This window comes from Bacillus sp. FSL R5-0416 (genome assembly GCF_037975425.1).
Classification (GTDB): domain Bacteria; phylum Bacillota; class Bacilli; order Bacillales; family Bacillaceae; genus Bacillus; species Bacillus subtilis.
The window spans coordinates 2,362,322-2,419,841 of sequence record NZ_CP150252.1; the positions used below are offsets into that span (position 1 = coordinate 2,362,322).

The following is a 57,520-nucleotide window of genomic DNA, read 5'->3' on the forward strand; positions in this document are numbered from 1 at the left end:
CCAGACTGCAGCAATTGCAAGATGCCAAAATGAAAAACGAAAATACGGACTGTATAATACGCCTTGAACAGCCATTGCAAAATGCGAAGCAATTAGCATGTAGCCCTCCCACGGCAAGTCACCAGTTACTGCAAGCACAAGAAAATTCATAGCCACCGCCCATAGGCCATACTTTACGAGGGTAACTAGCGCAAGCGCCTCTAAAAGCGGAGCATTCCGTTTCATGAGAAAGGCAAGCAGCACAAACAGAAAGAAAAACGTTGCTGTCGGACTGTCCGGAACAAAAATCAGGAAACGGGCCGGTGTCTCCAAAAGCTGCGGCAAGTACCAATAGTAGCCGTAAACCGTTCCCAGAAAATTAATGGCTAAGACAAGAATAAGCATCGGCCGCTGCCCTAATACATATTGAAACCATTTCACATCGAATCAACTCTCAGTCTGTAAAAATAATATGTCCATATAAAAAAGCTGACGCCGGGTCAGCTTTTGATAATAAAAGTATATCCTTCCATTTGACAATTCACAATACGTTATTTTGCGGTTGTTTCAGAAATAAATTTTGCAAGTTCTTCGAGCTGCTTATCATTTCCTTTGAACACACCCGCCGGCATTTTGCCTTTCCCTTCTACAGCTATTTTTTTGATTTCATCCGGTTTCAGCCCGCTGTCAACCAATGAAGGCCCGGCCGCTCCTCCCTGAAGGTTATCCCCATGGCAAGAAATACAGCCCTGTTCCTTAAAAACCTTATATCCTTCTGCATTGGTGTCAATGTCGGCTTCTTTTGTGATTTTCCCCTGTTCTTCTGCCTTGGCCCAGTCATGAGTAGCAACTGACTGCCACGTCAAAAATACAGCAGCGGAAATGGCCAGAAGCATCATACCGACAGCGACCGGACGCTTCCACGGCCTTCTTTCTGTCCCTCTGTCTAGGAATGGAGCCAAAAGCAGGGCCCCAAAAGCGAGACCTGGCATAATCATGGCGCCGACCACTGTAAAGCTTCCGGCGGCGTATTCATACTTCAACAGCTGGTATAAGAAAAGAAAATACCAATCCGGCAGCGGAATATAACCAGTATCAGTCGGGTCCGCCATCCGCTCTAAAGGCGGCTGATGCACAATTGTCAAAACGAGAAAACCGATGAGAAAGACAGCTCCAACCATCCATTCCTTTAACAAGAAATTTGGCCAGAAAGCCTCTGTTTTACCGGGATACTCCGAATAATCCTTCGGTATATTCGGCTTTTTTTCAGCCGGTATCCTTGAGTCGCCTACAAATTTCATCCCTTTGCCCCGGTGCATGTCATCCCCTCCCTTTTATTCGCAGATCAAGAGTTTAAAGCGGTCCTGAAATGCCCTGCTTCCGGATCATAATAAAATGTGCAGCCATCAGCCCGAACAATGCGGCAGGAAGAAAAAATACATGGATCGCAAAAAACCTAGTCAGCGTTTGGGCGCCTACAATATCCGGATGCCCTGCAAGGAGCGTTTTAACTTGCGTTCCGATCAAAGGCGTGGCTTCGGCGATCTGCAGCCCGACTTTTGTTGCAAACAGAGCCTTCATATCCCAAGGAAGCAAGTAGCCTGTAAAGCCAAGACCGAGCATAACAAAAAAGATCAGCACACCGACAATCCAGTTCAGCTCGCGCGGTTTTTTATACGCGCCTTGGAAAAAGACCCTCAGCGTATGTAAAAACATCATCACAATGACCAGGCTCGCACCCCAGTGGTGCATCCCCCTGACAATCTGGCCGAATGCCACTTCATTTTGCAAATAATATACCGATTCCCAGGCATTTTTGATATCAGGCACATAATACATCGTTAAAAACATTCCAGATAATACTTGGATAACGGTTACAAAAAACGTCAGTCCCCCAAAGCAATACACAAACGCAGAGAAATGATGGGCGGGATTCACATGTTCCGGTACTTCGTGATCGGCAATATCCCTCCACATCGGTGTAATATCAAGCCGCTCGTCTACCCAGTCATAAATTTTGTTCAGCATGTCACCCTTCCCCCTTAGGCTTTGCTTTTCCAAGATACAGGAAGCCGTCTTTTACTTCTTGCTCATAATGATCAAGAGGCGCAAGCGGCGGCGTGCCAGGGACATTGGTGCCGTCCTTTTCATAGAGTCCGTAATGGCATGGACAAAAGAATTTATTCGGGTTTTTAGGATCACTATTCCAGTTCACCGTACACCCTAAATGTTTACAAATTGGCGAAAGTGCTACAATTTCATCCCCGTTTTTGAAGACCCAGGCTGATCTTGACTCTTCTGACTCATACCAGGCATCGACTTGATTAATTTTAAAATCAAAGCGCTGCGGCTCTTTTGTCAACTCATCAACGCTGACAACCTGAACCATATCCTGCTTCCCTGTCGATTTTAATACCGGGTCGAGTGCGAAGCGAACCATAGGCATGAGCATACTAGCCGCCATAAAACCTCCTACGCCTGTGAGCGTGTAATTCAAAAATTGACGTCTGGATATATCATGTTTTCCGCCCATCTCTTCTCCCCCCTCTAGGTCACCCCTGCAAACTGACTAAAATAGAAAATATTGCAATAACTCTAGACACCCTCATAATATATGAATCTCTCAGCAAGGTCAATATAGCCAAAATATTGTTCATAAGGAAATGTAAGTGTTTTTATGAAGTGCTCCATAACTGTAACAAAACGTTCAAAATTTCAGCAGTGCGTTCATCCAATATTTTTCTTTTTAAAGAGTCATTTAAATGCTCTAATGGAACAGACGGTGTAACAATCATTTTGCCTAACGCATCCTCAGCTCTCCAACTTTCGTCAGATGTGAGCAGGACAACATGCGGAAATTCCGTTATCAGCTCTTCCCGCAAATCCTTAAGCCCTTGAACGGTTATTTCATTTCTATCAACATATGTATAAGGCGGAAGTAAATATACCCGTCCCTTTAACTGCCTTTCAAGTTCTTCTGAGAGAAGCTGCGTAAACTCGCCTTTCTCCGCCGCCATTTTAAAATGGTTATTAACCCTTATGTTAATTAATGGTATGACAGCGGTATCAATGTAATCCTTAGCTTGTAAATAGTCCTTGGCATCAGTGATTCTCCACCTCATCGTTCTCCCCCTTTACGGCAACAAGCCTTGCAATTCACTGCAAGGCTGGTCATATTATGTGAGCTGATTTAATTGGCGCGATAATTGTTCAAATGCCTCTTTATCATGACGATCTAACGCGTCGTCAATGTCTTTTAATAATTTTTCTCTTTGGAATGTGGAAATAGCGTGCTCTAAAATCTGTTCCGCCAATCCCTGATCTTTTTTATTCTCAAAAAGGTTTTTCGGAATATGCGGGTTGGACTCCAGCACCGCCGCATATTCAGGTGAGCTGTAAGCCGAACGGAAATTAAGCTGGATAAACAAATCCTGCTGTTTATTTAATCTAATATCATGAAAAGATTTTTCCGCGTCGGTAGTCATGACATTCTCTTTATAGAACCGGAACGGAACTTCTTCAACACAATGTGTTGACATTATAATGCCTCTCGGGCAAAATTCAGCCTGCTCCACAAAATGAACCTTCTCCATGAGAGAATCATGGCTCATTAAGTAGTTCAAGATCCAAACGCACTCTCGGCGCTTTAACTGATAATGGTTTAAAAACCAACGGATAAAATCTTTTTTCTCATTGACAGAAACAGGGGTCTGCATGTAATTCCCTCCTCTATCGTTCGTATAATCTATATACTTATATGTTCCACATGAATGGTTAATATTCCTGCTTATCTAGAAAATTCATCCTCGATTCGCAAAATCGTTTCTTCCAGCTCTTCATTGGCTCCGTCCATTTCAAGAACCTTTTTCAAAAGCGGCAACGCTTCTTTTTGAAGGCCTTCTTCTAATAGGAAGCTTGCGTATTCATATAAGAAATCTCTATCCTCCCGGTAATGAAGATAGGCAGCCTCAAAGGATTGTTTTGCTTCCTCGTATTGCTCTAATTCAGTATATGCGCTTGCAAGATACCAATTGTATTTCGGATCTTCTTCACCGTAGCTTCGAACCTCTTGAATAAGATCAATGATCTGATCATAATCCTCTTCTTTGTGATACACGGCAAGAAGTGTATGAAGCGCCTCGACAAAGCCCGGATCAAGCGCAAGCGCCTCCTGAAGCAGCTTTTTCCCCTCTTCTGACTTCCCGATTTTTAAGGCCATTTTGGCGGCATAAAGGAAAAGTTCTTTGTTATATTCATCATATCTGATACCCTCTTTTGCCGTTTTTAATGCCTCTTCATACATTCCTTCAGCTTCATAGCTTTTCGAGAGCGGCATATAAAGTGAAGTATAAGATGGATCAAGCTCCTTTAAATCAGACAGCTGCTTAATAGCTGTTTTCACAAGCCCCGCCTGTAAGGCTGTAAAACCATAGCCGAAAATCGTATTAGGATCAGGATTCTCATCGACAGCTTTCTCGTACCATGGAATGGCATCCTCAAATTCACCTGAGGCACTTAACGATTCTGCCAGTCTTTGATGGACATTAACGCCTCCGATCTCCCCCTGCTCCTCAGCCGTTGTTTTAAAATATTGAACCGCTTTTGCATAGGCTCCCTGAGCAAAGTAAAGTTCTCCCAGTGCAAAATCAATAACAGGTTCATTGTCCAGAATGGACTTTGCTTGTAAAAGCTTTTGTTCACTGACTTCGAATAACCCCTGCATCTGATAAAGATCCGCCATAAGCAGCAAACTTTCTGGATATGATGGATCTGTTTCCGGAATAGTCTCCAGCACAGCGAGGGCTTTTTCTTCTTCGTCAATATCTATTAAAAGTTCAGCGTAGAAATTCGTCAGTTCTGTTTCATTTGGATATAAATCATGCAGATCACTAATCAGTGAAATTGCTTTTTCTACATCGCCCCACTCGTAATAAAGCTGGGCTGCAATGGCTTTATCTTCATCATGCAGCTGTTTTTCAGCCTTCGAGAGCGTGTTGAGGCCTTTTTCTGTTTCACCTGCTTCAACTAATTTTATGGCTTCTTGAATCAATGTATTCAAATCGGACCGGTCCTTTCTTTTCCTATACAACATCAACCATACAAAAAAGCTTTATTTGTTCGGGTTAATCTTATCATAATTCAGACGAATGCCCCCGGCAAATAAGATGCTTCTGTACGGAAGGGAATTATTGAGTCTTATTAGTTTACCAAAAGATCTTGAGATAGAAAATGAAAAAAGGAAGATCGCCCTCTGTACAGTAAAGCAGCTCTTTGACCTGCCGGCTTGTAAGTAAAGCACATCCCCCCTTTTTGTTTTTCTATCCCCTCTATAAGACAAGCTATGTTTTTTCGCCTCGAATTATGATCTGCATAAAAAATCCTGAAGTAAAACTTCAGGATTTTTTCGAAAGCTTATTTAAATGCTCGAAGAAGGTTGGATAAGAAACGTGAATGGCATCCGTGTGCTCGATTTCAATCGGCTCCTCCGTTATACAGGAAGCAATACCAAGCATCATTCCGATTCGATGATCTCCGTGGCTGGACACTGCCGCGCCGCCTTTCAACGTTTGTTTACCATAAACCTTCATTCCATCTGCTGTCGGTTCAATTTCAGCACCCAGCTTGCGAAGCTCAGAAACAACAGTATCAATACGGTTTGTTTCTTTCACTTTTAGCTCTGCCGCGTCCTTAATAACGGTAGTTCCTTCCGCCTGAGTCGCAAGAAGCGCGATGATAGGGATCTCATCAATTAAACGCGGAATGATATCTCCTCCGATTTCAACTGCTTTTAGAGATGACGTTTCTATAATCAAATCTCCATAAGGCTCTGCACCGCTATCAGCAGATGGTTTGATTTCAAGTTTTGCCCCCATGTTTTGAAGGACGTCAATAATACCTGTCCGAGTCGGATTTAAACCTACGTTTTTCAATACAATTCTGCTGTTTGGAACCATCGCGCCAGCAGCAAGGAAAAACGCGGCTGAAGAAATGTCTCCAGGAACAAAAATATCAGCAGCTGTCAGTTTCTGGCCACCAGCAATGGAAACACTCGTTTGATCTTCAGAAAGCTTAACGCCAAAAGCAGAAAGCATCCGCTCAGTGTGGTCCCGAGATTTATGGGGCTCTGTGACAGTTGTTGTGCCCTCAGCCTGTAATCCGGCCAGCAAAACAGCAGATTTAATTTGCGCGCTTGCAACAGGTGATACATAATCAATTCCTTTTAATGAAGCGCCGCTCACTGACAGCGGTGTAAACTCTCCTCCGGCTCTGCCGTCGATTTTAGCCCCCATTTTTTTCAAAGGCTCAGTCACACGCTTCATTGGGCGCTTCGCAATGCTCTCATCTCCGGCTACCGCGCTGTAAAAAGGACGGCCCGCCAATATTCCGAGCATCAGGCGAATGGTTGTACCTGAATTTCCGACATCTAAAAGGCTTTCTGGCTCTTTCAGGGCATCGATTCCTTTTCCGTGAATCACGACATCGCTGCTGCTTTGCTCAATGTGAACACCCATTTTTCTAAAGCAATCGATCGTGCTCAGACAATCTGCTCCCGGCAGAAAGTTTTTAACTGTTGTTGTGCCTGCCGCTAGCGCGCCAAACATAACAGAGCGGTGAGAAATGGATTTATCACCGGGAATATGTATTTCTCCATGTAAGGTCTGCACTTTTTCTCGTTTCATTTTTTCCACCTCAATCAGCATAAAAAGTTTCATATTCCGCCCGGGCTTCAATGCATTGTTCTGCCCTTTTGCGGTCGTCATCAGACTGAAAACTGATCCTTAAAATCCCGTTAATATCCTCTCGTGTTTCGATAATGCGGATATTCGTGATACTGATGCGCTCCGCAGCTAAGATAGCTGTTATCTCGGATATTACACCCGGATGATCGGGTACATCCACATATAAATCATAAAATGCAGGTATCGCTCCCTTCTGCCGAAGCGGCAGCCCGTCGCGATAATCCTTGGCTGTTTTAAAATAACGAAATAGATTTTCCGCATCTTCTTGTTCTACATATGTACGGATCTTGTCAATTTCACGAATCCACTCATCAAAACGGTCTAAGATTTTATCTTTATTATGTAATAAAATATCCCGCCACATTGCAGGGCTGCTTGATGCAATCCTTGTAATATCTCTGAACCCGCCGGCAGCAAAACGCTTAACAAGCGGATACAGGTTTTCCGAATGATGGGTTTGGTGAACAAGACTGGCTGCTACAATATGCGGAAAATGACTGATTACACTTGTAACGCCATCATGCTCCTCCGGCGACATTTCCACAAAATGGGCATTCGTTCCCTTCAGCAGGTTTTTTAACTGTTCCACAGCTTGTTTGTCCGTTTTCTGGCCTGGCGTTAAAATATAAAATGCATTTTCAAACAGGAACTCCTTCGCAGCGGCCACTCCTGATTTATGTGAACCCGCCATCGGATGTCCTCCGACAAATTGATAGCGGCTAGGCAGCACTTGATCAGCGTAATCAACCACTTTTTGCTTTGTGCTTCCTACATCCGTAATCAAAAGCTCATGTTCAATTCCTGAATGAGCCAGCTCTTCAAGCATAACCAGTGTTTGTTCAACAGGTGTCGCAATGATTACTGTAGCTGCCTCTTTCGCACCGCTAATAAACGAATCAGCACGATCGTCTATCACGCCTAATTTTAATGCCGCTACCGCCTGTTCATCAGAGATGTCGATTCCGATAATCCGTTTGCCGGGATGATTTTTTTTGATGGCTAGGGCAATCGAACCGCCTATCAATCCGAGACCGGCGAGCAATATTGTATCTTTCATTTGATTCATACGTCATCACCTGGTTTATAGACTAAAGAGGTGATATTTGATCACCTCTTATAAAATTTCAGCTAAAATGGCAAGTATTTCTTCATTTTGCTCTTTTGTTCCGATCGTAATCCGGAGTGATGTCGGGAAACCTAATGCATTTCCTGACCGGACGATATAGCCTTTTTCCAGCAGAGCCTGAAACAGTTCATCAGCAGGACGTTTAAAGTCAATTAACACAAAATTTGTCTGTGAAGGGTAGCACTTTAAACCATGAGTTTTCGCAAAATCATAATACTGCTGAAGGCCTGCATTATTTTGCTCGACACAGGAAGCAATAAACGCTTGATCATCAAGTGCGGCAATCGCCGCAGCCTGGCCCAGACGGCTCGTATTAAACGGCTCTCTCGCCGGCTCTATCTGGCGAATCAGGTTCTCGTCAGCAATTCCGTATCCGACTCTGAGCGCTGCCAGACCGTATGCCTTTGAAAATGTGCGCAAAATCATCAAATTGGAATACTTGCTTAAGAGCGGCACGGTTTCCGGGTAATCCTCTGCTGTTACATATTCATAATATGCTTCGTCAAGAACGACAAGGACACGAGAAGGAACGTGCTCCAGAAATGTGAGTAATTCTCCTTCAGATGTATAAGTGCCAGTCGGATTATTCGGGCTGCATATCCAAACGACTTGTGTCTGTTCGTCGATGGCTTCTAACATGGCGTCTAAATCATGTGAGCCGTCGGGACGAAGTGCAATTTCACGTACTTCAGCACCTTCAATAACCGCATTATGTTTATATTGCGGAAAAGTCGGGGCAGCAGTGATCGTATTGGTTTTATTGTTTAGAAATGCCCGGCAGATGATCTGAATGATTTCATCGGAACCGTTGCCGAAAATAAGTGATGTTTCGCTGACATCGAGGTGCTTACTGAGCCTTGTCCGCAAAGCGGCGCTATACCCGTCCGGGTAAAGGGCTAGCTGTTGAATCTCATGATGAAGCGCCTCTTTTGCAGCCTCTGAACAGCCGTAAGGATTCTCGTTTGAAGCAAGCTTCACAACTTTATCCAAGCCATATTCTGATTTCACTGCTTCAATCGGCTTTCCAGGCTGATAAGGCTTCAGCTGTTTTAAATGTTCTTTGATACGCAAATCAGTCACCTCATTTTAAACTGTACAAGCCGCCAAACGCCATTGCATAATCCTCAAACTCCTGCAGCGCCTGATTTCTCGTTTCAGCGCTGATGAGCCGGTCCTTTAATTCTTCTATTTTTCTGACGAGCGCGCTTCCCACTACGACACCGTCACTAATTTCATTCATCTTTATGACCTGTTCACGGTTTGATATACCGAACCCTACAGCGACCGGAACAGTGCTGAGATTCTTCACTGTCCGAATGAACGGGTACACGGATGAATTGAACTCATTGCGGACACCGGTCACACCCAGAGAAGACACACAGTAGACGAAGCCCTCGGCTTGTTCAATAATGGTTTTCAAACGGCTTTCGCTTGTCGGCGCAACCAAAGAAATATACGTCACCTCATGGCTTTTACATTCCTCTTGAAGGCTGGCGCTTTCTTCTAGTGGCAGATCCGGAACAAGCAGACCGTCAATATGATTTTCCCGCAGTAAAGCGAAAAAGTATTCTTTGTTCAATTGTAACACAGGATTATAATACGTAAAGAGGATAATCGGAATATTCACTCCGTTTTTTTTCATTTCTCCGCCTAATTCGATTGCCTTTACGATATTCATTCCTTGATCAAGTGCCCGCTTTGAAGCCCGCTGGATCACCGGACCGTCTGCAAGCGGGTCAGAGTATGCAACACCAAGCTCCAATGCAGTGGCGCCTGCTTTTTGAAGCGACTTCGCCAGTTCAATCGAAACCTCAGGAACTGGATCGCCCGCCGTAATAAACGGGATAAACAATTTTTCTGATGGTTGAAGATCCAATTTAAACATGGGCTTTCACCTCTTCTTCCAATACCATCATTAATGTGTTGACATCCTTGTCTCCCCGTCCTGATAAACAGACGAGAATGAGTTGACCGCGATCCATTCCTTTGGCGAGTTTGAATGCTTTCGCTAACGCATGGGCAGATTCGATTGCCGGCAAAATCCCCTCTTTTTCTGACAAAAGCTTTAATGCATCCACCGCTTCTTCATCAGTGATACTGTCATAAGTGACACGGCCGCTCTTATGCAAGTGTGCGTGCTCCGGACCGATTCCAGGATAGTCGAGACCGGCTGAAATAGAGTAGGGCTCAATAATTTGCCCGAATTCATCCTGAATGAGATAAGTCAATGAACCGTGAATAACCCCTACGGTTCCTTTCGAAATAGTGGCGGCATGAAGAGGCGTATCAATTCCTTTTCCTGCTGCTTCAGCGCCGATCAGTTCAACATCTTCATTTAAAAATGCCTGAAACATACCTATCGCATTGCTTCCTCCGCCTACACATGCCACTACTTTATCAGGCAGAGTGCCTTCAATACGTTTCAACTGGTCCTTCGCTTCCTCTCCGATCATTTTTTGAAATTCACGGACCACTTGCGGATAAGGATGCGGGCCGACAACTGATCCAATCATATAAAAGTGATCCTCACAATGCTGAACCCAGTACCGGATCGCCTCATTTGTGGCATCCTTCAATGTTCCGTTTCCGCTTGTTACAGGCACTACCTCCGCTCCAAGAAGCTTCATGCGGAAAACGTTCAGAGACTGGCGGGCAACATCCTCTTCACCCATAAACACAGTACAGGAAAAGCCGAATTTGGCTGCAACTGTTGCAGCGGCAACGCCATGCTGGCCAGCACCGGTTTCAGCAATGATTTTCGTTTTGCCCATTTTTTTAGCAAGCAGCGCTTGACCTAGCGCATTATTGATTTTATGAGAACCTGTATGGTTTAAATCTTCTCGTTTCAAATAGATTTTCGCGCCGCCTAAGTATTCAGTGACTCGATCAGCGTATGTTAATGCAGTCGGCCGTCCGGAATAGTCCTTTAACAGCTTATAATATTCTTCACGAAAAACAGGATCATCCTTGATTTGCTTAAATGCTGTTTCTATTTCATCTAACGGCTGCATGAGTGTTTCCGGAACAAACTTTCCGCCAAAATCACCGTATCTGCCTATTTCATTCGGATATGGATACATATCGGTTCATCCTTTCTTCTAAAAGCCTCATCAGATTCTGATCTTTTTGTCCGTTTTTTTCAATTCCGCTGGCAAGGTCAATTCCTTCTGGCTGCCATTTCAATAGGCCTGTGATGCTATCCGGATTCACGCCGCCAGCGATAAAGCAGCGTTTACCAATAGCCGCATGCTGATATTCCGGCACACATTCCCAAGAAAATGCAACACCAGTTCCGCCTCTAGACCCTTTTACAGATGAATCAATCACAAAGCCGTCAACATTATCTTTAAAGCGGGCTATTTCTTGAGTTGTGTTATCTTGATGGTGAAGCGCCTTCCATATTTCACAGCCTGTCAGCTTGCGAAGAGCATCAGCATCCGCCGGTTTTTCATCACCGTGAAGCTGAATGACGTCGAGCTTCAAGCTCTTGGCAATACGTGACATCGTCTCTATTGATTCATTAACAAAAACACCTGCAACCTGTTTTTCGACACGAACTTGGTTCAGCCATTTTTTTACATCTTGCGGAGATACTTTTCGTTTGCTTTCAGCAAAAATAAATCCTAGGTAATCAGCCTGTGATTCCGCCGCAAGCTGCAAATCCTTTAGTGACCGAATACCGCAATATTTTAATGCCGGTTTCTTCAAAACCTCACTCCCTAAACAAAGCATGGATTGCTTTACGCTGAGAAGTTTGTCTCATCAATGATTCACCGATAAGTACAGCTCGCGCCCCATGTTCATTGACAAATGTTAAATGTTCTAAAGAACCGATTCCGCTTTCGCTGACAAGCAAGGATTCTTTCGGAACGAGAGATGCGATTTGTTCTGTCTGCTTTACAGATGTTTCAAACGTTTTTAGGTTTCGATTATTTACGCCGAGAATGTCGGGTGTGAACACTTTCAATATTTGTTCTAGCGTTGATGCATCATGAACCTCCACTAACACGTCCATCCCCTTTTCACCTGCTTCAAGATATAATTCATGAAGGTGTAAGGGATCAAGCACCTCGCCGATTAACAATATGGCATCCGCTCCGATTCTTCTTGATTCCTCTACTTGAAGAGAATCAATAATAAAATCTTTTCTAAGTACAGGAATCGAAACAGCACGCTTTACGTCTGATAAATAGCTGTTTTCCCCTTGAAAAAACAGGGTGTCTGTTAAAACGGAAATCGCATCTGCCTTCGCAGCCTCATAGTCTTTTGCAATCTGCACAGGTACAAAATCCTCTTTAATAAGCCCTTTTGACGGCGATGCTTTCTTCACTTCGGCAATCAACCCGATAAACCGATTCGGGCTTGCCAGCGCCTCCTTAAATGAACGTTTCTCGAAAGGCTGCTCTACCGGCAGAACCAGTGTTTTCACTTCTTCTTTCTTTTGTTTGATGATTTTTTCAAGCATAGATCTCTTCCTCTTTCTGCTTTAGTCGTTCAAGCTGCGCGGCAGCGCCTCCGCTTGTAATCGTCTCTAACGCCAGCTCCGTTCCTTCCTTCAGTGAGGCGGTAATTCCCGCCGTGTAAATCGCAGCACCCGCATTAAAAGCCGTAATAGATAAAGCGGAACTGCTGCTTTTATTTTCAAAAATATTCTGAATGAGATAAGCGCTCTCTTTCGGAGACTGCACCTGTAAATCTTCAAGTCTGCCATTTGTGAAACCGAAATCTTCGGGTGAAACGGTATACTCCCGGCGCTCTCCGTCCTTTAATTCAATCACGTCGGTCGGTGCTGTAATTGAAAGCTCATCTAAACCGTCACGGCTTGATACAAACATAACGTGCTTCGGCTGAAACGTCTCCAGTGCGCTTGCCATCAGTCCAGCTTTTTCAACAGAATAGACCCCAATCACCTGACGCTTCGCCTGTAAAGGATTGCTGAGCGGTCCAAGCAGATTAAATACCGTTCTGAAACCTAGCTCTTTTCTAGTACCTGCTACATGTTTCATAGACGAATAGTAAAGCGGCGCAAAAAGAAATCCCATGTTGTTTGTTTCAATGCTGCTTTTGACCTTTTCGGGAGTGGTTTGAATAGAAACCTCTAGCTCCTCTAAAACATCAGCGCTTCCGCTTTTAGAAGAGACAGAGCGATTGCCATGCTTAGCGATTTTCGCGCCAGCTGCCGAGGCAACAATTGCCGAGGCCGTTGAGATATTAAAAGTGGAAATACCGTCTCCCCCTGTTCCGCATGTATCAACAATATCAGGAAGTCCATCGACTGTAAGAGCGTGTGCCCGCATTGCCTTCACAAAACCCGCAAGCTCTTCTGGCGTCTCCCTCCGATGAGCAAGAATAGACAATATACCACCCATTTCAGAAGGAGTCATTTCCCCTGCCATCATCATATTCATCAGCGTTTCAGCCTCACCGGCAGTAAGGGTTTTTCCGTCAACGCACAATTGTAGAAATCTGTTCATCAGCTTTATCCTCCTTGCTATGAAACATGTCTTCTGCAATATGAATCGTTTTCAGCAGCGCACCGGCTTTATTACAGCTTTCTTCGTATTCGGCTTCCGGAACAGAATCAGCAACAATGCCAGCACCTGCCTGTATCGATGCAACGCCGTTCTTTACACTCATCGTGCGAATCGTAATACAAGAGTCGATATTCCCGTCAAACCCAATGTAGGCAATACATCCTCCGTATGTCTCTCTCGGTGTTGGCTCGAGCTCTTGCAAAAGCTGCATGGCACGGATTTTGGGTGCGCCTGTTAAAGTCCCCGCCGGGAAAGCAGACATCAGTGCATCGACAGGATGAACCCCTTTTTTCAATCGGCCTGTAACCACCGAGATAATGTGCATGACATGTGAAAAGGAAACAATTTTTGTGAACTCCGGCACAGAAACAGAACCATACTCTGCTACTCTGCCGATATCGTTTCGGGCAAGATCAACGAGCATGTAATGCTCCGCTTTTTCTTTTTCATCCTTCATGAGCTCAACCTTCAGTCTCTCATCTTCAGCTTTGTCTGCACCGCGTTTTCTCGTACCGGCAATCGGATGGATTTCCAAGTGCCCGTCTTGAACGTGGATTAACCGTTCCGGAGAGCTGCCGACTATTTCTCTGTCTAGCAGTTTCATATAATACATATACGGCGAAGGATTGACGATCCTAAGCACTCGGTATAACTCAAAAGCATCTGCTTTTATCGGCACCTCAAATTTTTGTGATAAAACACCCTGGAAGATATCTCCTGCTTTTATATAGCCCTTGATTTTTTCTACATCAGCCATAAAAGCCGATTTTTCATAATTAGAAGATACCGTCTCAAAGCTGGGTGTCTTGTATGAATCAGCAGAGAGAAACAGCTCTTTTATGTTTTTTTGGTCCATCATTTTTTCGATGAGATTTTGGAGCTCCAAATGATTTTGATGGAATACATCCATTTTTTCGTTTTCTGTTTCCTCTCCAGTAAGCCTTGCATATTGGATAAAGTGGACGTTTTTGGTTTCATGATCATACGCAATTAATGTCCGGCAAACAAACAGCATACACTTTTCCATGTCTGTTTCTTTTGTATGCGAAGGAACAGAAGGTTCAATCAGCGGGATCATATCATAGCTTAAGTACCCGACAGCTCCGCCGACAAAAGGAATGCCAAGCTGAGGTGTTTTGATTTTGTATGTGGTATTCATCCAGTTCAGCACTTCTTTTAGTTCATTTCCTGTGTAAAGAGATTTGCTGTCCTGATCAGCGGCCGAAAAACAGCCCTGCTCTTCTTTAATTGTGAGAAATGGATTCAGGCCGATAAACGAATATCTGGACCAAGTGGATGTATCGTCCTTGCTTTCAAGAAGATACGTAATCTCCCTGTCAAGCTTCTCTATCATTTGAATGGGTGTCAGTGTATCGACTGTGAAGGTCTCCACAATCGGTATCGTGTGGTGGGACAAGCTGTCCTCTAAAAATGCGGAAATGTTTGATTGGAAATTCATTGCTCTCACTCCTTATGGCAAGGAGAATGAGAAGATGGCATGAGAGGATAAAATACTATATAACAAATAAACCCAAAAGAAAGACTTCTTTTGGGTAGAATAAACATACATGTCTCAGCTCAACTAAACTCATTCTCTGCTACCCTATTCTCTAACTCAACTCATTCTAATCGCTTTATACACACTCTTGTGTATTTCTAAGCTATTCTTATCGTATTACAATTCAGTATTTTTTGTCAATGATAAATCGGGCCTCAATACGACGGCTTTTTCTAAATATACATGTCTGATCTGATCCTGAGGGACATCTGTCTGGACGGTCATCATGACTCTTATGCACTTTTTCAGACCGCCTGTTACGTCCATTTCCTGCATACATGTTACCGGTACATACTGCCATCCTGAAAGCTCACGAACAGCTTTTGCCGGGAAAACAGCGTGCAAATCAGGTGTAGCCGAAAGAAGCATTTGAACAACATCTTCCGGTTTTGTATGATTTTCTTCTATGATTTTCTCTAACAGCTGTTTTGTTTTTTGTAAAATTTCTTCTTCAGTATCCCGTTCAACTGTAGTTGCTCCGCGAATTCCGCGAATCATCATGATGTCTCCTCCAATCGCCATTTGTTCAGCCAGCTCTCAAGTTCATTTCTGGAAAATGTATGATCAGCAACTTTCCCTAATTCGTTGAGCACAATAAACTGAATCTTCCCGCCGCGGGTTTTCTTATCATTCATCATACGGTCCAAGAGAACCGAAGTTTCCGTCTCTTTTCTGATTTGACTTGGATAACCCAGGCTTTTTAGCCAGCTGACCAAACGTTTTCTGTCCATTTCACAGCCTACAGTCTTTTCGCTTATATATAAAGCAAACTGCATTCCGAGGGCTACGGCATCACCGTGAGTGATCTGCCCGTATCCATATTCCGCCTCAACGGCATGACCGAGCGTATGCCCAAAGTTTAAGTAAGCTCTTATCCCCTCTTCTTTTTCATCCTGCTGAACGACAGACGCTTTAATTGAAATGCCTTTAAAAATCATGTCATTCAGCTGATCATTGGTGATATCACGCAGTGAGTGGATATTCAGCAGCTCCTCCAGAAACGCTCTGTCATAGATAAACGCGTGTTTAATCACTTCTGCCATTCCGGACCTAAGCTCTTTTTCAGGCAGAGAACGCAGGAAATCTGTATCATAGAGCACGGCTTTCGGCTGATAAAACGCACCGATTAGATTTTTTCCAAGCGGATGGTTCACGGCTACTTTTCCTCCGACTGCGCTGTCATGCGCCAAGAGCGTCGTAGGCATTTGAATGAAATCAATGCCGCGCATAAAAGTGGCTGCCACAAACCCAGCAAGATCTCCTACAACACCGCCTCCAAAAGCAATGATGCATGAGGAGCGATCCATATGAAATCGAATCGCTTCACTCTGCAGCTTTGTGTACATGTCCATGGATTTTGCCTGCTCTCCACTCGGTACCGTCACTTTTTTCACAGGCCATTTTTCTTGCAGCAAATGGAGCATTTCATCACCATACAGGCGGTCCACTTCTTCATCCGTGACAAGCATAATCCTTGTTAAAGGCCTGTTTAAAGAGGTTAATAGTTCGCAAGCCTTTTTTCTGATACCTTGTCCGATAAAAACAGGATATGACGAGGAAGCAGTTTGAACATGCAGTGTCTTCATTAAAATTCCCTCGACAGTTTTCTCATATTCTCCACATTTTCTCTAATGCGGTCAATTTGATCTAATCCGAATTGTTCAACGACTGCGTTCGCAATTTCCCAAGCGACAGCCGCTTCAGCGACTACACTTGCCGCAGGAACAGCACAGCTGTCTGAACGTTCAATGCTGGCAGAAAACGGTTCTTTCGTTTCAATATCGACACTTTTCAGCGGTTTATACAAAGTCGGAATCGGCTTCATGACTCCGCGGACAACAATCGGCATCCCTGTCGTCATGCCGCCTTCCAGTCCTCCAAGTCTGTTAGTAGCACGGGTGTATCCTTTTTCCTCGTCCCAAATGATCTCATCATGGACTTCGCTTCCATTTCGCCCTGCTGCCTCAAATCCGATGCCGAATTCCACACCTTTAAATGCGTTAATTGACAGAACAGCGGCAGCAAGCTTGCTATCCAGCTTGCGGTCATAATGGACATAGCTGCCCACGCCTACGGGCATTCCCTCGACAATGACTTCTACTATTCCGCCGATGGAATCTCCGTTTGCCTTTGCTTCATCAATGGCAGCCATCATTTTTTTGCCTGCCTCTTCATCGTAGCATCTGACAGGAGACTCTTCCGTTACGCGCTGCAGGTCTTCAATTGACGTATATTCTGTTTTTTCAGCTTTAACAGCGCCAATTTGCAACACGTGGCCCGCCACCTTAATGCCAAGCTCAGAAAGAATCTTTTTAGCTACAGCCCCTGCCGCCACTCTGACAGTTGTTTCCCTTGCTGAAGAACGCTCAAGCACATTTCTCATATCACGATGATTATATTTAATTGCACCGTTTAAGTCAGCGTGCCCAGGTCTCGGTCTGGAAATCTGGCGCTTCATTTCCTTTTCTTCATCTTCTGTAATTGGAGCGGCGCCCATGATTTTTGTCCAATGCTTCCAATCGTTATTTTCAACTACGAGAGCAATTGGTGAACCGAGTGTACGTGCATGGCGCACCCCGCTCATAATTTTGGCCTGGTCTTTTTCGATCTGCATGCGGCGGCCGCGGCCGTGTCCTTTTTGGCGTCTGGCAAGCTCAAAATTGATATCTTCCTCCGTTATGTAAAGCCCGGCAGGTACACCCTCAATAATGGTTGTCAGTTGGGGGCCGTGTGATTCTCCGGCTGTTAAATATCTCATGACTTCTTCTCCCTTCATCGCATTAACGCTTTTAAGTAAGACTACTATAACATATTTTTCAGCAAAAAGTCAGTCTATCTTTTTTGATAAAAGAATGTATCGGCTGGTACTAGGCCAAATTTCTCGGGGTTGAAGATTTGCTCGGTGCTGCCGACAAAAAGAACTCCATTCTTCTTCAAGCTATGTGCCATTTTTAAATACAGCTCTTCCTTCGCGCTTTCTGTAAAATAAATAAATACATTGCGGCACACGATTAAGTCAAAGTCTTGTTCATAACGATCCGCCAGCAAATTGTGCTTTTTGAATGTAATATTCTTTTTGATTTCCGGTTTCACTTCATAACTTCTATTTGCGTTTTGCGTAAAATAACGATCTTTCACAGATAGCGGCACTTCCTGTAAAGACCGCTCCTGATAAACGCCTTTTTTGGCTTTTTCCAAAGCTTTTTCATCAATATCCGTCGCCAAAATCTGATAACCCGGAAGACCTTTTTGCTGGTCCAAAAGCATGGCAAGCGTGTATGGCTCCTCCCCCGTTGAGCAGGCGGCACTCCAAATCTTTAAAGGCCTAGAGGTCTTGATTAACGGCAGAATTGCAGTCTCAAGAACTTCCCATCTTTTATAATTACGATAAAATTCTGAAACATTGATCGTCATTCTGTCCAATGTTTCATTTAAGAGAGCTTGATCCTTTTCCAATGCCGCAGCAAAGTCCTTAAAGCTTTGGAACCCCTTTTTCTCATAAAGTGACGTTAGCCTTCTCTTCATTTGTGCTTCTTTATATAGTGTTAAATCGACTCCGGTTAATTGTTTCCATTTCGTTGTAAATACGCTGTATGTATCCATCTCTACTCTCCCAGTCTCGCTGTCTTTTTGTCCTAGTATAGCTTGTTTTATCAGGAAATTGTATTGTTTCAATAAAAAAATCAGCTTTTCAGCTGATTTTAGATCGTTGGGAAAGGCAGAGGTCTGATGCACACTGCCATTCAACCCTTTATTCACTTTAATGTAAACCTTTACAAAACAGATCAAAAACCGGCGGCGTTATATGATGCCGGCTCTGTTACTTATTTTCACAATGATTAATAGATCCAGCCTGCCATAAGCTGCTGATATGATACTAATTCTTCATTCTTAAAGAAAATGTTAATCTCGCGTTCTGCACTTTCGAGAGAATCAGAGCCGTGGATGATGTTTTTTCCGACAAACATGCCATAATCCCCACGAATCGTACCAGGTAAAGCTTCTTTAGGGTTTGTCTTCCCGATCAGCTGTCTCGTTACTTCAATGACATTTTCGCCTTCCCACACCATTGCGAATACAGGTCCTGAAGTAATAAACTCAACGAGCTCTCCGAAGAAAGGCTTTCCTTGATGTTCGGCGTAGTGTTTCTCAGCCATCTGTTCAGTCACTCTCATTAACTTGGCACCAGCTAATTGTAAGCCCTTACGTTCGAATCTAGATAAAATGTCCCCAATGAGCTGACGTTGGACACCGTCTGGTTTCACCATGATAAAAGTCTTTTCCATCATATTCTCCACCCCATCATTATGTATGTATAGGCTTTCACACTGCACACCGAAATCGTAACATCTTTCTGATAATTAATCAATCCGGGGCGGAGAAATTTCTTAATATCTACAAAAATTAAAATTTTCTTTTACCGATATATTTTGCGATGGCTGCAAGAGACGAGCGTGCGCGCCCTCGAGGAAGCGTGTTTAATTTCTGAAAAGCTTTCTGCAGATACATTTCGCTTACTGCCATAGATGCTTCAATTGCATCTGTTTTTTTGATTTCTTCAATGATTGGTTCAAGTTGTTCCTGCGTTGTCTCACTGTTAATCAATTTAAGCTGGTTTTTTAATGCAGGATTTTTCAGGGCATACAGCACTGGCAATGTGACGTTTCCTTGAAGCAAATCTCCTCCAACGGGTTTACCCAGTTCTTCTTCAGTTGAAGTAAAATCAAGAATATCATCAATAATCTGATAAGACATGCCGACGTAATACCCAAACCAGTACAATGCCTTATGAATCTTCTCATCAGCTCCAGACGCAATGGCACCAAGCTGGCAGCTGACCGCGATCAAGAGAGCCGTTTTTCTTTTGATACGGCGGAGATACGTTCTGAGATTTTGTTCCATGTTGTATTTGTCTTTGATCTGCTCAATTTCCCCTAGACAAACTTCAACGATCGTCTGTGACAAAATCCTATGGGCTTTCGGTTCGTTAATTCTCGTCATCATTTCAAGAGATCCCGCAAGCATATAATCGCCTGTGTACATCGCAATACGATTGTCCCACTTTGCTTTGATTGTCGGTTTTCCTCGGCGAAGCTCCGCATCATCAATGACATCATCATGGACCAAAGATGCCATGTGAATCATTTCCAGAGTGACGGCGACATATTTAATCTTATTAATATCGTAATCGCCAAACATGCCGGAAAGCAGCACGAAAACAGGCCGAATACGTTTCCCTCCGGCCTGCAGCAGGTGAAGACCTGCCTCGCTTAAAAGCGGGTAATCGGAACGTACGGTTTGTTCCAGTTCTCTTTCGATTACATCAATATCGTCATTTAAAAAAGAGTAGGCCATTTTAAATTTCATATCATTCACCCAAACATCTGTGTTTTCATTTCCATCCGATATGCGTGGCAGCGACTCCGCCAGTAAACGAATGATATTTAACATTTTTCAGGCCCGCCTCTTCAAACAGGCCTGCCAGTTCCTTCATTCCAGGGAAATCTCTGGCTGATTCTTGAAGCCAAGAATATTCTTTATAGCTCTTCGCAAACAGTTTCCCGAAAAACGGCATAATATACTTAAAGTACATAAAGTAAGCCTGTCTGAATCCGAACATTTCCGGCTGGGACGTTTCCAGACATACCACCTGCCCACCCGGCTTCACTACACGTCTCATCTCTTTCAGTACAGTCAAGTAATCAGGGACATTGCGGAGTCCGAAGCCAATGGTGACATAATCAAATGTATCATCATCAAAAGGAAGCTCCATCGCATTTCCGTGCAGCAGTTCAATTTGGCTGAATCCGCCGTCTTTTACTTTCTGCTCGCCGACACTCAGCATATTTTCACTGAAATCCAAGCCCTTGATCTCGCCGCTTTTGCCGGCCGCTTTTGCAAGAGCGATCGTCCAGTCAGCCGTTCCGCAGCAGACATCAAGTGCTTTTGCGCCTTCTTTTACATTCATGATGCGCATCGTTTTATCGCGCCATTTTTTATGCTGCTGAAAACTGATGACAGAGTTCATTTGGTCATAGTTTTTATATATTTTTTCAAATACTCCGTGTACGCGCTGTTCTTTTGAGTCCTGCATAATGGTTTACCCTTCTTCCACTTTCTGATGATAGGTTTGATCTTGGCTGATTGTCTTCAGACGGTTTATTAAAATGTTCTGAATAGGTGAATTTAGAGGCAGAAGTGACTCAATGCTGTTTTTCGCTTTTTTAAAACAATCTTCTAATATCTCTTCTTTTGTTTTTCCCAGCTGTATAAAACTGCCGATCACATCCAGAAATGCATCATTTCCGTTCATAAGCCGCTTAAATACAAAAAAATCACTCGACAGCTTTTTCCAGCGCGGGAGGCTGAAGTGTTCCGCCACACGATGGAATAAAGCTGATTCAACGATGCCGACACTTTCGAAAAAATCGTTTTCGTCCTTGAAAGAACGGTCATACAGACGAATTTTATGTTCGTTGATTTCTTTAATGGCTGTAGCAAGCGTCCGAATCATGTAGATATCCTTCATTTCAGATAGTAAAGAGTAGTACAGCCCGCTGAAATAATCGCCCGCGAGAACAGTCAATTGGCGGTTTTTGTTTTCGTCTCGTTTTATGACTCTAGCTGTCGTCACTTCATCATGGGTATCAAGGGCGCTTTGTACAAGCATCGCTGTTACAATATAATTTTCTCTGTCGTTGTTTTTTATGTCAGCTTCTTCAAATAAAGCATGAAAAAGAAGAAGCTTATCCTCATCAATTTTCGGCGCAGAAATATGCTTCGCTAAATAAGGATGAGACAGCTTTTGTTTTAATTTCGTGTTCAGATTGGCTAAAGTTCCGTAGATGTCTTGCAAAAATATCACCCTTGTCCCCAAATTCACATTTATTTCTTAATCTATGTATGAGTTTTATCTTTTCATTCGCTTACGCAGGTATCATTATAGCATAAAAAAAAGAAATTGGCTGTATCCTCCCGCTGTTTGCGAGCATTTGCTTTTAACAGCGGGGACAGCCAGCTTATTTTTTTTCGCTTTTCATTTCTCCGTACGCGGTTTGAATCAGTGCCTCTCCTCTGACTTTAATGGCAGAAGTATGCTCTGTAAACTGAGCGATGATCACTTCTCCCTTGTCGAGTTTTTCGGAATGGTGAAACTTTGTGTCTGTTCCCCTTGTCAGGCCGATCACATTCACTCCGTCCTCAACGGCTTTAATGACGACAAAATCACTTGAATGCTTTTGGTTCATTTATAGCACCTTCTATCTTTATTAGTCCTGGCGTTTAATATGTTCCAATACTTCTGCACGGGCAGCGGCATCATCTTTAAAAACGCCTCTGACTGCTGAAGTCACAGTTTTCGCACCCGGTTTTCTTACACCGCGCATCGTCATGCACATGTGTTCCGCTTCAACCACTACCATTACGCCATGCGGATCAAGCGTTTCTACGATGCTTTCTGCAATTGTAGAAGTGATGCGTTCCTGAAGCTGCGGGCGCTTTGCAACGGCTTCAACGGCACGTGCCAGTTTGCTGAGTCCTGTGACCTTTCCGCCTCGCGGGATATATGCAACATGTGCTTTTCCATAAAAGGGAACAAGGTGATGCTCACACATAGAATGAAACGCGATATCTTTTACAAGAACAAGCTCCTCATGGTTTTCACCGAAGATAGTCTGGAAATGTTCTTTTGGATCTTCATTCAAGCCGGAGAATACTTCGGCATACATCTTTGCGACTCTTTTCGGAGTATCAAGAAGCCCTTCTCTATTCGGGTCTTCTCCGATCGCTTCTAAAATTTGACGAACAGCTTGTTCGATTTGCTCTTTATTAACTTCTTTCATGTTCTATGTCCTCCACCAATGAATACATTTAATTTCGATTCTAGCACATATGCCCCGCTAAAAGCAAAGTGAATGCCCTGTCAGGAAGCCCATGCTCTTGAAATATGAAAAGCCCCTTAGAAAGGGGCTTTTCTGTGAAGAAATAAAGTGTATGTAAGCTAGATGCATACACGATCTATATTCACAATTATTTTCCGGCAACTGCGTCTTTAAGCGCTTTACCTGGTTTGAAAGCAGGTACTTTGCTTGCTGGAATTTCGATTTCTTCACCTGTTTGAGGGTTGCGTCCTTTACGTGCAGAACGTTCACGCACCTCGAAGTTACCAAAACCGATCAGTTGGATTTTATCACCGTTTTTAAGTGCATCTAAGATCGTATCAAAAACAGAGTCAACTGCTTTTGTAGCGTCTTTTTTAGACAATTCGCTTGCTTCAGCAACCGCATTGATAAGTTCTGTTTTGTTCATGCCTTTCACCTCCTCCCAAAAGGATACATTCAGTTCGTTTATTATCATTTCTTCACAGTTCAGTCTGATTCTAAACCTGTCTCACAAAAAAATGAGAGCAGGCAAGAGAAAGACAATTAAACGGCTTTTTAAGAAAAACTGCACTCTGAGGAATGTTTGTCCAACAAAGTGAAGAATTTCTGTATGTAGAGTAACACATATAAAAAGCCATATCAAGCATTTTAAAGCGTCAATCCCTTGCTCGTCAAGGATTTAAGGTGATTTACCGAACAAATATTCCTTTTTTTCCTTTTTTCATCCTATTCCTTGATCCTTTTCCATTATTAAGAGCAAAGAAAAAAGACCTCCCATTCTATAAAGAGGTCTACCGGTATTACAGGATGATGGCGATTAAGCCGCCAGAGCCTTCGTTTATGATTCTTTCTAATGTTTCTTTTAATTTATACCGTGCGTTTTCAGGCATTAATGACAGCTTTGCCTGAATCCCTTCTCTCACAATTGAGCTCAGCGACCTTCCGAAGATATCGGAATTCCAGATGGAGAGCGGATCATCCTCAAAGTCCTGCATTAAATAGCGTACAAGCTCTTCACTTTGTTTTTCCGTTCCGATAATCGGGGCGAATTCGCTTTCGACATCGACTTTGATCATATGGATCGACGGAGCGACAGCTTTCAGCCTCACACCGAATCGCGAGCCCTGCCTTATAATTTCCGGCTCATCGAGACTCATATCAGCTAAAGCAGGCGCTGCAATACCGTATCCCGTCTGTTTGACCATTTTTAAGGCATCAGACACTTGATCATATTCTGTTTTCGCATGGGCGAAGTCTTGCATGAGCTCAAGCAGATGGTCTCTTCCTCTGATTTCGACGCCCACAACTTCTTTTAAGATTTGATCATATAGATGATCCGGCGCGTACAAATCAATTTCTGCCACCCCTTGGCCCAGCTCAATTCCGGCTAATCCGGCACTTTCAATGAATTCAAACTCGCTGAATTGGCCGACAACCCTGTCTACGTCCCGGAGCCGTTTAATATCCTTAACCGTTTCCTTCACGGACTCCTGATAGCTTTCACGCAGCCAATGGTTTTCTTTCAGCACCATTACCCAGCTTGGGAGATTGACATTCACTTCTAGCACCGGAAACTCGTAGAGGGCCTCTCTGAGCACATTCAGCACATCTGATTCCCGCATGCTCTCCACACTCATTGCCAATACCGGGATATCATATTTTTCGCTTAAATCCTGGCGCATGGCTTCCGTTTCCGGGTGATACGGCCTGACTGAGTTGATGACCATAATAAAAGGTTTGCCAACCTCTTTCAGCTCTTCAATGACTCTTTCTTCAGCCTCTATATAGTCACTTCTGGCGATATCTCCAATGGTGCCGTCTGTCGTAATGACAACTCCGATGGTCGAGTGTTCTTGAATGACTTTTCGTGTGCCGATTTCAGCAGCCTCATGAAATGGGATCGGTTCTTCGTACCAAGGCGTATTGATCATCCGCGGCCCGTTTTCATCTTCATATCCTTTAGCGCCGGGCACTGTGTAACCTACACAATCTACTAATCTTATATTCACATCGAGTCCGTCTGACACATGAACAGACATCGCCTGATTCGGAACAAATTTAGGCTCTGTAGTCATAATGGTTTTGCCGGCTGCGCTTTGCGGCAGTTCATCCTGCGCTCGGGCCCGGTCTGCTTCGTTACTGATATTCGGGAGCACCACAAGCTCCATAAATTTTTTAATGAACGTGGATTTTCCTGTACGGACAGCACCTACGACTCCTAAGTATATATCGCCTCCTGTTCGTTCAGCGATATCCTTGAAAATATCGACCTTTTCCAAGTGATCCCCTCCCGGACTTCCTATCCTTTTCAATTTTATTAAGCTCTTTCAATCAAACACAGGACACTATATGTGTATGACGTTGTCCTATTTGAATATGACATCTTTAGAAAATTTCTCATCCTCAATCTATTAATATAAAAAAACCTTTCTCCCTATTTGTATGCAAGGGAGAAAGGTTCATTCCTTTTTCAAATCATTTTCTAAAAAAACAGGTTCCTGTTTGTCATTTACCGTATATTTTACAGAAAACGCGGGGACAAAGGGGGTTTCCTGCCAAATCATATCCTGGATTTCAGTCCCGGGTTTAAACGTTTTCTTGCTTTTTTTGAGGCAAGAAGCCAGCTCAGTCCGGTAATCGGCATATATTTCTCCGGCTCCGTCAATCATAAGCGGCAACGAATTCCCTGAGATTGGGCTTGTCACTGTAAGAGAGCTGCCATCCCCAAGCTTCTTCTCATCGAGTGTAAATAAATCACGAGATAGCACATCCTTGTAAGGCGGATATTGATGCTCCTGACGATACATTTGGATGCGCAATTTCACATCGCGAATTTTTTCTGCCATCTTTAGATCAATTAATTTAACAGTCGGATCGTTCTCTACGTCAACAAGCACGTATTGATAGTCTCCCCCGCTTTCAAATGCCGTACTTGGAGGTTCAGCTATGTATCTTGGCGCTAACCGGTTAAAGTCTATCGGATATTTTTGATATAGCGGTGTCGACATATCTTTTGTTTGAATGGGAAGCAGCCCTCCATTTGCCTTTTGAAATTCATCAACAGCAGATTGAACCTGCTTTAGCTGGTCTTGATAAGGAATGGCATGCACACTGCTTTTCCGTTCATTTGGATATAAACATCCGGATAAAAACACGACTGCCGCAAAAATAATTGCGCACTTCAGTTTACCCATACAGCACTTCCTTTTACAGCTTTATTCATTGACAGGGCCGCTAAAAACCACGACAAACACAATAATTCCAGATATGAGCATACACATGTATGCGAATGATGAAATCGCAATCTTCAAAAAACGGTTTTGGCACTTAAAGCGGCTTAAATAGATGGAAGCTACAGCCAGAAACATCAGACCCATGGACCCTAGAGCAAACCACATTTTCATCAATGCCAGATTCAATGACGTGCGCCTCCCCGATATGTATGATGTAAGCGTTATATTATATTTTAATATACAGCGCCGGAAAAGATCAACCAGATTTTCCATCCTTTGATAGAACAAAAAAACTGAAGCAAAGAGGGGGACCTTCGCTTCAGTCAACTTGACTATATTCACCTGCACGTTTAAGAAACACTCTCTTGGACTTCGATGCTATAGTATGCGACTTGGCATACAGATGCATCCTCTATTGCCTAAATCGGCAAAATGTTTCAGGAGATCCCAAGACTTGGGTGTTCTTCTGTTTTTCGGGCTTTCGTTCAATTAAGATATGCGTTTCATCATACGATTGACACTTTTACTTCACTTGATTTTCAAACGTATTTACCAAATCCTCCATCTCGTGGGTTTTCCCTCTCGCCATTAAAGATTCAACAGCGGTTTCCACTTTTTGTCCGTTGAATAGGACCTGATGGAGAGCTTCTGTAATCGGCATTTTAACATCATATTTCTTCGAAAGCTGGTAAGCCGCTTTCGTCGTGCGGACGCCTTCGACTACCATTCCCATCTCTTCAAGAACATCTTCAAGCTTGTACCCTTTTCCGAGCAAATTGCCCGCACGCCAGTTTCTGGAATGAACACTTGTGCACGTCACAATCAGATCGCCTACTCCTGTCAATCCAGAGAACGTCAAGGGATTTCCGCCCATTTTCGTTCCGAGTCTCGCGATTTCGGCAAGTCCGCGTGTAATCAAAGCAGCTTTGGCATTGTCGCCGTACCCTAAACCATCTGTAATTCCTGCAGCAAGGGCAATAATATTTTTTAAAGCCCCTCCGATTTCAACTCCGATAATGTCAGGATTTGTGTATACCCGAAAATTGTGATTAATAAATAGATCCTGCACCTCTTCTGCTGCCCTCATGCTCTTTGAAGATGCAGTAACAGTTGTGGGGTGCCGCAGCCCTACTTCTTCCGCATGACTCGGGCCGGAAAGGACAACAATATCTTTTCTGACATCACTCGGGAGCTCAATTTCCATAATTTCAGAAATGCGCAGAAGTGAATCCGGCTCAATACCTTTGCTGACATGAACAAAGACCGCCTTTTTCGTTATAAAAGGGACAGCCTGTCTCAGCACTTCCCGAATTGCTTTTGTTGGAACAGCAACGATAATGAAATCCGCGTCTGAAACAGCTGTCTTCATATCCGTTGTTGCCTCTATTGATTCTGGAAGCTTGACGTTCGGCAAATAATCTTTATTTTCATGCTGATCATTGATTTGATGGATCAGATCTGCACGGTGCCCCCACATGGTTACATCGTGATGATTATCAGCTAACACTAAAGCCAGTGCTGTTCCCCAGCTCCCCGCTCCGAGCATTGTGACTTTTTTCATATTTGCTTCACACCTTTTTATTTTCTAGCTCTTGCAAATATTTTGATTGGTGTCCCCTCAAAACCGAACGCGTCTCTGATTCGGTTTTCTAAAAACCGTTCGTATGAAAAATGCATCAATTCCGGATCGTTTACAAACACAACGAAGCTTGGCGGCTTTACCGACACTTGAGTCGCATAGTAAATCTTCAAACGAGAACCGTTATGAGTCGGTGTCGGATTCATTGCCACAGCGTCCATGATGACATCATTTAAGACGTTTGTTTGAACTCGAAGTGAATGATTTTCACTTGCTTTAATAATCGCAGGCATCAGCGTATGGATCCGTTTTTTCGTTAAGGCAGACATAAATAGGATTGGCGCATAATCCAGAAATTGAAAATGATCGCGAATATTTTCTTCAAATTCTTTCATTGTGCTCTCATCTTTGTCAACAGCATCCCATTTGTTTACGACGATTACGACGGCCTTGCCCGCTTCGTGTGCATAACCGGCGATACGCTTGTCCTGTTCAATAATGCCTTCTTCGCCATCCAGCACAACTGCCACGACTTCTGAGCGGTCAATCGCTTTCAGCGCCCGCAGTACACTATACTTCTCAGTCGTTTCATAGACTTTCCCTTTTTTTCGCATACCGGCAGTATCGACAATGACAAACTCCTGCTGGTTGTAAGTAAATGACGTATCAACAGCATCTCTTGTCGTTCCAGCCACGTTGCTGACAATAACGCGTTCTTCGCCGAGCATTGCGTTCACAAGTGAAGACTTTCCGACATTCGGACGTCCGATCAGACAGAATTGAACAACTTCCTCATTGTATTTCGTTTCTGGAATGTTTTTAAAATGCTCTGCAACGGCATCCAGTAAATCACCCAGTCCGAGTCCGTGTGTTCCCGAAATTGGATATGGCTCGCCAAAGCCTAGCGAATAAAAATCATACATATTCGCTCTCATTTCTGTGTTATCCAGTTTATTAACCGCTAAAACAACAGGCTTTTTTGTGCGGTACAAAATTTTCGCCACTTCTTCATCAGCAGCTGTCACGCCTTCACGGCCGTTCACCATAAAAATAATCACGTCCGCTTCATCCATGGCGATTTCAGCCTGCTGGCGAATCTGCGCTAAGAACGGCTCATCACCGATATCAATACCGCCCGTATCAATCAAATTAAAATCATAATTCAGCCATTCAGCCGAGCTGTATATCCGATCCCTTGTCACGCCAGGGGTATCTTCTACTATTGAAATTCTTTCTCCCGCAATCCGGTTAAAGATTGTGGATTTTCCTACATTTGGTCTCCCGACAATGGCTACGACAGGTTTACCCATAGTACCCTTCCTTTCAATCCAGCCGCTTTCATTTTTACATAAATTTTCAACCGGTTATTAAAATCATTTCATTCACTTTTATGAAAAGAAACCCTTCAGAGGAAGGGCTTAACTCATTTATTATATCAGTTTTTACTGGGATCACAACTATTCTTAAAAATGTTTCACGATCAAATACACGTCATCTCCGATTCTGTGAGCTATTCCATCAAGGATCGCCTCAAGATTTTTAGCGAAAAGCTCCATCTCCTTTTGGTCATTGCAAAAAAAGACAGGTGCTCCCCCTGCAGCCCGGTTTGGATTTGTCGTGATTACAGACAAAATCACTTTCGTAAGAGATTCACTCATCCTATCACCTTATCCTGATTCTTGATAAATTCAGTCGGCATTCTAATCGCATTTTCCAGGGTTGGAACATTGCTAATAATTTGAACAGCCGTTTCGGGATGGTGAATTTGCGGGAGAACAAATACTGCCACTCTCCCATCATTTAAATCCCGTTTTGCAATTGGTGTCAAAGATGGCTCTCCTGAATCCCGATAAACCCCGAGCACATTGGAAACATCAAATAAAATGGCCTGACGCTGCCCTAAATTTGCTATCGTTGCTGCTGAATTAAAGTTTTTTGGCGTTAAAATAAAGCCCATGCCATGCTTTAAAATCAGTTCCTGTTTCTCTGGAAGCCCGATATTCATCATATAAATATTATCAACAAACAGTCCCGGACCGTCAAAGCACGGCTTTATGTACTCGATGTCTACAATATCCTTCAACACACTGCCCGACATAAATTTCATGGCCAGTAAAAAACAAACGACAGCCGCTATGACAGCAGCCCAGATGGATAAAAACACATACGCAGAGGTTGTCAAAAGCGCTGTAAAGATCACAATATAATTTCTGCTTTCAAACGCAATGGCAATCCCCTCAATATATGTGCTTCCCCTTGAGACAAGTTCATACGAATCCATTTGCGTCAATGTGTTCCGCTCCATGTTTCGGACATCTCTAAATTGCGTCGCTGCCAATGTTAAAAATGTGATGGCCGTAAATTCCTCCTGCAAAAGCGCCGGCATAATAATTGCACCTAAACCAGCCGCTATCAACCCCAGCGCGATGTGAATCACTTTCCCATGAACATAGGTCGGATACTGGCGGTAATCCGTTTTCAGCATATAAAGCCTTGTCGCAATTCCGGCAATGACCCCAGCAATAATCGGATAGATGTAATCACTCATGACATTTTGGTAGCTCCTTTGTTTGATCTTTTGCTTTTCTGACCAATCTGGCTTGCGAGGTGTTCGTATTTAGATATGCCAAACAGCAATATCATCCCCGCAGAACACGCATTCAGCCATTGAAAGCCGCCGACAGCCATAGCCCCGGCCAACTTCTGGATCACAAATGAATACACCAGTTCGCCTTGGCACATCCCTAGGACAAATAAGACAAGCTGCTTCTCAAAATTCCTTTCAACAGAAGCTGTTAAAAGCACTATGAATATAACAGCAGCCCACTCAGGTTTTATGATGAACCAAACCGGGTCATATAATGCAAAAAGATAAACAAACGCATACGCGGCAACAAGCGTCAGATAGACCATGATATAACGAAAACGATACATTCCCAAATACCCGGCATAGACACATCCGCAAACGAAAAACATCAAATATGCAGCATTCAGGGAAAAATATAAAGCGATGTCATGTATGCTTAGAATAATATTAGTTAAAATAAAGACAGAGACGGCAATTCGTCTTTTCGTCTTTTCAAAAATAAATGTTGTCAGAACCCACAGAAACCACATTGACCAATAGTAATAAAATTGTTCCATTTTACTTCCTCCATATTCCCAGTATGGAGTTCAAGCACATTTTTTAAACAATCGATCTCACATTAAGGAGTATGATCATGGGAAAAGACAGACAAGAGAAAAAACTCAAAGCTTCAGGCAGAGTCGAATCAGACCGCGACCAGTCCATTCACTATGACGGAGCGACAAGCCTTGAACAAAACGGAAGATTCAAAAAGCGAAAATCATAATACAAAAAGCCCAAACCACATACGGTTTTGGGCTTTCATCATTTATCGCACACTATAGCTTGATGTATTGACCCCTCTCTCTGTGAGCCAATGATAGGTTTCACCTTTGATCACAAGGGGCGCCTTTTGTAAATCGGCAATCGTTCTGGCACCCAGCACGGTCATAATCATCTTTAATTCCTCAAGGATCAGCTGAATCTCCTCAAGCAGTCCTTCCTCACCGCTGTCAGTCAGCGCTTTTAAAAAATGCCCTGCCATTCCGGTGCAAGAGGCCCCAAGTGCAATTGCCTTTGCCACGTCAAGTGCATCTTGCAGACCGCCAGAGGCGATCATGGTGCTTGCAGGAAACTCAGAGCGGATTTCCGCCAAACTTGCAGCTGTCGAAATGCCCCACGAGTTAAAAAAGGAGATTTGCCGCTGTCTTCGGAGATTTTCGATTTTCGAGAAATTTGTTCCCCCGTAACCGCCAATGTCAACAGCTGCAGCACCAGCTTCATACAGCTTTCCTGCTGATTCTTTGCTCATACCGAATCCGACTTCTTTCACAATGACTGGTACACTGACATGACTGCAAATTTGTTCAATACGTTCCAGTGCGCCGCCAAAGCTTCTGTCTCCTTCAGGCATCACAATTTCCTGAATCACATTGAGGTGGATCTGCAGCGCATTTGCTCCAATCATCTCAACGGCTTCCTTTGCCTGAGCAGCCGTTGCCTCGCTTCCCAGGTTGGCAAAAATCAGCCCGTTTGGGTTTTCCTTTCGAACAATTTCATAGGAAAGACGCTCTGATGGCTCTTTTAATGCTGACATTTGCGATCCCACAGCAAGGGGAATTCCAGCCTGAGAAGCCGCTCGCGCAAGCGATTTATTAATCTCATATGTAAGTTTTCCGCCGCCGCCAGTCATTGCATTGATAAAAATCGGCGAACTGCTTGAAAGTTCGCCGATTTTTGTGGAAATATCTACTTGTTCTAATGCAAGATCGGGCAGACTGACGTGAACAAACGTAATATCATCAAGACCTGTTTCCCGCTTTTGGCCGGTGGACAAGGCATGATTGATGTGTTGTCTTTTTCGTTCTGCTCGAGTCACGTTTATCACCAATTATTTTAGTTTATTCAGCTTATCTCCGATCAGATCTCCAAGCTGGAAGCCAGTGCTTGTTTCTTCCTTCGCTTGATATTGACGGTAATCTTCCTGGTCAGCTTTAGGCGTTTCTTCAAGTTCACGCATGCTTAATGAAATGCGCTCCTCATTTTCATTCACATCAAGAACCTTCACTTTTACAGTCTGTCCTTCTTCAAGGACTTCATGCGGCGTGCCGATGTGTTTATTGGAAATTTGAGAAATATGAACGAGACCTTCAACACCTGGAAGGATTTCAACAAAGGCACCGAAGCTTACAAGACGCTGTACAGTTCCTTCAAGCACATCTCCAGGCTTCACTTTTTCGCCGATTTGGCTCCAAGGTCCAGGCAGTGTATCTTTGATCGATAAAGAAATACGTTCATTATCACGGTCAACCGATAACACTTTCACTTTTACTTCTTGTCCCTCTTCAACAACGTCAGACGGCTTCTCTACATGAGAGTGGGAAAGCTGTGAAATGTGTACAAGTCCATCGATGCCGCCGATATCAACAAACGCGCCAAAATCAGTCAGGCGCTGTACTTTGCCATCAAGTACACTTCCAACTTCAAGAGACTGAAGAAGTTCTTGTTTTTTATTCGCTTGTTCACTTTCAACAACAGCACGGTGTGAAAGGATCACGCGGTTTTTATCACGGTCAAGCTCTACAACGAGCAGTGACAGTGTTTTTCCTTTATAGTCAGTGAAGTCTTCAACGAAATGTGCTTCAACCAGTGATGCCGGAATAAAACCGCGAACGCCGATATCAACGACAAGGCCGCCTTTCACGACATCTTTCACTTCAGCTTCAAACACTTCTTTTGTTTCAAATTTTTTCTCAAGGTCTTCCCAAGCGCGGTCTGCATCAACAGCACGTTTAGATAAAATCAAAGCATCGTCTTCCACTTTTGTTACTTTCAGGTCAAGCTCGTCGTCTACTTTAACAACATCCGATGCTTTCTCTACATGAAGACTTGATAATTCACTGATTGGAATAATACCGGATTGTTTGACATTGATAATTTCTACATCTACATGTTTGTCTTCTACCTTTGTCACAATCCCTTTAACTACATCTCCAACCTCTGGCACTTGAACATCAATTTGATTCATTTCCTCTGTCATTTGAATAACCTCCTTGGTCCAAACCTACACAGCTTAATTAAAACGGTTTGAAAGCTGAACATATAACATGCCCGCTTTTAGCCGAATATGTATTAAAGAATCATCCAAAAAAGTTTTTTGAATGATCAATAAAAAGTTTTATTAGTATTAACTTCTAATAAAAGGACAGGTTTGTCAAGCAATAACATTCTATCTTCGTTGAAAAATTCAAAAAAAGTGGCATTTGCCATCCTCAGCGGGACTTTTGCTCCACAGCCTCGAGGATTTTATCAGCTACCTCTTGAATGGAAAGCGATGTCGTGTCGATTTCAAGAGCGTCTTCTGCTTTACGCAGCGGAGATACTTCGCGCTCTGAATCAAGCTTGTCTCTTCTTGCAATTTCCTCAATTAATGTTTCGTAGTTTACATCAAAGCCTTTTTTCACATTTTCTTCATAACGGCGTTTCGCTCTCTCTTCAACAGATGCCAAAAGAAAGATTTTTACTTCTGCATTTGGCAGCACATGCGTCCCGATGTCACGACCATCCATCACGACGCCGCCTTTTTCCCCAAGCTGCTGCTGGCGTTTCACCATTTCTTCTCTGACACTTTTGTGCTTGGCCGCAATTGAAACTTGGTTGCTGACTTCATCTGTTCTGATCGCCTCAGTTACATCGGTGCCGTTTACAAGCACTTTTTGTCCATCTTTTGTTGTAATCAGCTCAATGTCTGTCCGCTTTAGCAGCTCAGCCAGTTTTTCTTCATTTGTCAGCTCAACGTTTTCTTGTAAAGCCGCGTACGTAATCGCTCGATACATTGCTCCTGTATCAATATATATGTACGATTTTTTCTCAGCCACAATTTTGGCAACGGTGCTTTTCCCTGCAGCTGCCGGGCCGTCAATTGCAATCGATAATTTCTTTTCCATAATTCCTCTCCTTGCTCTTTTCTCCTCTATGGATTGTATCACGAACTTTATGAAAAAGGGTGAAAAATTGATGAATAATTAATGTTTGAAGGTTTCAATCTTATTGTCCCCCTCCATGTTATCCACCCCTTCATATTGAATCACTTTTGATACGTATGGTTCAATATGCTGGTAGTAAAAAAGAAATTGGACACCAAATAAAATGATGGCCTGAATGAACAATAATTTGATCAGCAGCCGTTCAAATGTTTTCATTGGAGCACCTCCATTACAAATAGTATGGAAGTGTTTGCCGATGTTTATTCCATTCGGGCCTTTCTTCTCTTATTTAACTGGCGCCTGATGCAGTATTGAAGCAAAGCCTGCTGGTCACCTGCTGCAATTTCTGAATACTCTAAAGTCATTTTGCGTTTTCCTGACTTGGGGTCATTAAAGATTCGTCTGACAACTGCTTCTGTTTCTATTTGACGTGTGTGCTCCTCTTCAGGAAGACGAATGATCAGACGCAATGATTCCCCCGATTGAAAAGAAAGGCCATCAGCTAAAACCACGGCGATGCCGCCTGCACTGATGTTATAGGATAGTGTGCGGAACTCTTCTTCATTTCCCGGCTGAATTTGCACATCTAATACCGCATCAGTTCTTACATATTGGCGGCGCTGGATTCTTTTCATTTTTTCACGGGGAGGCATTTCAAGACAGATCATTTGAAGTTTGTCCTTCACTTTACCTTTTATACGGCTTATAAAGCGATAAGGAACTTCGTCTTTTCCCACAAACTCTACCGTTACTTCCATATCGTTATGTAAAATCACAGTTCGCCCTGTAACTACATCAACAGGATACGCGATCAAAAGTTCATTGTTTTCGATGCTGACCGCCTTGCTTTTTGCCTTTTTCAATTCATTTTCTTCTATATATTCTAAAAGTACATTTTCTCCAATCTCTATCATTGACTTCACTCTTTCGCATTCAATATACTCACGTTTTTATTAAAGCACGTAATGAAAAAAAGGAAAAGACATTTAGTCCTTTCCTCCTGTTTTTTATAGGTCTTTATATATAGGTTCTGCATTTTTTAGTTTTTCAACCTTTTCTTCCGATCCGTCTTTGGCATTGATATACATTCTGAATGTGTCATTTTCAATTGTCCCAAGCATTTCGTAGCATAACACTTCTTGACCTAGTTCATTTGTAATCAAAGCGAGCCTTGTTTCTCTCACTTGTACATTTTTATTTAATTTAGACTTTGCCTCTGCTTCAGTAATTGCAGGCTTAGGTATGGTTCTTTTTCTGTGAGATGTGAGGAAGTCTCTTGCTGAAAAGCCGACAACCTCACCGTCATCCAAGGCCACTTTCATACGAATTGCCTCGGGGTACATCCGGACTTTATTTTCAACAGGAACATATGAAAATACACCGATTTTATCATATTGCGCACTTTCATCAATTTCCAAATCATCTGTTTCAAATCCGTTTTTCTTTAAAAATGCAAGCGCTCGGTTCGATCCGTCATTTAAACTGATTTTCTGATCTTTCACTTCTCTGTTTTGGATCAAGTATACCGGATGCCCGCCCTTCTTCGTAATATCCATATAAATCACTGCTTTATGGTCTGGATCTTTCATGCTGATGCTATATACATCGCGATTTGTTTTTTTTCCGCTCTTTACCACTTTAATTGAATAATTGTCATCTGGGGCAAAGCGCTCAGCAATTTGTTTTGCTTCCTGTTCGGAAATTTGTTTTCCCTTCAGATGGCTGAAGCCTTTCTCTTCTTTTTTCGTGCTGGTGAAACTCGGACCAAGATCAGTGCCAGTGGAGAATGCACCAACATTTTTTTCGACTGTTTTAAAGCTGTTGATAATCGTATTATCACTTTGTTTTTCGTCAGAAGCCAGGGCCATTTCTACGTCCATCCAGCGAAGGTTTTTGCTCATGACAAGGTGCTGAACATGACGCAATTCATTTTGTATATCTTCGGACTGCTGATATAGCTTATTTAGTGATGTATACTCGTTTTTATCAAGCGGCTTTTGGTCCAAATCTCTGACTGACGTTTTATAGCTGAAATCGCCGATCTTTGATAATAGCTCTTCAGTTTTATTAAACGGCATTAATGTAAGCGGCAGCTGACTGACACTGTTATGAGCTTCTGATGTAATCCTCCACACATCGATCAATGCAGGCGACAGTGATTTTTGGCTGTTCATGGCAAGTGTTGTTCCGATTTTATCATGAAGCTGATCCATCTGATAGGTAAGCTCATGAAACGCCCGCTGATAGTTATTTTCAGCATGAAGAAGAACTGCGTCTTTTTCCTGGTGTTCTTTGTATCCCCAGTAGCCTGTACCGACTATTGCAATACCAAGCACGGCGATTAAAATTCCTCTGATCATTTATCACACCTCTTTTTATGCTTTCTCATATCTGCTACTCACAGAAAATGTGTTTACCGATTCTTTTAATCTGTGGACGCCCCCAAATCCACGGACTTGTAGCCGTATCCGGATTAAAGTAGTAAAGTGCTTCCTCTGATGGGTCCCAGCCATTGATGGCATCCAGCACTGCTTCTCGGGCCGTTTCATTCGGCTGCATGTAAATTTGTCCGTCGGCTACTGCTGTGAAGGCAAGCGGCTCAAAAATAACCCCCGCTACTGAATTTGGAAATAACGGGCTGTTCAAACGGTTTAAAATGACTGCTGCAATAGCAACCTGTCCCTCGTACGGCTCGCCCCGGGCTTCGCCATAAACCGCTTGAGCAAGCAGCCTGATATCGTTGTTGGAAAATCCACCAGGCATGTTCGCTGCTACCGCATCCTGTTTTCTTGCTTTTGCTGGTGTATTGTTTTGCTGTTTATTCGCATTCGCTTTAGGCTGCTGCGTTGTTTTTTCCGCAGGCTGTTTCTGCCGTGCTTCTGCTTGTTGTCTTGCCTTTTGTGTTGCTGCTTTTGACGGTTTCGTCTGATACTTTAGCGGAATTTTTCCGTAATGCGTGAATGTATTCCCTTTATTGAGCTGTTCCATGACATATTCACGATAGTATTTTGATTTACATATTAAGGTTTGCTTTGTTTTAGCTCCTACAAGGCCGTCAACCTCTTTTAACCCGAATTGATCCTGAAAATTTCGAACTGCCCAGTACGTCCCCCATCCATAAACCCCGTCAATTTTTCCGTTATAATATCCGTTGTATTGAAGACGCGCCTGAAGCTCGACCACATCATCCCCTGTTGCCCCTCTTTGAATGACCTGATTCGAAAAGGCAGAGATGGTTTCAGTATTGAAAAACGTCGTTATTGTAAAGGAAAAAAGGATGAGACATGCCATAATCGATCCTTTGGACTTCATCTTTTCAAGCCTCCTACTGCAAATTTTTAAGTGTAATCGTATTTTCTGTAACGAGGTTATTTTTATACACTCTTTCCTTGTTATCCCTCAGAACATAAAAACTCTTTTGTAAAAACTGCACACAAAAAAGCCGCACGGTTGCTGTGCGGCTTCTATACTTGCATCATATTAACGGAACGGGCTTTTTTCGCTTTACGCAAACCAAACCACCATAAAAACACCATAAATGGAAGCATATAATAAATCCAATTGCTAAGCGCTGTTAGGATAAAATCATATGATCCATGCAAAAGGGATGGGACAACTAAAGAAAGAGTAAGCCACTTTACACGCGCCTTATCAGCGGAAAAACGAGCTTTTCCAAGGTAAAATCCCATTATAACGCCAATCAAGGCATGGCATGAAACAGGCAGCAGCGCCCTGACAAACGCATGCTCCACGCCGTGGCCAATTAAATAAAGAATATTTTCGAGGGTTGCAAAACCGAGTGATACACTTGCACCGTACACAATCCCGTCATAATGCTCATCAAAGTGGGCGTGCGGGTAAACACTGATCATCAGTATAAACCATTTTAATGATTCCTCCAAAAACCCCGAAGATAAAAAAGAAACGAAAAAGCTTCCGCCTCCTACATTCTCTTTTTCAAGTACATACTGGATAAACATGATGGGAAATACAAGAACAACCCCGAGAAAAAACGACCGTAGCACCATATGTACAGGTTCATTATCATACTGATCTTTTAAATAAAAATAACTTAATAACGCGATGCCGGGGGCAATTCCTGCAGAGATGATTGCAAACATCAGGCAACCTCTTTCCTTTATATTCCTACGTCTATCCTACCATGTTGTTTAAAATTTTACATCTGTCTGCACTTAAAAAAACAAAAAGAGCATACGAATGCATCATATGCTCCTCATCTTTAATGGTTTTCTCTTTTGGCGATTTCCGCTGCGATATGCCCCCCGTGAAACCTGCCGTTTTCAATAAATATTTCATTTGCATTATTTCCCGCAGCAATAACCCCGGCAATAAAGACACCTTCAACGTTCGTTTCCATCGTTTCTTCGTTGAAAAATGGACGCCCTGTTTCTTTATCAATTTCAACACCAATTTTTTCAAGAAATTGATGATCGGGATGATAGCCTGTCATGGCAAATACAAAATCATTTTTAATGGTAATGAGTTCTTTCTCTCCGGAGCGAAACACAACTTCATCCTCGGTGATTTTTTCGACACAAGCGCCAAATTCCATACGGATTGTACCGTTTCTGACGAGGGCTTCAAATTCCGGCAGAATCCACGGCTTAATGCTTGGAGAATACTCATTGCCCCTATATAAAACTGTGACACGCGCTCCAGATTTCACGAGTTCAAGGGCAGCGTCCACGCTTGAATTTTTCCCGCCGATAACAACAACATCTTTATCAAAATACGGGTGGCCTTCTTTAAAATAATGAAATACTTTCGGCAAATCCTCACCGGGTACATTCATATAGTTTGGATGATCATAATAGCCTGTGGCGATGATACAATATGGCGTCGTGTAGGTCTCTTTTGACGTCTCAATAACGAATGTGTTTTTTTGCGTTTTCGTCACTTTATGCACCATTTCAAACGCATTAACACGGATGTTTTTCCGTTTAACAACTTCACGGTAATACGATAAAGCCTGAATTCTGACAGGCTTCCTGTTTTCCGTAATAAATGCCACATCTCCGATTTCGAGCTTTTCACTTGAGCTGAAAAAGGTTTGATGCGTCGGATAATTGTAAATACTGTTAACGACATTGCCTTTTTCGATGACGAGGGCATCAATGCCAATTTGTTTTAGGTGAATGGCAGCAGATAGTCCGCAAGGCCCTCCGCCTATAATAATTGCTTTTTCTTGAATCATTTCTGTCAACTCCTGCGATTGGCATTTCACTTCATATTTTCTATTTCCGAATAAAAAAATCTCCTATTTTATCATAGGAGATTTTTTATTTTTATGCAAATCATCAACTTATATCCAGCCTCTAAAACGCGAAGCTTCAGCCATTTTGCGAACGCCGACCATATATGCAGCGAGCCTCATGTCAATTCTTCGGTTGTTAGCCATTTCATAAATATTGTTAAATGATTTGACCATCATTTTTTCTAATTTTTCTTCTACCTCTTCTTCACTCCAGTAGAAGCCTTGGTTATTCTGAACCCATTCAAAATAAGAAACTGTTACGCCACCGGCACTTGCCAGCACGTCTGGTACAAGCAGAATGTCCCGGTCTGAAAGAATTTTTGTTCCTTCAAGCGTTGTTGGTCCGTTCGCTGCTTCAACGACAATTTTAGCCCGGATATTATGGGCATTTTCTTCTGTAATTTGATTTTCAATCGCAGCAGGAACGAGAATATCACAATCCAGCTCCAGCAGCTCTTGGTTGGTAATGGTATCGTTGAAAAGCTTTGTTACGGTACCGAAGCTGTCGCGTCGGTCGAGTAAATAATCGATATCAAGGCCTTCCGGATCATAAAGTCCGCCATACGCATCTGAGATGCCGACAACTTTTGCCCCCGCATCATGCATAAATTTTGCCAAATAGCTTCCCGCGTTTCCGAAGCCTTGGACAACGACACGCGCACCTTTAATATCGATGCCTCTCTTCTTAGCCGCTTCTTTAATACAGATGGTAACACCTTTTGCTGTCGCAGATTCTCTCCCGTGAGATCCGCCAAGCACAAGCGGTTTGCCTGTAATAAATCCAGGCGAATTAAATTCATCAATTCTTGAATACTCATCCATCATCCAAGCCATGATTTGTGAGTTTGTAAATACATCCGGTGCCGGCACGTCTTTTGTCGGGCCGACAATTTGGCTGATCGCTCTGACATACCCTCTGCTCAGACGCTCCAGCTCTCTAAACGACATATCCCTTGGATCACAAACAATTCCGCCTTTACCACCGCCATATGGAAGATCAATTATGCCGCATTTTAAACTCATCCAAATTGAAAGCGCCTTCACCTCTTTTTCTGTTACGTTCGGGTGAAAACGTATCCCGCCTTTCGTTGGACCGACAGAGTCATTGTGCTGCGCACGATATCCTGTGAAAATCTTTACTGAACCGTCGTCCATACGAACAGGTATTTTTACCGTTAATAATCTCATCGGCTCTTTTAACAATTCGTATACCTCTTCGGGATATCCCAATTTTTCCAGAGCCTTATGTATTACGGTTTGGGTTGATTTTAATACATCAAGTTTGTCCTCTTCTGTATGACCGGTGTTTCGATCGGCTGCCATTTGAGTTAACCTCCTAGAATCTTCTGTTTCTCACATGCTCCCTTTCAGAGAATAGTATACACCTTCATATGATCTGTGCATAGAATAAACGTTATGTTTTTCCATGTTTTTTAATGAAAAAAAACTGCTGAAATCAGCAGTTTTCCGTTGCATTCTTATGAAAAATGAGTTTGTATCGTCTCTACGGCATTACCGTCCATAATGAGCTTACCATACTCTTGCAGGCGATAAATCGTTAAAGTTGTCGGATTGCCGTATTCAGCCAGAACCGCCACAACCCCTTCAGCCGTATGTGACCCTAGATCTTCAAGGCTTAAAAAGTACTGCCCGTCATAGTGGTAGACAGTTCCCCCTGTGATACCGATTCGCTGTAAGCTTTCTGAAAGCTGAATGATATCTTCAAAGGAATGGAATTGATATATGATGTCCGCGCTTTCATCAAGCTTGACTTGCATTTCGATGTAATCATCATCATACTCATCGTCTTCTGAATCGGCGTCTTGGTTCTTTGTTACAATCACGACCATCCCTTGTGCTTGGAGAGAATACACTTCCACTGCAATCGGTCCATTCGCTTCAAAGCCGAGCTCTGTATTTGCTTCATTCATCATATCTTTAAATAACTGGTGGACTTTAAATGAGTCCTTCCAGAGGTCTTCTTTTGTCAATCCCCGGTCTGTCAAATCATCGAGGGTTAAAAAGATTTTGATCTTATTATAATTCAGACGCTCAAGCCGCATAACGTTCCCTCCTGCCTCTACTTGCACACAAATCATATAACACATTATATGAGATGATGAGTCATAGGTTCTTAATTGTTATCAGTTTACACTGAGTTCACTAGTAAGACAAGCACAATGCAGTTTTTATTGCCATATGGATTTTTGCTTTTTAGAAGTTATTCTGGCCCGCAAAGAGTCACAATGTGTGTTTCAGGCTCAGCACCTAAACGAAGAGGCACTTTTGTCGTGCCGTAGCCGTTGCTGATCAGATATGCCGCGTTTTTAACAATACCTGTTTTCCCCAGTTCATAAGGGCCAAATTTTCCAAACCTGATCTGGCCTCCATGGGTATGTCCGCTGAGTATCACATCAATACCGTCATCTTCATTGATTTGTTCATGAATCTCCGGATTATGGCAAACCAGAATATTCAGCTGGCTTTCATCAAGTTCTTTGATGGCTTCCTCATAATGATCCATCTCCATCCTGATATCATCAACCCCCGCAATCGCAATCGTATGCCCATTGTATGAAAACGGGACTGACTCATTTCTCAGAGTGATGACGCCGTGTGCTTTAAATATGGAATACAGCTTATGCTGCCTGACTTCATAATCATTATTCCCCCACACAAACACGATAGGGACCCCGAAATGCACGAGCCTTTTGATGTTTTCCTCGATTCTCGCACTGGGCACCCCGCCCTCAGCTAAATCACCGCCGATTATAACCAAGTGAGGGGCATGGCTTCGCGCTTTTTCTAAAAGGTCTTGATCGATGAGACGTTTGTGAATGTCTGAAATAAAAAAGATTGTCAGAGGCGGCTTGCCCTTCATCTTTGATAAAGGAAACGTATGTGTCTTCAAATGATTGCCTTTTGCTGTTGCATACATTTTTGCCGTCATTGCCGCTGCCGCAACAGTTAGTACACCGGCAATTTTCACTGATAGCTTCATAAAAAACTCTCCATTCTTTTTAGAACTTATCAATAAGACGGACAATAAAAAAAAGACGTTTCTATCGTTTGAGAAAACGCCCCATTTTATTTACTTTCAAAATATAGATTAATGTCATATTTGTGCTTCATCATATGAAAAACAGACTCTCTCGCCTTCCATTTATCGGGCTGCGGCCAGAGATCAGTGCTTTTCTGAATAATTTCACATCTCAGTTTATGGAAATCAGTCTCGGATTTTTCTTCCTTTTTCTTGAAATAATATGAAGTGCAGTAGGCAAAAGCGGTTGCCAGCATCCAAAATAAATAAAAGGTATGGCTAAGTATTTCTTGAAGTATAAGCTGAGGCTCCGGGCTTTTGATCATGATCATAACACATAATAAGCCTAGGCAGATAAGTGAAGCCCATCGCCATCTGCGGCATTGTGCTGCATAGTTTTCGAATTTTTGTTTTCGTTTTACCAGCGCTTGGAGCATCTGTTTGGTCGGCGCGTCTGTAAACTGATCCAGCTGATTCCATAAGGATTCCATACGCTTCACACCTTGTCCATTTTCATTGCTACAATATATGAACGTAAAATAAAAATAATACCCTATTCATCCATTAAGGGGATGTCCAAAACTTGTCCGGTGTAAACATCATTTCCATTCAGATGATTATACGCTCGAATTTTTTCTTCTCCTGTCCGGCTTTTATAATACTTCATGGAAATGCGGTATAGCGTTTCTTTCTTTTGGACGGTGTGCTTGACAACGCGATTCGGCACATTTTGAACTGGCTCAGCCGGCTGCGGTTGCGGTTCTTGCTGTTGTACTGTTGATTGGGAAGAGGAAGCAGCCGCGGCGGTTGCTTCCTCCTTATTTGCCGAGTCTTCTTTTTCCGCTACAGCAGTCTGTTTCTTATCAGCAGCTGTTTGCTCTTTTGGCTTGGAATCTTCAGGCTCTTTTTTTGACTCCTTCTGCAGTGCGGTCTCTTTAGTGTCTGCGGTATCGTTTTTATCCTCTGATTTCGGGACAACCTCATATTTGCTTTGGCTGCTGTCAATAAAAACATCTTCATAATCGTCATGATTATCCGGGTGGCTCTTTAGATAAAATAAGGTGACTAAAACGATAACCGGCACAAATACAAATATTACTGCGAGTACTGTGAATAATGGCGTTTTTGTTTTGCCTTGCTTTTTTTTCTGTTCTCTTTGATTTTTTACAGATTGTCTTGTCGGAAGGTTTTCTCCATCATCGACATAATCGTCCGCCAATGCGGCGTTTTGATCTTCATAAAGATTCTGGGCTTTTCTTCTCTCTACTCTCGACATGTTCGTCATGTTTATCCCTCCTCACATGTTCAAAACGAATCTGACAGGCAAACACGGCATCAATGATAAAATGCGCCGTCATCGGAACAAATAAGTTGCCGGTCCATTCATACATCAGACCGAGCAAAAAGCTGATTGCTGTCACCATAATAAATAACAGCCATTTTGACAAATACCGAAAGTGCAGAGCGGCAAATATAAGACTGGCCGCCCATAAACCGATATGAGTCTGCAGCACTCCTCTGAATAACATTTCTTCCGCGAAAGCAATCAGAAGCGTTAAAAATATAATATGAGGGATTGACCTCTTACTGAATATTTTTTTATTGATTCCGCCGTCATCATATAAATGAGACGGAAACCATTTCATTACTGCCACATCGGCTAAAATAACAATAACAGCTATAGAAACACCATACCAGATGATTCGCATATCGCGAATGTCCCAGAGCTTTAATACGTCCCGTACATCCTCAAAAAAGAACAGTCCTGCTGCAGCAGCGGCAAAGATGATGAGTAGCTGCGTCAAATATAACTGCTTCAGCATATCACGGTCAGACATATGCTGAATATAATCTTTTTGCTGTTTCAGTTCAGCTCACCTACAGTCTGCAAGTTGAATATCCGGTGCAATTCCGAACTCCAGCTGTCTAATGGCGCCATTTTACTCCGTTCCCCTTTTTGTTCATACAAGGATAAATCAAAACCGCAATATGAACAGCACGGGAGGTTTCCGTCATCAGGCTCGTATGATTCATCAAAGTAGGTTAACAGTGCCTGCCTTAAACAGCCGTCACGCTGAAGTAAAAATGATACACGGTGCATTTTTTCCAGCTTCAGCTCCATGCGATATGAAATTTCTTTCTTCATCAGTTCAACTGATGTTTTTCCCTGCATAAAGAGATGAATCATCATACGGGCCTGTGTCTCTCCGACGCCATACTGAAGTAATACGTCACGAAGCCTTCTCTCATCCCGCTCCTCCGTCTTCTCTAGCACACGGATCACGTCGGCGATTTCTTCAGCTGTGACACTCTCCATCTGGATAATCTGTTCCTGCAATTCAAAATCCCCTGGCGCCCGCAGCAAAATGCTGACACTCGGCTTTCCGTCGCGGCCCGCTCTTCCGATTTCCTGCATAAAAGCTTCTGCCGTCTGCGGGAGGTGAAAATGAATTACATATCTGATATCAGGTTTATCGACACCCATTCCAAACGCATTCGTACAACATATCACATCAAGCTGGTTATGAATAAACTGCTGCTGAATTAAAATCCTGTCCCCTGACTCCAAACCGCCATGGTAAAAGTCGGCTCTGCTGCTCGTTTTGCTTTTAATTTCACCCGCTAATTCCTCAGCCCATTTCCGTGTCGGACAATAAACAATTCCCGGGCCTTGCAGGTTTTCAACCAGCTGAATGACCCTATCTATTTTTTCGGCAGTATCCGCCGCATTTTCAACCCTCAGTGCGATGTTTGGGCGGTTGACTGAGTTGAGATGCCGTACAGCATGCTGCAGCTCGAGCAGGTTCATGACATCTTGCAGCGTTTCCTTTGTAGCCGTGGCGGTCAATGCCAGAACGGGCGGGTGTCCAAGTTTTTTTCTCAGCTGTCCGAGCTTTGAATAATCAGGCCTGAAGTCGTGTCCCCATTCAGAAATACAATGCGCTTCGTCAATAACAAATAGGCTGATCGGGACGCTTTTCAATTTTTCCAATACATATGGAGACTGTAAAGCTTCAGGCGACAAGTACAAAAATTTATATCGATGAATATGTTCTAAAACAAATTGTCTTTCCTGCCTGTTAAGCATGCTGTTCAAAGCTGCAGCACGCTTTTCCCCCCGGGCTTTGAGCTGCTGCACCTGATCCTCCATTAAAGAAAGCAGTGGAGAAACGATTAATACCATGCCGTCAAGCATATAACCAGGCAGCTGGTAGCAAAGCGATTTCCCTCCCCCAGTCGGGAGCATTGCAATGGTATCCTTCCCGCTGAGTATGCTTTCAATAATGTCCTGCTGCCCTTTTTTAAAGGAAGTAAAACCAAAAAACTGATATAACGTTTGCTGTAATTTAGTCATATTGCTGCACCTGCTTTGTCAATGCCAGTCTGATTTGAAAGTAGCTGAACCGCTGTTCCAGCCCGTCGCGAATTTGTTTGATTTTATTCGTCCGCATCCGTTTGGCAAACTCTGCGATTTGGAGCTGGTCTTCTGCTGATACATAATCATTAATCATAAACGTAGGCTCATGGAGAGAAATCTCGACAATGTGGTCTTCAATCGTCGCTGTTTTCAGCTTTCTGATTTCAGCAATTCGATGTATCGGAAACCCTTGTTTGACCATCTGCCATGTTTTCCTCGTCGACTCTGTCAGGGCATTATCTAAGTGCACATCAGAAAGGAGATCCTTTAACAAAGCATCTTCACACTCCGGAAGAGAATGAATAAAATAATGTACCGAAGCCCAAAACATGATATAGACATACCATTCGTCTTCTTTCATCGTATCAGCAAGCTGCCTGCTCGTATAACCGATCCGATGGTGCGAGGTTAAGGAGTAGACAAAAATTTGCGCTGCTTTGTTTTCAATCTTTTTCAAATGCGCCTCAAGCATGGCAAAAAGGCTTTTTGCCATCTCTATATGATCCGTATGCCGGGACAGGTATTTCTTTACCCAGTGAAGTGTCTTATGATCCTTTGTGACAGGGATATACTGCCTGCTCCCTTGCTGTTTATGGGATAAGACCTGCACAAGCAGCGAAAGCCTTTTCCAAAGCACGCCGGCAGCCTGCTGATAATGAGCACCGTGACAATAAACGGGCCACGGCCGCTCGCTAAGGGAATGTCTCAAAACTGCTGCGCCGCTGGCTGTCACTTTGTATGTATCTGTTTCAGACATTGGCGCGAGATATGAATGCTTTTCAAGCTTGTCAAGCGACGCAGAAATATCGCTTCTCGAACATTTTGCCGCCATTCCAAAGTATTTTGCAGTCTGAAATAAGCCGGCATCTTGAATGGTTTGTGACGATCTCTTGCCTTTGAATAGGTGAAAAACAGCGCTTCCCGACCGTTCCCCGTTTATTTTGCAAAGACAATCGAGAACCATAATATCGAAGTAATTTAATGACAACCTATCCACCTACATTCTTCCTGACAAAAATCGTTGATTTGCTCTTTTTATTTTAACAGATTTCAAACAGAAATCGACGTTTAAAGTCATCATTAAGGGGGATGTTATGTAGATAACCCCTTATGTGATAAGCATTCTCAATCATTTTTCTGTTGAAATGTAGCAGCAACATCATTACAATAAGTAAGAGGAATAGGTGTTAAATTGATTAAATATAAAGATTGATCCATTTGTTCCACCAAGAACAATCTGGGAGGTTTTATTCATGGCAAAGTACACAATCGTAGACAAAGATACATGTATTGCATGCGGCGCTTGCGGAGCTGCTGCACCAGACATTTACGATTACGATGATGAAGGCATCGCGTTCGTAACGCTTGATGAAAACAAAGGTGTTGTCGAAGTTCCTGAGGTACTGGAAGAAGATATGATTGACGCATTTGAAGGATGCCCTACTGATTCCATCAAAGTGGCGGATGAGCCATTTGAAGGCGACCCGCTTAAATTTGAATAGAAGTAACTAAAAAAAGCTCCCGAACGGGAGCTTTTTTATTTAATGGATATGTGCACTTCGCTGCTGCTCAATCCATGGCTTAAGCTTGATAAAAATTAGTGAGAATACAACCGTAATTACAATACCTTTTATCATGTTAAACGGCAGGATACCTGCGACGACTGCTGTTTTTAGCGCGCTGTCGGATAATGCCGGTGAATGTAAAAACCACGTGTATGCCGGAAGAATCAGAACATAATTTAAAATACTCATTAAAATGGTCATCGCTGCAGTTCCCAAAAGCAGGCTGACAGCCAAGCCCTTTGCTGAGTTGAGTTTTTTAAATAAGAAAGCAGTCGGTAATATAAAGAGTGTTCCTGCAATAAAATTCGCAACTTGCCCTACAGGAACTCCGGCCATGCTTCCCTGAATGATATACTGAAGAACATTTTTTATCGCTTCTACGGCAATACCCGCCAAAGGTCCGTAAATCAGAATGGCAATAATAGCGGGAACGTCGCTAAAATCGATTTTTAAATAATCCGGAAGACCCGGAAACGGGAAATTTAACAGCATCAAAACAAATGCAATGCTGCTCAGCATGCTGACCACAACTAATTTTTTTACTTTCACTTCATTCTCTCCTTTTCGATCACATCTTACTCGAAAACGGAAAGGTTCTTTTCCAGCCAATAAAAAAACCGCTTCATATATAAAAGCGGGGTTTCGAAAATTAGGCTAGGCAAAGAAACGTTTGAAAAATTCAATTTCAAAACGCTTATGAACCTCCATCTTCTCCCATCCAGACTGTACTGTCGGCTCCGGAATCTCACCGAATCCTGCTGTAAAGACAGCTCGCGGGCTTAGAGCCATTGGCTCATCACCGCCGGTAGGGAATTTCACCCTGCCCCGAAGATTGATCATATGAAATTTAATTACATTATAAACGATAACTGGTTGGCTGTATAGAGAATTGCTTCAAATTATATATATTACCTGCAAGCTGTCAAATCATTGATTTATTAGGCTTTACTTTTATCCTTTACTGCGTCAATACACGTTGACACTCTTTTGAGAATATGTTAAATTATCAGATATTTAGTTTGTCAATTTAGGAGGAAATCTAACGATGTTTCGAGTATTGGTCTCAGACAAAATGAGCAACGACGGTTTACAGCCACTTATTGAATCAGACTTTATTGAAATCGTTCAAAAAAACGTAGCAGATGCAGAAGATGAATTACATACTTTTGATGCTCTTTTGGTGCGAAGTGCGACAAAAGTAACAGAAGACCTTTTCAACAAAATGACTTCTTTAAAAATTGTCGGAAGAGCCGGTGTCGGTGTCGATAATATCGATATTGATGAGGCTACGAAACACGGGGTAATCGTGATCAATGCTCCGAACGGCAACACCATTTCGACAGCTGAGCATACATTTGCAATGATCTCTTCTTTAATGAGACACATTCCGCAGGCTAATATCTCAGTGAAATCCAGAGAGTGGAACCGCACAGCTTATGTGGGTTCAGAGCTCTATGGAAAAACGCTTGGTATTGTAGGATTAGGCCGAATCGGAAGTGAAATTGCACAGCGTGCGAGAGCGTTCGGTATGACAGTGCACGTTTTTGATCCTTTCTTAACGGAAGAAAGAGCGAAAAAAATCGGCGTAAACAGCCGCACATTTGAAGAAGTGCTTGAAAGTGCGGATATCATTACCGTTCACACGCCTTTAACAAAAGAAACAAAAGGCTTATTGAATAAAGAAACAATTGCAAAAACGAAAAAAGGCGTTCGCTTAATTAACTGTGCGCGAGGCGGAATTATCGATGAAGCAGCACTTCTCGAAGCTTTGGAAAACGGGCATGTTGCGGGAGCGGCTCTTGACGTTTTCGAAGTTGAACCGCCAGTTGACAACAAACTTGTTGATCATCCATTAGTCATTGCCACTCCTCACTTGGGAGCATCAACGAAAGAAGCACAGCTCAATGTCGCCGCCCAAGTGTCAGAAGAAGTTCTGCAGTTCGCAAAAGGCCTGCCTGTCATGTCAGCTATCAACCTGCCTGCCATGACAAAAGATGAATTTGCTAAAATTAAGCCCTACCATCAAATTGCAGGAAAAATTGGCAGCCTTGTATCACAGTGCATGAAAGAACCAGTACAGGATGTTGCCATTCAATATGAAGGCACAATTGCTAAACTTGAAACATCGTTCATTACAAAAGCCCTTCTGTCAGGCTTTTTAAAACCGCGCGTTGACTCTACTGTTAACGAGGTCAATGCCGGGGGTGTCGCAAAAGAACGCGGCATCAGCTTCAGTGAAAAAATTTCCTCTTCTGAATCTGGATACGATAACTGCATCAGCGTAAAAGTGACAGGAGACCGCAGCACCTTTACTGTAACGGCTACGTATATTCCTCATTTCGGAGAACGAATTGTCGAGATCAATGGATTTAATATTGATTTTTATCCGACAGGTCACTTGGTGTATATCCAGCATCAAGATACAACAGGTGTCATCGGCCGAGTAGGACGTATTCTCGGAGATAATGATATTAACATTGCAACTATGCAGGTTGGCCGTAAGGAAAAAGGCGGAGAAGCCATCATGATGCTTTCCTTTGACAGACATCTGGAAGATAAAATTGTGAAAGAACTAACAAATGTCCCTGATATTGTGTCCGTGAAGCTCATTGATCTGCCATAATCAAAAAAACTCAAGCTATATAGCTTGAGTTTTTTTATTGTTCTATCCCCGTGTGTTTTTATGCAAAATATCTAAGACACTCCTTAGCTCAGAAACAGGAATTTGGCCTGGTGCGGACGCCTCTTCTCCAGCTCCAAAAGTACAAGCCGATCCAAAAACCTCACCGCTCAGCCTGCTGATGAGCCCTGTTGCAGCCATTGACATTGTAATAATGGGGCGGTCTGCATATTTTGTTTTCATTGTATACGTCGCATCAAGCAGCGTTAGGAGATCTCCAGTATCATTCGGCATGACAGCCATTTTGGGAATATGTGCCCCTAAATCCTGCATTTTCCGAAGTCTTGAAAGAATCTCATCTTTCGAAGGTGTTTTTTCAAAGTCGTGATTTGACATCACCACATAGACGTTGTTTTCTTCCGCCAGCGATACTAACGCCTTTACATTTGCATCTCCTGAAAATAATTCGATATCTATCAGATCGATGTCTTTTGTTTGGATTGCCGATTCCAGCAAAGCAAGATAGGAGCTTTCGTCCATCTCCATGCTCCCGCCCTCTTTGTGGGTTCTGAATGTAAATAGAAATAGCTTGTCTTCTAAAGAATTACGAAGCTTAGAAATGAGCTTTGTGACCGCTTCTCTGTCATTCGCTTTTTCAAATACGTCGACTCTCCATTCAACAATGTCCGGATTCAGTAATTTTACTGCCTCTGCTTCATTCAGAATTTGTTTTTCCGTCTTTCCCATCAGCGGAACGATGATTTTCGGCGTTCCTTCCCCGATGGAAACTCCTTTAATTGTTAACACGTTCACTCATCTCAAATCCTTTCAATCTTTACCTTGTTTTATTATACACTTACAACTTTTTTTTGAAAATTCTATTATATGAATAGCAACTAAAAAAGAGCCTCAAAGGGCCCATTTTAGTTTAAGAAAATCGGATTTGGAGCAGCCGGTACCGGAATTGCATCTGATACGTCATATTTGCCGATTTTGTTTGTTCTTGTTTCGGTAAAGGTCACTTCTGTGAAGCCAAACTCTTTTGCGGTTAAAAGAAGTCCCTCAATCATTAAAATACTGGCAATAGAATCCTCAACTTCTGAGTCCTTTGAGAAACGGATATATAAGTGCTTCTGTTTCTTCGTTACAGATTGGACAGTACCCGCTTGAATAAGCGGTGTTGTATCTTTTTGACTGCTCGATTCCATTTCATTAATCGCTTCTTTTACCGTATCAAATGTTTTTTCTGACGGAATGAGAAAGTTTCCTTGTTTATTTTTGTACAAGTAGTAAGCTCTTTTTGACTGTTTTGGAATCGAAATTTCCGTAAAAGTGCCATATGAGCCAATCCGAACCCCAGTCTCATTTTGATCCGATAAAAATTTGACTTTTTCATAAGGACTCCATTTTAAGGATTCTTTAAGCAATTTTTTTAACAGTGTATCATCTTTTACAGAAAATGCCGTAGCTGGCTGATGGACTCGTATACTTAATTCCTTCTGCTTTGGTTTTTCTTTTATTTCTACTTCATCTATGAAGGATGGAATTGTAATGGCATGATCCAAGATATCCAATTCACTACTTACAGTCAGCATGTCCTGGATCGTTTGGTATGCATTTGTTTTTTGAATGCTGACAGGTATGATTGCAGATGTATCGGCATCAGCAACTGCTACAGTGATGTAATTGTCTTGTTCCTTTTCAGTTACAACAAACGATGTATGATCCAGGGATGATGCAGCTTTTGGGCTGTCTTCTGTCTCAGTTTTCGTTACTGCGTTCTCTTGGGACGCTTCTTTTTGTTGAGGCTGTGCCTGATCAAAGAAATGAGGAGAAATAATGAAGGCGATATAAACCGCAATTGCAGCGGCACACGCGGGGCCAATCCACCTGACAGCGGGCTTATTTTTACGCTTTGCCATCGTCAGCCGCTTGTAAATATCCTGAGGCGAACGATGGTCTTTAACTGCCGGAAGTTGACTTAACAACTCCTTTATCTGTTCTTCGTTCCATTCTGACTTCATCATCCATTAGCTCCTCCCTCAAAAGCTCCATATGTTTCCGAAGTACTTTGAGCCCTCTGTGTTGGGTCGTTTTTACTTTGCTTTCCGAGAAGCGCAGAGCCTTGGCTGTTTCCTGTATTGAATATCCCTGAATAAACCGCAAGATAATCACAGCTCTTTGATCGATTGTACATTGATCAAGCGCAGCATAAATTTCCCGGACATTTTCATGTTGAACCGCAAGTTCGTCCGGGAGCAATTGCTGATCCCTGACATCCTGTGTATCCCAGTCAAATGTACCGAGTATACGCTGTCTGATTGTTTGCTGTTTACGAAACCAGTCTATCGCAACATGGCGTGCGATAGACAAAAGCCATGTTTTTTCACTGCTTCTTCCTTCAAACGTATGATAAGAATTTAATACCCGGATATAAACCTCTTGAAGAAGGTCTTCTGTCTGGTTTTTATCCTTTACCATATAAAATAAAAATTGGTACAAATCTTGATGATATGTATCATATAATAATTGAAAGGTTTCTTCCATTTGAAACCCCTCCGTTCACTTTTTTGTCGTATGAATAGCTTGAAAAGTTACATTACAACTATATTACGAGTAACTGGAATTTGGAAGGGAATTTATATTAACATATCCTTAAATTTTATTAATGTTGGCTATTAAAAAAACACCCGCTCAGTCAGCGGGTGTTTCTTATGGAACAAGATTCTTCGGCAAATTCAGACTCGATTTTACCGTTTTGTCGGAATATAAAAAGTAAATGTTGTTCCTTTATCTATTCGGCTGTGCACAGTAATTGATCCGTTGTGGGCTTCCACGATATTTTTAACGATAGCCAGCCCTAACCCGGTTCCTGCTCTGCCCCTTGTCCGCGCTTTATCTGCCTTATAAAACCGCTCAAAGATAAATGGCAGATCTTCTTCCGGTATGCCGGACCCGGAGTCTTTGATATCAATTTTCAATCCATCCTTCACAGAATGGACTGAAATGGAGACACTGCCACCGGATGAAGTATGCCGCAACGCGTTATCGATCAAATTGGTAAATACCTGCTCCATCTTGTCTTCATCAAACATAAATTCCTCTTCTGTGAGGGAAATGTCATGATGTAAAGCAATATTTTTTTCTTTCGCAACACCGGAAAACTTCCGAATGATCTTTTCTAAAAACTCATTCACATTGATTTTTTCATAATGTAAGCCTGTATGGCCTGATTCCATTCGGGCTAAATCAAGCAAATCATTAACTAAACGGCCCATTCGGAGCGATTCGTCATAAATGATTTGAGCAATTTCTTTCCGGTCTTCTTCAGAGCTTGCAATGTCATCGACAATTGCTTCACTGTATCCCTGAAGCATGGAGATTGGTGTTCTCAGCTCATGACTGACATTTGCGATAAAGTCCTCCCGCAGCTTATCAAGGCGGCGTTCTTCTGTCATGTCACGCAGTACGGCAACCGCTCCTCTGACGTGCGATTCCGCATAAAGCGGCGACATCAAAAGCACCCATGATCTGCCTTGAAGCGTCATCTCAATCATTTGTTCTTTTTCAGTGCTGACAGCGTTTTGAAACAGCTCTTTTGCTTCAGGCGGAAGGTTGTCGCCTTCTTTGATATTCATGTTCTGTTCATAATACCAAGCCTGAAGAAAACGTTCAGCCGGAGGGTTGGTCACAAGAATCGTACCGTCAATATTAATGGTAATAACCCCGTCAGCCATACTGCTCAAAATGTTAGAAAGCTGCTCTTTTTCTTGATTGAGCGCATTGATATGAAAGTTAAGCTGCCGGCCCATTTGATTAAAAGCGGTCGCCAGTTCACCGATTTCATCCTGAGTTAAAATCGGGATTTTTGTATCGAACTTGCCCTTCGCCAAATCCTGCGCGCCTTCTCTCATTTTTCGGAGAGGGTACGTGACCCTGCTTGATAAAAAGAATGCGAAAAATGTGGTCAGCACAATTGCAATTCCAGCGGCAAGAAAAATATAGCGGGTCGTATGTTTTGTTGTATCTTTAACGGCAAGCAAAGACTGGGATAAAAAGACCATGCCTTTCTTTCCGTCTTTTTCATACGGGACACCTACAATCAGGCGTTCATTATCCGTGTCTGTATCGCTCAGTCCCGTCCGTTTGCTTACTTTTTTATGGTCTTTGAGAGCTTTATTTAAGTCTTTGTCATGCTGTATTTGCTCAACCGTAATAGACGACAGGCGATTTTTATCATTCGGAGAATACCAGTGGTTCTTCTCATCCTGGATGATGGCAATGCTTGTTAAGTTATCAGCGAGCTCCCAAGTGATTGACCTTGCCAGTGCCTGGTCCTCGTGATTTTCTAGGATGACAGCAACTTTATTCGCAAGCTGTGTTAAATCATTCTCGGCTTCTTCCACATGGTAGTTTTCAATAAACTCCAGCAAAAGAACCGTTAAAATGAACAATACGATCAAGACGAGTGAAAGGATCGTAAACCACAGCTTGCCTACTACGCTTTTCCAAAATTTCATTCAGCGCCGACCTCAAATTTATAACCTACACCCCATACGGTGACAATTTTTTTCGCAGCTTCCGGAGATACCTTGTTCAGCTTCTCTCTCAAGCGTTTGACGTGAGTGTCCACTGTGCGTAAATCACCAAAAAACTCATATTGCCACACTTCTTTCAGAAGCTTTTCCCGATCATACACCTTGTCAGGCGTTTTCGCTAAGAAATATAGAAGCTCATACTCTTTTGGCGTCAGGCTCACTTCTGTTCCATCAGCTGTTACGCGGTGAGCATCATGGTCTATTGACAGATGTGAAAACACGAGCACATTTTTCGTCGGTGTATTGGCATTGAAATAAGAGGTTTGGGATGCTCTTCTCAAAAGGGCCTTTACACGCAGCACGACTTCTCTCGGGCTGAACGGCTTAACAATATAATCATCTGTTCCCGCTTCAAACCCCTGCACCCGGTTTGCTTCTTCTCCTTTTGCGGTCAGCATGATAATGGGTGTCGCTTTTTTTTCACGAATTTGCCGGCACACTTCAATTCCATCAGTCCCCGGCATCATCAGATCAAGCAAAATTAAGTCATAATTGGCTTCAAGCCCTTTAGTAATGGCTTCATCACCATTTTCAGCTTCATCTATAGCATAATTTTCACGTTCAAGATACATTCTTAAAAGGCGGCGAATTCTGGCTTCGTCATCAACTACTAATATTTTTGTTTCGTTCGTTTGGTCCATGTTTTCCCCCTGCTTTCCTTCTGTTACTTTCATTTTATCAAATCGTGAGAAAGTTTGAGAACTGTGTCGCTTTCAAAGGACTATGCATAAGAATGAAGTCCGGCAAGCACAAGATTTACGAATATTAAATTAAACATAATAATAGCAAAACCGATTACGGCCAGCCATGCTGACTTCTCACCGTGCCAGCCTCTTGACAGTCTTAAATGCAAGTAAGCGGCATAGAACAAAAATGTGATCAGCGCCCATACTTCCTTAGGGTCCCAGCCCCAAAATCTGGTCCACGCGAGCTGAGCCCAAATCATTGCAAAGATCAGCGCGCCGAGTGTAAAGATCGGAAATCCGATTGATACGGCCCTGTACCCAACCTCATCCACCAGATCAAGATTGACGTTTTTCACCAGCGGATGTAATAGAGCGCTGATTCTTTTTCTGATGATCAGACGGAGAGCCCCATACAACACAAGACCTGCTCCAAATGACCAAATGACAGTGTTCACTTTTCTGCCTGAGAAAAGCGCGGGAAGATCAACAAGCGGTTCCATTCTTCCTTCGGTCAAAAGCTCTCCCTGATGCGGACCGACAAGCGCGGGCATTTCGTACACCATCACGCTTTTTTCTTTACTTTTGTCCACCCAGTTAAACTCCGCTTCATAGCCTGCAAGACGAAATGCTGATGTGATTGCAATAAAGGCGACGGTTGTGACCAGGATAAACATAATCGCTTCAAGCCAGAAGGTCTTTTTGCTTGGCTTTGTCTGGTCTACATGCTTCAAAAGAAAGATGACACCAGCGACAAAGCTGATGGCAAGTATAGCTTGCCCAAGCGCGGCCGTTGTTACATGAATATACAGCCAGTTGCTTTGGAGCGAAGGAATTAAAGGCGAGATATCTGTCGGAAACATGCTGGCGTAGGCAATCAGCAATAAAGCAATTGACAGCGTAAACAGGCCTAATGAAGGCAATCTATAGAGAAAATAAAGAATGATAAACGCCAAAACAAGCATCATGCCAAAAGCGGTGGTGAATTCAAACATATTGCTGACCGGCGCATGGCCGCTGGCAGCCCACCTTGTGATGAAATATCCAAGGTGGCAGAAAAAACCGACAATAGAAAGGGTGATTCCAATGTTGGCCCATCGGTTTGGCTTGCCCTTTTTATCTTTATTCCCGCGTATGGCCCCGCCGAAGATCGGGACAGCGATTAAATACACAAGAAAGGCCGCATAAAGAAAATTTCCGCTCAGCTCTGCCATGACATCACTCCCTTTTCGCCTATTTCTGTGTTTTGATTAATTCTTTTTGGTCCACCGGTTCAGTCAGTCCGGAATCAGCCAATATAAATGCTAAATCCTTCTTCAGGCCAAACCAGTTTTTATTGGTATGCCCCGCTACCATAACTGCACCGTCCTGTGAGTGCAGCCAAATTCTTCGATGCTGCCAGTACATACCTTGAATAACACCGATCATAAAAATGGCTCCGCCGACAGCAAGCACCCAGAGTGTCAGATCCTTTCTGACTGTAAGTCCAGTAATGTTTTTCGTTTCGACATGGTCAAATTTCAGCTTGTATTTATTATTGCCTGATCCTTCGATGGTTTCTTGGATGGCGACAAAGCTCTTTTCGCCTTTCGGTTTGTCCGGCGTTATAATATTAAAGACAAAAGCCGGATTGTTAGGGATCTTTGTTTTTGTGCTCGGCTCTCCGTCCTGATTAAAATAGAAGTCAGGCAGGTAGCTGGCGATTTCCACCTTGTAACCGTTGCCAAGATCATAGACCGAATCTGGATCCAGAAGGTTGATCTTCAGGCTCCCAAAGGATTTTTTTGTTTTTTTATCAATCAGCTGGAACACCATTTGGTCAAGCTGATTCTCTTTGTAATCCACCTGGTAAACGGAAAAAGAATCAAAACGCAGCGGCTGATTGACACGGATGTCTTCTTCTGTTACTTTTTTCAGCTTCGGCTTCTCGCCATAAACAATTTTTCCTTCTCTCTTGTAGAGTACGGCATCAGTTTGAAAGTTCTTTGCCACTCTACCGTCCCCGACTCTGTCAATGGCATCTGCAAATACCTTTTTTTCCGTTTTGCTGTTATAGGTCTCTACGCTGAATTGATTGTTTTTCAAATAATATTTTCCGTCTGTACCCGGAATTGCGGCGGTTTCGCCTTCTCTGACCCAA

63 protein-coding genes and 1 riboswitch (2 of these 64 cut by a window edge) are annotated in these 57,520 nt (G+C 42.9%); of the genes, 3 read left to right on the forward strand and 60 right to left on the reverse strand.

Going from position 1 to position 57,520, the window contains the following annotated elements; all coding sequences use genetic code 11:
• The 35 genes from NYE20_RS12440 to NYE20_RS12610 all read right to left on the reverse strand — a co-directional run.
• Positions 1–420, reverse strand: the 5' portion of a protein-coding gene (locus NYE20_RS12440) for a DUF1405 domain-containing protein (RefSeq protein ID WP_167568130.1). The gene continues 174 nt to the left of window position 1, outside the view; the window shows 420 of its 594 coding nt (coding positions 1–420); its start codon is at positions 418–420; its stop codon lies off the left edge, out of view.
• A gap of 110 nt (positions 421–530) precedes the next feature.
• Complete coding sequence (locus NYE20_RS12445; protein ID WP_003225562.1) at positions 531–1,298, reverse strand: menaquinol-cytochrome c reductase cytochrome b/c subunit; 768 nt, start codon at positions 1,296–1,298, stop codon at positions 531–533.
• A gap of 34 nt (positions 1,299–1,332) precedes the next feature.
• On the reverse strand, positions 1,333–2,007 hold the full coding sequence (qcrB, locus tag NYE20_RS12450) for a menaquinol-cytochrome c reductase cytochrome b subunit (RefSeq protein WP_003225560.1): 675 nt from the start codon (positions 2,005–2,007) through the stop codon (positions 1,333–1,335).
• Between the two features lies 1 nt (position 2,008).
• On the reverse strand, positions 2,009–2,512 hold the full coding sequence (locus NYE20_RS12455; protein WP_003230627.1) for a ubiquinol-cytochrome c reductase iron-sulfur subunit: 504 nt from the start codon (positions 2,510–2,512) through the stop codon (positions 2,009–2,011).
• Positions 2,513–2,654: 142 nt separating this feature from the next.
• On the reverse strand, positions 2,655–3,101 hold the full coding sequence (locus NYE20_RS12460) for a YpiF family protein (RefSeq protein WP_014480115.1): 447 nt from the start codon (positions 3,099–3,101) through the stop codon (positions 2,655–2,657).
• A gap of 54 nt (positions 3,102–3,155) precedes the next feature.
• The gene (locus NYE20_RS12465) at positions 3,156–3,695 is read right to left on the reverse strand and encodes a ReoY family proteolytic degradation factor (protein WP_004399171.1); all 540 of its coding nucleotides are present in this window, start codon (positions 3,693–3,695) and stop codon (positions 3,156–3,158) included.
• A gap of 71 nt (positions 3,696–3,766) precedes the next feature.
• Positions 3,767–5,038, reverse strand: a complete 1,272-nt coding sequence (locus tag NYE20_RS12470) for a tetratricopeptide repeat protein (protein ID WP_032726037.1) — start codon at positions 5,036–5,038, stop codon at positions 3,767–3,769.
• 334 nt (positions 5,039–5,372) lie between these two features.
• The gene (gene aroA, locus NYE20_RS12475; protein WP_031315588.1) at positions 5,373–6,659 is read right to left on the reverse strand and encodes a 3-phosphoshikimate 1-carboxyvinyltransferase; all 1,287 of its coding nucleotides are present in this window, start codon (positions 6,657–6,659) and stop codon (positions 5,373–5,375) included.
• Positions 6,660–6,669: 10 nt separating this feature from the next.
• Positions 6,670–7,785, reverse strand: a complete 1,116-nt coding sequence (locus tag NYE20_RS12480) for a prephenate dehydrogenase (protein WP_014480118.1) — start codon at positions 7,783–7,785, stop codon at positions 6,670–6,672.
• 48 nt (positions 7,786–7,833) lie between these two features.
• Positions 7,834–8,916 (reverse strand): histidinol-phosphate transaminase, encoded by a 1,083-nt coding sequence (hisC, locus tag NYE20_RS12485; protein WP_049141280.1) that lies wholly within the window; start codon positions 8,914–8,916, stop codon positions 7,834–7,836.
• Positions 8,917–8,926: 10 nt separating this feature from the next.
• Complete coding sequence (trpA, locus tag NYE20_RS12490; RefSeq protein ID WP_032726040.1) at positions 8,927–9,730, reverse strand: tryptophan synthase subunit alpha; 804 nt, start codon at positions 9,728–9,730, stop codon at positions 8,927–8,929.
• The gene (trpB, locus tag NYE20_RS12495) at positions 9,723–10,925 is read right to left on the reverse strand and encodes a tryptophan synthase subunit beta (RefSeq protein WP_339183118.1); all 1,203 of its coding nucleotides are present in this window, start codon (positions 10,923–10,925) and stop codon (positions 9,723–9,725) included. Before trpB ends, trpA begins: the two co-directional genes overlap by 8 nt.
• On the reverse strand, positions 10,906–11,553 hold the full coding sequence (locus NYE20_RS12500; RefSeq protein ID WP_128737987.1) for a phosphoribosylanthranilate isomerase: 648 nt from the start codon (positions 11,551–11,553) through the stop codon (positions 10,906–10,908). Before NYE20_RS12500 ends, trpB begins: the two co-directional genes overlap by 20 nt.
• A 4-nt stretch (positions 11,554–11,557) precedes the next feature.
• Positions 11,558–12,310, reverse strand: a complete 753-nt coding sequence (gene trpC, locus NYE20_RS12505; RefSeq protein ID WP_032726043.1) for an indole-3-glycerol phosphate synthase TrpC — start codon at positions 12,308–12,310, stop codon at positions 11,558–11,560.
• Positions 12,303–13,319, reverse strand: a complete 1,017-nt coding sequence (gene trpD, locus NYE20_RS12510) for an anthranilate phosphoribosyltransferase (RefSeq protein ID WP_161621651.1) — start codon at positions 13,317–13,319, stop codon at positions 12,303–12,305. The genes trpC and trpD overlap by 8 nt, the downstream gene beginning before the upstream one ends.
• Entirely contained in the window at positions 13,291–14,838 is a 1,548-nt protein-coding gene (trpE, locus tag NYE20_RS12515) for an anthranilate synthase component I (RefSeq protein WP_038828583.1), read from the reverse strand. The genes trpD and trpE overlap by 29 nt, the downstream gene beginning before the upstream one ends.
• Positions 14,839–15,054: 216 nt before the next feature.
• A complete protein-coding gene (aroH, locus tag NYE20_RS12520; RefSeq protein ID WP_004398675.1) occupies positions 15,055–15,438 on the reverse strand; it encodes a chorismate mutase in 384 nt (127 codons plus the stop codon).
• Entirely contained in the window at positions 15,435–16,523 is a 1,089-nt protein-coding gene (gene aroB, locus NYE20_RS12525) for a 3-dehydroquinate synthase (protein ID WP_021481545.1), read from the reverse strand. The genes aroH and aroB overlap by 4 nt, the downstream gene beginning before the upstream one ends.
• Positions 16,523–17,695 carry a chorismate synthase gene (aroC, locus tag NYE20_RS12530; RefSeq protein WP_004398727.1) on the reverse strand — a complete coding sequence of 391 codons (1,173 nt, stop codon included), beginning with the start codon at positions 17,693–17,695 and terminating at the stop codon, positions 16,523–16,525. Before aroC ends, aroB begins: the two co-directional genes overlap by 1 nt.
• Positions 17,696–17,769: 74 nt before the next feature.
• The gene (gene cheR, locus NYE20_RS12535; protein WP_014477188.1) at positions 17,770–18,540 is read right to left on the reverse strand and encodes a protein-glutamate O-methyltransferase CheR; all 771 of its coding nucleotides are present in this window, start codon (positions 18,538–18,540) and stop codon (positions 17,770–17,772) included.
• Positions 18,541–18,776: 236 nt separating this feature from the next.
• Positions 18,777–19,226, reverse strand: a complete 450-nt coding sequence (gene ndk, locus NYE20_RS12540) for a nucleoside-diphosphate kinase (protein ID WP_010886554.1) — start codon at positions 19,224–19,226, stop codon at positions 18,777–18,779.
• Between the two features lie 115 nt (positions 19,227–19,341).
• On the reverse strand, positions 19,342–20,304 hold the full coding sequence (gene hepT, locus NYE20_RS12545; protein WP_003246013.1) for a heptaprenyl diphosphate synthase component II: 963 nt from the start codon (positions 20,302–20,304) through the stop codon (positions 19,342–19,344).
• Positions 20,305–20,329: 25 nt separating this feature from the next.
• Positions 20,330–21,031, reverse strand: a complete 702-nt coding sequence (gene menG, locus NYE20_RS12550; RefSeq protein WP_003230580.1) for a demethylmenaquinone methyltransferase — start codon at positions 21,029–21,031, stop codon at positions 20,330–20,332.
• A 6-nt stretch (positions 21,032–21,037) separates the two neighbouring features.
• Positions 21,038–21,793, reverse strand: a complete 756-nt coding sequence (hepS, locus tag NYE20_RS12555; protein ID WP_014480130.1) for a heptaprenyl diphosphate synthase component 1 — start codon at positions 21,791–21,793, stop codon at positions 21,038–21,040.
• 163 nt (positions 21,794–21,956) lie between these two features.
• Positions 21,957–22,184, reverse strand: a complete 228-nt coding sequence (mtrB, locus tag NYE20_RS12560) for a trp RNA-binding attenuation protein MtrB (RefSeq protein ID WP_003230576.1) — start codon at positions 22,182–22,184, stop codon at positions 21,957–21,959.
• A gap of 21 nt (positions 22,185–22,205) precedes the next feature.
• Positions 22,206–22,778 carry a GTP cyclohydrolase I FolE gene (gene folE, locus NYE20_RS12565; RefSeq protein WP_003225516.1) on the reverse strand — a complete coding sequence of 191 codons (573 nt, stop codon included), beginning with the start codon at positions 22,776–22,778 and terminating at the stop codon, positions 22,206–22,208.
• Positions 22,779–22,965: 187 nt separating this feature from the next.
• On the reverse strand, positions 22,966–23,244 hold the full coding sequence (gene hbs / locus NYE20_RS12570; protein WP_003153447.1) for a non-specific DNA-binding protein Hbs: 279 nt from the start codon (positions 23,242–23,244) through the stop codon (positions 22,966–22,968).
• Positions 23,245–23,617: 373 nt separating this feature from the next.
• Positions 23,618–25,096 (reverse strand): stage IV sporulation protein A, encoded by a 1,479-nt coding sequence (gene spoIVA, locus NYE20_RS12575; RefSeq protein ID WP_014480131.1) that lies wholly within the window; start codon positions 25,094–25,096, stop codon positions 23,618–23,620.
• A 180-nt stretch (positions 25,097–25,276) separates the two neighbouring features.
• Complete coding sequence (locus tag NYE20_RS12580; protein WP_077671397.1) at positions 25,277–26,011, reverse strand: hypothetical protein; 735 nt, start codon at positions 26,009–26,011, stop codon at positions 25,277–25,279.
• Positions 26,012–26,032: 21 nt separating this feature from the next.
• Complete coding sequence (locus NYE20_RS12585; protein WP_004399143.1) at positions 26,033–26,236, reverse strand: DUF2768 domain-containing protein; 204 nt, start codon at positions 26,234–26,236, stop codon at positions 26,033–26,035.
• Between the two features lie 337 nt (positions 26,237–26,573).
• Entirely contained in the window at positions 26,574–27,611 is a 1,038-nt protein-coding gene (locus tag NYE20_RS12590; RefSeq protein WP_015251807.1) for an NAD(P)H-dependent glycerol-3-phosphate dehydrogenase, read from the reverse strand.
• A 17-nt stretch (positions 27,612–27,628) separates the two neighbouring features.
• Positions 27,629–28,939, reverse strand: coding sequence for a ribosome-associated GTPase EngA (gene engA, locus NYE20_RS12595; RefSeq protein ID WP_021481550.1), 1,311 nt, complete (start codon positions 28,937–28,939; stop codon positions 27,629–27,631).
• A gap of 153 nt (positions 28,940–29,092) precedes the next feature.
• Positions 29,093–29,287 (reverse strand): hypothetical protein, encoded by a 195-nt coding sequence (locus tag NYE20_RS12600; RefSeq protein WP_038828580.1) that lies wholly within the window; start codon positions 29,285–29,287, stop codon positions 29,093–29,095.
• Positions 29,284–30,177, reverse strand: a complete 894-nt coding sequence (locus tag NYE20_RS12605) for a YIEGIA family protein (protein ID WP_072173296.1) — start codon at positions 30,175–30,177, stop codon at positions 29,284–29,286. The genes NYE20_RS12600 and NYE20_RS12605 overlap by 4 nt, the downstream gene beginning before the upstream one ends.
• Positions 30,174–30,773 carry a hypothetical protein gene (locus tag NYE20_RS12610; RefSeq protein ID WP_161621652.1) on the reverse strand — a complete coding sequence of 200 codons (600 nt, stop codon included), beginning with the start codon at positions 30,771–30,773 and terminating at the stop codon, positions 30,174–30,176. Before NYE20_RS12610 ends, NYE20_RS12605 begins: the two co-directional genes overlap by 4 nt.
• A gap of 77 nt (positions 30,774–30,850) precedes the next feature.
• On the opposite strand from NYE20_RS12610, the gene NYE20_RS12615 reads away from it, so the two are divergent.
• Entirely contained in the window at positions 30,851–30,982 is a 132-nt protein-coding gene (locus NYE20_RS12615; RefSeq protein ID WP_003225499.1) for a YpzI family protein, read from the forward strand.
• A 42-nt stretch (positions 30,983–31,024) separates the two neighbouring features.
• Here the strand turns inward: NYE20_RS12615 and fni are convergent, their stop codons facing one another.
• From fni to NYE20_RS12700, 17 genes are all read right to left on the reverse strand, one after another.
• On the reverse strand, positions 31,025–32,074 hold the full coding sequence (gene fni / locus NYE20_RS12620; RefSeq protein ID WP_161621653.1) for a type 2 isopentenyl-diphosphate Delta-isomerase: 1,050 nt from the start codon (positions 32,072–32,074) through the stop codon (positions 31,025–31,027).
• A 12-nt stretch (positions 32,075–32,086) separates the two neighbouring features.
• Positions 32,087–33,235 (reverse strand): 30S ribosomal protein S1, encoded by a 1,149-nt coding sequence (gene rpsA, locus NYE20_RS12625; RefSeq protein ID WP_014477197.1) that lies wholly within the window; start codon positions 33,233–33,235, stop codon positions 32,087–32,089.
• A 232-nt stretch (positions 33,236–33,467) separates the two neighbouring features.
• Positions 33,468–34,142 carry a (d)CMP kinase gene (gene cmk / locus NYE20_RS12630; RefSeq protein ID WP_032726050.1) on the reverse strand — a complete coding sequence of 225 codons (675 nt, stop codon included), beginning with the start codon at positions 34,140–34,142 and terminating at the stop codon, positions 33,468–33,470.
• Positions 34,143–34,220: 78 nt separating this feature from the next.
• Positions 34,221–34,397, reverse strand: coding sequence for a YpfB family protein (locus NYE20_RS12635; protein ID WP_124072988.1), 177 nt, complete (start codon positions 34,395–34,397; stop codon positions 34,221–34,223).
• A gap of 44 nt (positions 34,398–34,441) precedes the next feature.
• Positions 34,442–35,095 carry a cyclic di-GMP receptor DgrA gene (dgrA, locus tag NYE20_RS12640; protein ID WP_161621654.1) on the reverse strand — a complete coding sequence of 218 codons (654 nt, stop codon included), beginning with the start codon at positions 35,093–35,095 and terminating at the stop codon, positions 34,442–34,444.
• 93 nt (positions 35,096–35,188) lie between these two features.
• Positions 35,189–36,541: a germination protein YpeB gene (ypeB, locus tag NYE20_RS12645; protein WP_029726759.1), complete on the reverse strand. Its 1,353-nt coding sequence runs from the start codon at positions 36,539–36,541 to the stop codon at positions 35,189–35,191.
• A 34-nt stretch (positions 36,542–36,575) separates the two neighbouring features.
• Positions 36,576–37,493: a spore cortex-lytic enzyme gene (gene sleB, locus NYE20_RS12650; RefSeq protein WP_014480142.1), complete on the reverse strand. Its 918-nt coding sequence runs from the start codon at positions 37,491–37,493 to the stop codon at positions 36,576–36,578.
• A gap of 152 nt (positions 37,494–37,645) precedes the next feature.
• Positions 37,646–38,302 (reverse strand): glutamic-type intramembrane protease PrsW, encoded by a 657-nt coding sequence (gene prsW / locus NYE20_RS12655; RefSeq protein ID WP_003230542.1) that lies wholly within the window; start codon positions 38,300–38,302, stop codon positions 37,646–37,648.
• 119 nt (positions 38,303–38,421) lie between these two features.
• Positions 38,422–39,396 carry a YpdA family putative bacillithiol disulfide reductase gene (locus NYE20_RS12660; protein ID WP_133953230.1) on the reverse strand — a complete coding sequence of 325 codons (975 nt, stop codon included), beginning with the start codon at positions 39,394–39,396 and terminating at the stop codon, positions 38,422–38,424.
• Between the two features lie 108 nt (positions 39,397–39,504).
• Positions 39,505–40,779, reverse strand: a complete 1,275-nt coding sequence (gudB, locus tag NYE20_RS12665) for an NAD-specific glutamate dehydrogenase (protein WP_003230536.1) — start codon at positions 40,777–40,779, stop codon at positions 39,505–39,507.
• 155 nt (positions 40,780–40,934) lie between these two features.
• Positions 40,935–41,519: a genetic competence negative regulator gene (locus tag NYE20_RS12670; protein ID WP_003230533.1), complete on the reverse strand. Its 585-nt coding sequence runs from the start codon at positions 41,517–41,519 to the stop codon at positions 40,935–40,937.
• Between the two features lie 158 nt (positions 41,520–41,677).
• Entirely contained in the window at positions 41,678–42,457 is a 780-nt protein-coding gene (locus NYE20_RS12675) for a metallophosphoesterase (protein ID WP_003230532.1), read from the reverse strand.
• An 86-nt stretch (positions 42,458–42,543) separates the two neighbouring features.
• Positions 42,544–42,987 (reverse strand): YpbF family protein, encoded by a 444-nt coding sequence (locus tag NYE20_RS12680; protein ID WP_003230531.1) that lies wholly within the window; start codon positions 42,985–42,987, stop codon positions 42,544–42,546.
• 62 nt (positions 42,988–43,049) lie between these two features.
• Complete coding sequence (locus NYE20_RS12685) at positions 43,050–43,781, reverse strand: LysM peptidoglycan-binding domain-containing protein (RefSeq protein WP_339183131.1); 732 nt, start codon at positions 43,779–43,781, stop codon at positions 43,050–43,052.
• The gene (locus NYE20_RS12690; protein ID WP_038828565.1) at positions 43,732–44,334 is read right to left on the reverse strand and encodes a CPBP family intramembrane glutamic endopeptidase; all 603 of its coding nucleotides are present in this window, start codon (positions 44,332–44,334) and stop codon (positions 43,732–43,734) included. The genes NYE20_RS12685 and NYE20_RS12690 overlap by 50 nt, the downstream gene beginning before the upstream one ends.
• 26 nt (positions 44,335–44,360) lie before the next feature.
• Complete coding sequence (locus tag NYE20_RS12695; RefSeq protein ID WP_038828563.1) at positions 44,361–45,851, reverse strand: ATP-dependent DNA helicase RecQ; 1,491 nt, start codon at positions 45,849–45,851, stop codon at positions 44,361–44,363.
• Positions 45,844–46,902, reverse strand: a complete 1,059-nt coding sequence (locus NYE20_RS12700; protein WP_014477210.1) for a helix-turn-helix domain-containing protein — start codon at positions 46,900–46,902, stop codon at positions 45,844–45,846. The genes NYE20_RS12695 and NYE20_RS12700 overlap by 8 nt, the downstream gene beginning before the upstream one ends.
• 265 nt (positions 46,903–47,167) lie before the next feature.
• Between NYE20_RS12700 and NYE20_RS12705 the strand changes: the two genes are divergently transcribed.
• Positions 47,168–47,416, forward strand: a complete 249-nt coding sequence (locus NYE20_RS12705; protein WP_003225461.1) for a ferredoxin — start codon at positions 47,168–47,170, stop codon at positions 47,414–47,416.
• 39 nt (positions 47,417–47,455) lie between these two features.
• Here the strand turns inward: NYE20_RS12705 and fmnP are convergent, their stop codons facing one another.
• Entirely contained in the window at positions 47,456–48,028 is a 573-nt protein-coding gene (gene fmnP / locus NYE20_RS12710; protein ID WP_004399159.1) for a riboflavin transporter FmnP, read from the reverse strand.
• A gap of 153 nt (positions 48,029–48,181) precedes the next feature.
• Positions 48,182–48,316: riboswitch (FMN riboswitch) on the reverse strand.
• A gap of 208 nt (positions 48,317–48,524) precedes the next feature.
• Between fmnP and serA the strand changes: the two genes are divergently transcribed.
• Entirely contained in the window at positions 48,525–50,102 is a 1,578-nt protein-coding gene (serA, locus tag NYE20_RS12715; protein WP_004398713.1) for a phosphoglycerate dehydrogenase, read from the forward strand.
• Between the two features lie 42 nt (positions 50,103–50,144).
• On the opposite strand, the gene aroD is transcribed toward serA, so the two are convergent.
• The 7 genes from aroD to resB form a co-directional block, all read right to left on the reverse strand.
• Complete coding sequence (gene aroD / locus NYE20_RS12720) at positions 50,145–50,912, reverse strand: type I 3-dehydroquinate dehydratase (RefSeq protein ID WP_024571508.1); 768 nt, start codon at positions 50,910–50,912, stop codon at positions 50,145–50,147.
• A gap of 110 nt (positions 50,913–51,022) precedes the next feature.
• Positions 51,023–52,126 carry a GerMN domain-containing protein gene (locus NYE20_RS12725; protein ID WP_038828562.1) on the reverse strand — a complete coding sequence of 368 codons (1,104 nt, stop codon included), beginning with the start codon at positions 52,124–52,126 and terminating at the stop codon, positions 51,023–51,025.
• Entirely contained in the window at positions 52,062–52,646 is a 585-nt protein-coding gene (gene sigX, locus NYE20_RS12730; protein ID WP_003230521.1) for an RNA polymerase sigma factor SigX, read from the reverse strand. The genes NYE20_RS12725 and sigX overlap by 65 nt, the downstream gene beginning before the upstream one ends.
• A gap of 203 nt (positions 52,647–52,849) precedes the next feature.
• Positions 52,850–54,619, reverse strand: a complete 1,770-nt coding sequence (resE, locus tag NYE20_RS12735) for a sensor histidine kinase ResE (RefSeq protein WP_021481567.1) — start codon at positions 54,617–54,619, stop codon at positions 52,850–52,852.
• Entirely contained in the window at positions 54,616–55,338 is a 723-nt protein-coding gene (gene resD / locus NYE20_RS12740) for a DNA-binding response regulator ResD (RefSeq protein WP_032726061.1), read from the reverse strand. Before resD ends, resE begins: the two co-directional genes overlap by 4 nt.
• 80 nt (positions 55,339–55,418) lie before the next feature.
• Complete coding sequence (gene resC / locus NYE20_RS12745; RefSeq protein WP_032726062.1) at positions 55,419–56,594, reverse strand: cytochrome c biogenesis protein ResC; 1,176 nt, start codon at positions 56,592–56,594, stop codon at positions 55,419–55,421.
• A 19-nt stretch (positions 56,595–56,613) separates the two neighbouring features.
• Positions 56,614–57,520: the 3' portion of a cytochrome c biogenesis protein ResB gene (gene resB / locus NYE20_RS12750; protein WP_038429221.1), read on the reverse strand. It continues 722 nt past the right edge of the window; the window shows 907 of its 1,629 coding nt (coding positions 723–1,629); its start codon lies beyond the right edge, outside the window — the gene reads right to left on this strand; its stop codon occupies positions 56,614–56,616.

What these genes read in the sequence shown, in the direction of transcription:
- NYE20_RS12445 (WP_003225562.1), bottom strand. Translation starts at nt 1,298, where the DNA reads ATGCACCGGGGCAAAGGGATGAAATTTGTAGGCGACTCAAGGATACCG.
- qcrB (WP_003225560.1), bottom strand. Translation starts at nt 2,007, where the DNA reads ATGCTGAACAAAATTTATGACTGGGTAGACGAGCGGCTTGATATTACA.
- NYE20_RS12455 (WP_003230627.1), bottom strand. Translation starts at nt 2,512, where the DNA reads ATGGGCGGAAAACATGATATATCCAGACGTCAATTTTTGAATTACACG.
- NYE20_RS12460 (WP_014480115.1), bottom strand. Translation starts at nt 3,101, where the DNA reads ATGAGGTGGAGAATCACTGATGCCAAGGACTATTTACAAGCTAAGGAT.
- NYE20_RS12465 (WP_004399171.1), bottom strand. Translation starts at nt 3,695, where the DNA reads ATGCAGACCCCTGTTTCTGTCAATGAGAAAAAAGATTTTATCCGTTGG.
- aroA (WP_031315588.1), bottom strand. Translation starts at nt 6,659, where the DNA reads ATGAAACGAGAAAAAGTGCAGACCTTACATGGAGAAATACATATTCCC.
- NYE20_RS12480 (WP_014480118.1), bottom strand. Translation starts at nt 7,785, where the DNA reads ATGAATCAAATGAAAGATACAATATTGCTCGCCGGTCTCGGATTGATA.
- trpA (WP_032726040.1), bottom strand. Translation starts at nt 9,730, where the DNA reads ATGTTTAAATTGGATCTTCAACCATCAGAAAAATTGTTTATCCCGTTT.
- trpB (WP_339183118.1), bottom strand. Translation starts at nt 10,925, where the DNA reads ATGTATCCATATCCGAATGAAATAGGCAGATACGGTGATTTTGGCGGA.
- trpC (WP_032726043.1), bottom strand. Translation starts at nt 12,310, where the DNA reads ATGCTTGAAAAAATCATCAAACAAAAGAAAGAAGAAGTGAAAACACTG.
- trpD (WP_161621651.1), bottom strand. Translation starts at nt 13,319, where the DNA reads ATGAACAGATTTCTACAATTGTGCGTTGACGGAAAAACCCTTACTGCC.
- trpE (WP_038828583.1), bottom strand. Translation starts at nt 14,838, where the DNA reads ATGAATTTCCAATCAAACATTTCCGCATTTTTAGAGGACAGCTTGTCC.
- aroH (WP_004398675.1), bottom strand. Translation starts at nt 15,438, where the DNA reads ATGATGATTCGCGGAATTCGCGGAGCAACTACAGTTGAACGGGATACT.
- aroB (WP_021481545.1), bottom strand. Translation starts at nt 16,523, where the DNA reads ATGAAGACACTGCATGTTCAAACTGCTTCCTCGTCATATCCTGTTTTT.
- aroC (WP_004398727.1), bottom strand. Translation starts at nt 17,695, where the DNA reads ATGAGATATTTAACAGCCGGAGAATCACACGGCCCCCAACTGACAACC.
- cheR (WP_014477188.1), bottom strand. Translation starts at nt 18,540, where the DNA reads ATGGATACATACAGCGTATTTACAACGAAATGGAAACAATTAACCGGA.
- ndk (WP_010886554.1), bottom strand. Translation starts at nt 19,226, where the DNA reads ATGATGGAAAAGACTTTTATCATGGTGAAACCAGACGGTGTCCAACGT.
- hepT (WP_003246013.1), bottom strand. Translation starts at nt 20,304, where the DNA reads ATGAAATTTAAAATGGCCTACTCTTTTTTAAATGACGATATTGATGTA.
- menG (WP_003230580.1), bottom strand. Translation starts at nt 21,031, where the DNA reads ATGCAGGACTCAAAAGAACAGCGCGTACACGGAGTATTTGAAAAAATA.
- mtrB (WP_003230576.1), bottom strand. Translation starts at nt 22,184, where the DNA reads ATGAACCAAAAGCATTCAAGTGATTTTGTCGTCATTAAAGCCGTTGAG.
- folE (WP_003225516.1), bottom strand. Translation starts at nt 22,778, where the DNA reads ATGAAAGAAGTTAATAAAGAGCAAATCGAACAAGCTGTTCGTCAAATT.
- hbs (WP_003153447.1), bottom strand. Translation starts at nt 23,244, where the DNA reads ATGAACAAAACAGAACTTATCAATGCGGTTGCTGAAGCAAGCGAATTG.
- NYE20_RS12580 (WP_077671397.1), bottom strand. Translation starts at nt 26,011, where the DNA reads ATGGGTAAACTGAAGTGCGCAATTATTTTTGCGGCAGTCGTGTTTTTA.
- NYE20_RS12590 (WP_015251807.1), bottom strand. Translation starts at nt 27,611, where the DNA reads ATGAAAAAAGTCACAATGCTCGGAGCGGGGAGCTGGGGAACAGCACTG.
- engA (WP_021481550.1), bottom strand. Translation starts at nt 28,939, where the DNA reads ATGGGTAAACCTGTCGTAGCCATTGTCGGGAGACCAAATGTAGGAAAA.
- NYE20_RS12600 (WP_038828580.1), bottom strand. Translation starts at nt 29,287, where the DNA reads ATGAGTGAATCTCTTACGAAAGTGATTTTGTCTGTAATCACGACAAAT.
- NYE20_RS12605 (WP_072173296.1), bottom strand. Translation starts at nt 30,177, where the DNA reads ATGAGTGATTACATCTATCCGATTATTGCTGGGGTCATTGCCGGAATT.
- NYE20_RS12610 (WP_161621652.1), bottom strand. Translation starts at nt 30,773, where the DNA reads ATGGAACAATTTTATTACTATTGGTCAATGTGGTTTCTGTGGGTTCTG.
- NYE20_RS12615 (WP_003225499.1), top strand. Translation starts at nt 30,851, where the DNA reads ATGGGAAAAGACAGACAAGAGAAAAAACTCAAAGCTTCAGGCAGAGTC.
- rpsA (WP_014477197.1), bottom strand. Translation starts at nt 33,235, where the DNA reads ATGACAGAGGAAATGAATCAAATTGATGTTCAAGTGCCAGAGGTTGGA.
- cmk (WP_032726050.1), bottom strand. Translation starts at nt 34,142, where the DNA reads ATGGAAAAGAAATTATCGATTGCAATTGACGGCCCGGCAGCTGCAGGG.
- NYE20_RS12635 (WP_124072988.1), bottom strand. Translation starts at nt 34,397, where the DNA reads ATGAAAACATTTGAACGGCTGCTGATCAAATTATTGTTCATTCAGGCC.
- dgrA (WP_161621654.1), bottom strand. Translation starts at nt 35,095, where the DNA reads ATGATAGAGATTGGAGAAAATGTACTTTTAGAATATATAGAAGAAAAT.
- ypeB (WP_029726759.1), bottom strand. Translation starts at nt 36,541, where the DNA reads ATGATCAGAGGAATTTTAATCGCCGTGCTTGGTATTGCAATAGTCGGT.
- sleB (WP_014480142.1), bottom strand. Translation starts at nt 37,493, where the DNA reads ATGAAGTCCAAAGGATCGATTATGGCATGTCTCATCCTTTTTTCCTTT.
- prsW (WP_003230542.1), bottom strand. Translation starts at nt 38,302, where the DNA reads ATGTTTGCAATCATCTCTGCAGGAATTGCCCCCGGCATCGCGTTATTA.
- NYE20_RS12660 (WP_133953230.1), bottom strand. Translation starts at nt 39,396, where the DNA reads ATGATTCAAGAAAAAGCAATTATTATAGGCGGAGGGCCTTGCGGACTA.
- gudB (WP_003230536.1), bottom strand. Translation starts at nt 40,779, where the DNA reads ATGGCAGCCGATCGAAACACCGGTCATACAGAAGAGGACAAACTTGAT.
- NYE20_RS12670 (WP_003230533.1), bottom strand. Translation starts at nt 41,519, where the DNA reads ATGCGGCTTGAGCGTCTGAATTATAATAAGATCAAAATCTTTTTAACC.
- NYE20_RS12675 (WP_003230532.1), bottom strand. Translation starts at nt 42,457, where the DNA reads ATGAAGCTATCAGTGAAAATTGCCGGTGTACTAACTGTTGCGGCAGCG.
- NYE20_RS12680 (WP_003230531.1), bottom strand. Translation starts at nt 42,987, where the DNA reads ATGGAATCCTTATGGAATCAGCTGGATCAGTTTACAGACGCGCCGACC.
- NYE20_RS12685 (WP_339183131.1), bottom strand. Translation starts at nt 43,781, where the DNA reads ATGACGAACATGTCGAGAGTAGAGAGAAGAAAAGCCCAGAATCTTTAT.
- NYE20_RS12690 (WP_038828565.1), bottom strand. Translation starts at nt 44,334, where the DNA reads ATGTCTGACCGTGATATGCTGAAGCAGTTATATTTGACGCAGCTACTC.
- NYE20_RS12695 (WP_038828563.1), bottom strand. Translation starts at nt 45,851, where the DNA reads ATGACTAAATTACAGCAAACGTTATATCAGTTTTTTGGTTTTACTTCC.
- NYE20_RS12705 (WP_003225461.1), top strand. Translation starts at nt 47,168, where the DNA reads ATGGCAAAGTACACAATCGTAGACAAAGATACATGTATTGCATGCGGC.
- serA (WP_004398713.1), top strand. Translation starts at nt 48,525, where the DNA reads ATGTTTCGAGTATTGGTCTCAGACAAAATGAGCAACGACGGTTTACAG.
- NYE20_RS12725 (WP_038828562.1), bottom strand. Translation starts at nt 52,126, where the DNA reads ATGATGAAGTCAGAATGGAACGAAGAACAGATAAAGGAGTTGTTAAGT.
- sigX (WP_003230521.1), bottom strand. Translation starts at nt 52,646, where the DNA reads ATGGAAGAAACCTTTCAATTATTATATGATACATATCATCAAGATTTG.
- resE (WP_021481567.1), bottom strand. Translation starts at nt 54,619, where the DNA reads ATGAAATTTTGGAAAAGCGTAGTAGGCAAGCTGTGGTTTACGATCCTT.
- resD (WP_032726061.1), bottom strand. Translation starts at nt 55,338, where the DNA reads ATGGACCAAACGAACGAAACAAAAATATTAGTAGTTGATGACGAAGCC.
- resC (WP_032726062.1), bottom strand. Translation starts at nt 56,594, where the DNA reads ATGGCAGAGCTGAGCGGAAATTTTCTTTATGCGGCCTTTCTTGTGTAT.